The following is a 57,671-nucleotide window of genomic DNA, read 5'->3' as shown; positions in this document are numbered from 1 at the left end:
CCAGGGAATCATGAAACGGGTGCCATAAAAACTGGTATTCCGGGGAAAGTCTTCAAATACCCCCGTCACCTTCAGCACACTTTTGTTATCTATGCTGATCGTTTTATTGATCGGGTCTGTATCCCCAAACATGGCTTTGGCAAATACTGCACTGATCATGATAGCCGAAGGATCATTTAACCCATGCAACGTACCTGCTATCATTTTAGGAGATAACATATCCGTTAATTCAGGCTCTGCAAACAAACCCTTTTCATTCATTTTTTTGCCTTCATAAGAAAGTATGTGATCCCCGCTGGGTCGCTGTAAGGCGATATACTTAAAATAAGAACCGTACTTCGAGCGCAATTCCGTTGCTACAGGAATAGGCATCACCCTTTCCGTAGAAATTTTATGATAGGCTACATTATCCCAATGATGCATGACTTGTGTAATGCGGTCATAGTTTTTAAAAGATTTATTATAGGATACTTCATCCTTTATCCACAAACCAATTAAGATAACCACCGCCATTCCGATGGACAACCCCAGAATATTGATAATGGCAAACCCTTTGTTTCGGTTTAAGTTGCGCCATGCGATCCGGAAATAATTCTTGAGCATACAGTGAAAGATAATGATGATAAATAGGTCACAAAATAATGTACCACTTTTACAACGGCTTTATTTCCAGTAATTATATATTATACAATTAGTTATTTTGTTCGCTTTTAGTACAAAAGGTGTTCGGTAGTGAAAAGGGGAGAAGCAGTATGGAATGTAAGTAGTAAGCATTATATTTATCCATATCATCTTGCTATGAAGCGACAACTATTTTACATACTGACCACCATCATACTTCCATTCACTTTGCACGCGCAGGATCAGCCTACGCCGCAATGGCGGCCTGTGTATCACTTCACAGCTCCGCAAAACTGGTTGAACGATCCTAATGGCCTGATCTATCTTAATGGAATTTATCACCTCTATTATCAGCACAATCCATTCGAAAATAAATGGGGACACATGAGCTGGGGCCACGCCATCAGCAAAGATTTGCTGCACTGGCAACATCTGCCGGTAGCCATTCCGGAAACAGCAACAACAGATACCACCACCTGGATATTCTCTGGTTCTGCAGTATGGGATGAACATAACAGCAGCGGTTTGGGCAAAAATGGCAAAGGCCCTGTTGTTGCTATCTATACGGCTGATCAACCCAAACAACAAAAAGAGTCGCAATTTATTGCGTATAGTAATGATGGTGGACTTACCTATACGAACTATGCTCATAACCCGGTAGTAGATATCCATCAGAAAGATTTCCGCGATCCCTCGGTGATCTGGCTGGAAGAACAACACAAATGGCTCATGACAGTGGCAGTACCTGCGGAACATAAGGTACAGTTCTATAGTTCCGGGAACCTGAAAGACTGGGAGCTGATCAGTGAATTTGGTAACCAGGGAGATACCCGTAAAATCTGGGAATGCCCGTCTTTAACCCCGCTATATGTAGATGGAAATCCGGCAAAGAAAAAATGGCTGCTCATGGTATCTTCCGGAAATCAGGACGCAGCCACCGGCATGCAATATTTTATCGGTGACTTTGATGGAAAAAAATTCACGAACAATAACGCCGCAACAACACAGTTGTTCGTAGATGATGGCAAAACTTTCTATGCCGCTATTCCTTATAACCATCTGCCGGATAACCGCCAAACCATGATAGGCTGGCTTATGCCGTTTGAAACAGCTACCAGCCCGTGGCGCGGACAAATGTCCATTCCACGTGACTTGTCTCTGAAAACAACGGCGGCGGGTATACGCTTATTTCAGCAGCCGGCTGCCATATTGAATACCTGCCTGGAGCAATTGCCTGCGGCTAAAAAGTGGACGCAGAAAGCCTTAACATTGGATAGCAAAGACCTGCCGCTGAACAACGCACAACGTTTTAATACCAACAGCAACTGGATAGATGCTACCTTCACGCCAGGCACCGCCACGGATTTTGGATTGAAAATAGCACAACACAAAAACGGCCGGCAAGTGGTGATAGGTTATAACATACAACGCAATGAACTCTGTATTATTGATGGTAAGGAAGTACAACGGGTTTCCGTATCACCGGTAAATCATCAGATCCGGTTACAGGTATTATTAGATAAATCTTCGGTAGAAGTGTTTGTGAATAACGGTGAAAAAGTAATCACTACGCTGATATTCCCTGACAGGGAAGCCACAGGGTTTGCGGCCTTTGCCGAAAACGGGTACGTAACATTGAATACATTGAAAGTATGGGATCTTGGTAAATAATAACTATTACGGACAAACGAAATAAATGCAACCTCGACTTTATAAATATATCAACATCGCCATTGCCACAGTTTGGATAGTGAATGGATTATTATGCAAGGTATGTAACCTGGTACCCAGGCATCAATTGATTGTGGCCAGGATCCTGGGCGGGGCGTATGCACAGTTGTTTACTCGCACCATTGGTTTCCTGGAAATATTAATGGCGGTATGGATACTCTCCTCCATAAAACCGAGGTGGTGTGCCCTCGCACAGATAATACTGGTGGCCACTATGAACATCATTGAATTCATCGCTGTACCTGACCTCTTACTCTTCGGAAGAATAAATATTATAATAGCCGCTCTTTTTATCTTCCTCATCTATTGGAATCAGTATCGCCTTCATCGCTCAAAATTCAGTTACTGATGCTCTCCTTTCTTAAAAATCATCCTTTTGCGGTAGAGGCATTTTTCGACAGCTCGCTGGTATTGACCTACGCGGTTCCTGTAGCCGCTTTACGACCGATGGTGCCGGCAAAACTGGAACTGGATCTCTTTCAGGATAAATGGGCTTTTATAGCGGTGGCGGTAGTGAAAACAAAACAATTAAGACCTAAAGGATTCCCTGTTTTTATGGGACATGATTTTGTGCTCACCGGCTACCGGGCATTTGTACGTTATACTACCAGCCGGGGTAGAAAGTTACGCGGTTTATATATCCTGAAATCAGAAACAGATAAAAAGAAGATGGAGTTTTTGGGTAACCTGTTTACACACTATAATTACACCACTACAGATATTGATATAAAAAAAGAAGAAGATACCGTTCGGGTGCAGTCGCGGAAATCGGGTGTAGATATTACCGTGCATTTGGGTAACCTGGATGCAGGACTTCCTGCCAGTTCTCCATTTAACAACTGGAAAGAAGCAAGGCGATTTGCAGGCCCATTGCCCTTTACATTCAGCTGTAATAATACGTCCAATAAAGTACTCATCATTGAAGGTGTCAGAGAAAACTGGACACCCCGACCTGTGGAGGTCCTCACATCAGAAGTGGACTTTCTGAAAATCCCGGCATGGGAAGAGGCGGTGTTGGCTAATGCATTTCTGATTCAACAAATTCCTTATTACTGGAAAAAAGGCAGGATGGATATATGGAAAGAGTAGAACGAACAGCCTGTCAGGGCCTGATAAATATTATACGCTTTAACTGGCATTTCTATTTGTTGTCAATATTGTTCATCGTGGCCGGATTATTTTTCTGGGAGTTGATGCCCGTGCGGATACTGCTGGTACTCATCACCCTCAGTACCATACTATCTTTAGGGGTATCCTGGTATATTTACGATGGTAGCGGGTTATATCGCCTGCGCTGGTTAGATGAACTTTCAATTTCTACAGGGCATYGGATCATTAACATCCATGCAGGTTTTGACGAAACAAGTCATCTCCTGCAACAAAAGTATCCGGGAGCGGAGCTACAGGTATTTGATTTTTACGATCCGTTGAAGCATACAGAAATTTCTATTGAGCGTGCAAGAAAAGTGTATGCGCCTTACCCTGGAACGCAGGTCATCAATACAACCGCTGTTCCGCTGCCATTTGCATCAGCGCATGTCATCTTTCTTTTCCTGGCTGCCCATGAAATCAGGAAGGAGGAAGAGAGGTGTCGGTTCTTTGAGCAACTGCATCATAGTTTGCAGGAGAATGGGAAGATTATAGTACTGGAACACCTGAGAGACACCCGTAATTTTATAGCATATAATATAGGTTTCCTGCATTTTTTTTCCGGCAGTACATGGAAGCGCACCTTTGCAGCAGCACAACTTACAATCGGAAAAGAAATGAAGATTACTCCTTTCCTGTCGGCTTTTATTCTTGAAAAAAATGGAATTACATCTTAAGATCACGGGGTATATCCTCGTGCTATTATCTATCATACATATTTTCTTTCCGGGCTATTTTAACTGGAAGAAGGAATTTGCAGCGGTGAGTCTTTTAAGCAGACAAATCATGTATGTGCATACTTTTTTTATCGCGCTGATTGTTTTGTTGATGGGGTTATGCTGTATCTATGCGGCGGAAGATATATTGCAAACAAGGCTGGGCCATCTGCTTGCTCTGGGATGTTTTATCTTCTGGGCCATCCGCCTGCTGTTCCAGTTTTTTGTGTATTCTCCCATGCTATGGAGAGGGAAGCGTTTTGAAACCATCGTCCACGTGTTGTTTTCTTTTCTCTGGGGATATTTCAGCGTGGTATTCTTCCTGGTAGCTGGTATTCAATGATCAGCAGTTTTCCGGCCATTGATATCTGCCGGAAAACTGCTGTAGCTCATTATTTTTGCGGAGTACTGGTAGTTGGGATCACCTTCTTTATGGTACCATCTTCATTATAATATAACTTATCCACACAAATAGATCTCAGCCAGTCTTCATGTGATATGGAACTGTTATGATAAAAAGAATACCACTGTCCTTTGTATTCTACAATAGACCCGTGATTGGTATAGCTGTCAGTAGGATCCATGTATATGCCCTGCGAGGTCCAYGGTCCTAAAGGAGACTTGCTGGTAGCATAACGCCTTTACCGTGGAATTAAATACCTGATCAATTTTCATCGTTAGTTATTATCATGTTGACAATGAACTATAAAGGCTAAAATTAAATCCGGGGCCTTAACGGGAGACCTAATTTTTGCGCAAACAGGCTTAATTAAGAGGAAAAAAGAAAGATAATAGGGAGGTATTAGATAATAATAAGATGTTAATCAAGAGAGGCATCTCTTTTCTTATCGGTTTTATTTTGTTGAATGTTTGTATAATTTCGTGGCTGGTTTACTCACTCCTTCTTTGCAGAACATAATTTTTATTTTATGATAAAAATAGCCTTAGCCTCCCCTCCATTTCCGGCATCCATTAATGATGGCTTATTCTGGATGGAAAAATTGATAAAAGCGGCAGTCAAAGAAAATGCGGAAATCATCTGTTTCCCGGAATCATATATTCCTGGTTATCCGGGAATGGGAGCGGGGCCGGAAGAGCGTACAGAAGAGCAGTTGCAATCGGCATTAGATGCTGCCTGCAAAATGGCTGTTGAAAATAGAATCGCCATAATCCTGCCCATGGACTGGAATCATCCCACCGGACTTTTAAATGTTGCCTATGTGATATCAGATAAAGGAGAGATATTGGGCTACCAGACAAAAAATCAACTGGACCCAACGGAAGATAATATTTGGGTGGCTGGTACTCAACGCAGCATTTTTGAAATAAAGGGGGTGAAGTTCGGTATTACCATCTGCCATGAAGGATTCCGGTACCCGGAATCAGTAAGATGGGCGGCCCGGCAGGATGCCAAAATTGTATTTCATCCACATTTTGTTGGAAGCAACAGCAGTGGGGCCGTGCTCACAGAATGGGGCCATAAGGACAATCCTTATTATGAAAAAGCAATGATGATGAGAGCAATGGAGAATACCATCTACTTCGCCAGTTCCAATTACGCCTCCCGGTATCCGGAAGCAGCCAGCTCGTTAATAGCTCCTGATGGTACCTGTTTGATTCATGGCACTTATGGAACCCCGGGTGTTGTAATAGCAGATATTGATCCTGCTGTGGCTACAGGTTTATTGGCCAAAAGATTTAAGGCCGAATTGTATAAGTAACCTGGCAGCGACTGATGTGTTGTTGCAGAGTGCTTCTACAGGAATGTTTCCGGTCATTAATTTGAAACATGCCTGTAGAAGCGCTGCTTACTAAAGGATGGCGGCTAATTGCGCGGCTGAATAGTTGATGGACTTCAGTGTTTTATTATCGTTTTTCCGGTATACCAGGTACAAATTATCGATCTCCTTAAAATAGCAGTCTACGTTTTCAGTTGCTTTATAATGTTCCACTGTTTTCTCTGCTTCTTCTACTGTTTTACAAGCCTTGCTCATATTAGATCTGTGTACTTCGTCAAAAAGTTCGCGGAACTTTTCACCAAGACCAAACTCCAGTATAGCACCAGATAGGACATATTGGAGATCGCATAAAGCATCGGCAATTTCCACTATATTTTTGTCGGCAATTGCCTGTTTCAATTCATTTAATTCTTCCTGGAGGAGCGACACTCTTAATTCACAGCGTTGTGCTGCCGGAATAATTGGGGTCTGCTGGATCGGGTGTTTAAATGTGGTGTGAAATTCTGCCACCTGGCTTAATGCCTTAATATCTTCCATAAAAAGAGTTTTAAACCTTTAAATATAGTTTTTTTCTGCTGGTGCACCAGGCTATTCCATTTCCTCAATTGTGCCCTCATTTTCTCCGAGCTGCCGTCCCCATCTGGCAATAGCTTCAAGCGGACCAGTCAGGGTTTCCCCGAATGGGGTCAGCGCATATTCTACCCGGAGAGGTGGCTTGGCCCCGAATGATGTTCTTTGGATCAGCCCATCCGCTTCTAGTGCTTTTAACTGGAGGCTTAACATTTTCTCTGTGATATCCGGTATATGTTGCCGTAGTTCCGAAAAACGCATAGTTTCTTTTCGCAGATACCATAGGATAACACTTTTCCATTTTCCACCGATATAATCCATCGTAATATCCATTGCACAGTGATAGGTTTTCCCATGAAGTTTAAAACCAACGTTTTTTCCTTTAATAATCATAATGTTTTTTTGGACTGTCAGAATTGACAGTTATTGCGCATGATGCGGAAGCAGTTTACTTTTGGTGCTTAAAATTATTCAAAAGTAGAAAATGAAAACCAAAATTCATACTTATACATCGCAGGAGCCCATGATGAAAGTGAATGCTTTCATTGTAGAAGGAGTTAATGAACTGGTAATAGTAGATACTACGCTCACAAGAAGCGATAGCCTTGGATTAAAGCAACAGGCCGATGCACTGCAGAAGCCTATTTCAGGAATTATTCTTACACATGGACATCCTGATCATGTGGCTGGCACCTATCATCTTAAACAACATACTGATATACCAGTATTTGCCGTGYCTTCGGTGAAACAATTAATGCTTGACACCGAACAGATTAAACATGCCCAATGGTCTGGCATGTTTGGCCAGGAATGGATACCGGAATGGTCGTATCCTACGGAATTGGTCAACAATGGTGACCAGGTACGTATTGGCGGTATAACTTTTTCCGTGCTGGACATTGGTGCGGGGGGAGACTGTGATGCCAATTCCATTTGGCTGTTGGAAGATGAAAACCGCGCAGCTTTTGTCGGGGATCTGCTGTACAAAAACAACCATACATATATGAATGATGGTGGTATTCTTCGTTGGCTGTCTAATCTGGAAACATTAACCCCGGCGTTGAAAGATTTCGGCTCTTTCTACGTAGGACATGGTCCTGTATGTGATATCAAGGATTTTGGTAAACAGCATGCATATTTCCTTCGGTATTGTTCAGAAGTTTTGAAAGCAACCAATGGAACCGGCATTTTTAATGACGATAGCAGGAAACTTTTTGAACAAACAATGTTGTCTGCATACCCTGATTACGGTTGCCAGTTTATGGTGGGCCTTTCAGCAGATCGGGTAGGGAAAGAACTTGCAGGTATTCATCAACATTAAGTCAAACAAATTTTACATGAAAAGTATAGGAATACTGGGAACCGGTATGGTAGGCAATACGATTGCTACAAAGCTTATTCAGCAGGGCCACAAAGTAATGATGGGATCAAGAACGCCTGATAATGAAAAGGCGCTCGCATGGGTAAAGCAACAAGGAGATAATGCTTCCTCGGGAACATTTGCATCCGCTGCCGCATTCGGGGACATTATTTTCAATTGCACCCAGGGAGAAATTTCGCTGGAGGTAATGAAACAGGCAGGCACGGATAATCTTAGGAACAAAATTCTGATAGATGTGAGTAACCCGCTTCAGTTTATACCTGGTAAAAGACCTGTGCTTATTCCTGAACTATGCAACACTAATTCATTAGGAGAGGCTATTCAGAATTTTTTACCGGATACATACGTAGTGAAAACGCTGAATATTGTTAACTGTGAAGTGATGGTAGATGCCAGCAAATGTGGAGAAGACGCTACTATGCTGCTGGCCGGAAATAGTTCAGCCGCCAAAGCAGAAGTAGTTGAAATACTACAACAGTTTGGATGGAAGGACATTATTGATCTGGGTGATATTGAACATGCCCGTTCAACAGAAATGATGTTGCCTGTTTGGTTGAGTGTGTTTATGGCTACAAAAAATGGAAATGTAGGGTTTAAAATCGTGAGGTGAGTAGTTTTTCCGGAGGTCACCATTTTGTAGCAGCAAGCCTCCGACATAATATCATTTGCTCCGAAAGAGCAGATGATATTATGTCGGATAATAGAATAGCTATGTAGATATAGCTTGCTTTTGGGCTGACTATTTTTGTATTATAACTTTTCCTGTCAGTTTTTCTCCTGTAGGGGTGTTGATTTTTATGAGATAGATGCCAGCCGGGATATGATTAGGCACTTTCATGTTGTTTGTTTTCATTGTACTCTTATAAACAGGTATGCCATTCATATTATTTATGATAATCGTGCTGCCCGCCAAATCCTTGTTATACTGAAAGGAGATCTCTCCGTTAGTTGGATTTGGATGTAGTTTTAACTCCATCGGGAGTCCTGTTTTGCCGGCAAATAAAAATTGATTGCTGACAATTACTACAGCCCTGGTGCGGCTACTGCTTACACAGCCATCGAGGAGTGATTCAACATAATAATACAAAGTATCTGAAGTAAGTGGATGAACAGGAAAAGCATTGCCGGTAAAGAGCGGGGAACCACCTGTTGCTGTAGCATACCATTTGAAAGTAGCTCCGGGTGGCGCAATCGCTTTCAGGGTATCATCCGTATTTACGATCATGAATAATGTATCATGGGCGAGCGAAGGAGGTGTCCGGGGAGTAACTCCCACTTTTACAGGAATGCGTTGTGGATATTCACAGGATCCTTTAGCCGTAACATAATAGGTGGTGGTGGTATTGGGACTTACGGCATAATCCGGGCCGGTATGAAGTTTTGTTCCTCCTGTAGGGGCACTATACCAGATGATGGAGTATAGCGCATTAGGCACTACCTGGACGGCATGCAGCGTGGCACTGTCACCTTTGCAGATATGCACACTGTCAATATCTACCCGGGGTAGAGAAGAAGTACTGCCTGCAAAATATGAATGACGAACAGAGTCAGACCTGCATCCCGTTACACGATTTACAGCCTGTATATAAATATCTCCCTGTGAACCGGCAAAGTTTGTATAATAGGGTAGTTGTACAGAATCCCTGTTTAACACTACATAAGAAGTGTCTAAAATCAGTTGCGAAAATGCAGTGTAGATAACTCTTACATTATAATCCATATCTGGCTGATGATTCAGTATTGATATGAAAGGTGCACCACATACCATTCCTTCAGGGGGATAATAAATCGGGTTGTCAACGCTGTTTTTCCGGTAAGCATAATAAAGCCGGAAATTACTTAGCAAACCAACAAGACTGCTGCTTAGTTTGATCTTTACCCGGTCAAATTGCTGTTGTGGTCGCAGTAATATTTCTCCACGGCTATTGCACTGCAGGAGCCGCAGTATGCTGGAATCCACAATATGAGTATCATTATTGGAAGTGCTGCCATTATAGGTTTCCACTGTTACTCCACCAAATAAGTTGGCAGACAATACAGGATTTCCACTGCCGATCCCAATAACAAGGGAGTCGCAACCAGTAGCACTTGCAGTTGGGAAAATAAGTGTTTGCTCCACGCTTACACCTAAAAGGCCCACATTAATGACAAACGTGGAATAGTCTTCAAAGCTGCTGTTATTTATGGGGTTGTTTGGATTATTTACTCCGCACAGCAAACACAGACCATTTACCTTGTTGGTTTGACTATTGGCATATGTTTTCTGCCCGAGCGCTCTTGATGATATTGCCAGAACAGCAAATAATATAATGCCACAGGAAATAAGCAGTTTTTTGGGGACAAAGTAGAAACTACACATTAAGATGGATTTATGGTGATCAAATAGGGTTTATTAATTAACACAGATAAGGTCAATGTCTGGAGCGATGCAGGCCCTCCATTTTTAAAGTTATTTGTTCAGGGTTAATATCAGGCCGCAGCTTTCAGTGGCAATCAATGAAAGGGTAATGCCGGGTTAAATATCTTTATTCATGCTGCAATTGCATGTCATCCATCATCATGCACAAAGCGACCTGAAAACGATAGCAAATCTTCCATTTATCCCCAAAACAGGTTCCCCCGAATTATGTTATATTTATAGTAATCAAAATTATCTCCGATGGCAAAACAAATGTCTATCCTTCCCTTTACGGGAAAACTCGGCCCTCTCATTGGGTATAAGCGCAATGGCAACTACTTCCTGCGCTCCATGCCCGAAAGCGTGCAGCAAACGGCTGCTACCCGCCGCGCATCTCGCCGCTTTGGCGTCGCCAGCAGGAAAGGCGCTTTTATCCGTCATGCTTTCTACGGCCACCTGGATATCCATTGTGATGGCGGCCACATCAATCGGCTCAACAAGGTACTCATTGCTGCTGGTGATTATCACGAGGCCCTGACAGGCTTCCGCTTCAATCAGCATACCGGAATAGATCGTTTCTTTGCGGTGGCTCCCCGGCTTCTGAGTAACGGGATATTAAATATTCCCGCGCAAACCATCCCCGGGTGTAAAGGCATTGCTGCGCTGGAAGTAAAAGTGATCGCAACGCGCATCGATTTTATATCACGTAAGGTGGCGGGTAGCGAAACGGTTACGCTCATGATAGCCCCCGATACCACTTTCCAGGAAACAAATGTTTCGCTGGAGGTACCCGGAGAAGGTTCACTGGTAGTGGTTTTCCAGGTAAGAGCGATGTACAAAGATGGCCCATCGGGCAACAGGCAATATATGGCGGCCGATATTATTGCCGTGGCAGCGCCACAAGTACCCAAATATGCTCATAAACGTACTTATCCAAAGCGGATAATATTGCTTCCCAAACTTACCTGTTCACACGCATATCCAGCCGTCATTCAACTGGAATAAAGCTATCCTTGCCTCCTGGAGATATTTTGATGAATAATCCCTTTATACCTGCTTCCTTTCAATAGTATACCTCTTTCCTCAGCTACCCCCTGGTAGGGAAGCAGCCCTGCTATGGCCGGTTCCGACATCCATCCATTTGCTGATTCAATTTCATCCCGGTTACACATCCAAACGTCATCTCCGCATCAAGTCCACCTCTACAGCACCGCTTCTATAGTTACTAAGCGGGTGCTAAGCATACGCCCGACGGAGCCTACATAATGAAAAGGTAATGTTGACTATAATGATGGGTGTTCTTAATGCACTATAAACTTTATGCTTAAAATTTAGACTATCCCAGGTTTTCAACTTGATCCGGGAAAATTAAGGGGAATAATTATCAACACTACAGGATACAAAGCAAATATTTGCGCAGATAAAGTCAAAAAAGCATTAGTTGCTTCCTGTTTTAGTTTCGAAATTGAATTCGTCAACAAATGTTAGTCGAGAGCTTTATAGCCTGGTTGGAACTCCGGTAGCCCGGATACTTCCCTCAACCAGGTCAAAATTGGATATCCCCTTAAATAGACCAAACTATTGCCGCCCATTGGGGCTATTGGGAGAGGTGTACCCAAAGTCGCCGGAGCACAATAGATACTGCTATTAAACTTGCCGATCAGCTTAAGGAGTATTGGGTTGTACCAGGACAACTAAAATAAAACCATGGTTATGTATTTCAATGTCGTGAGGTTGCTGTTCAAATTACTTCTTAAAATAAGAAATGTATTAATCAGTATTAAAAATGTGAAAAGAATGGGAGTGAAACATCGGCTCCGGATAAAGATCAGCACTATCAGTGAAGCTATGGCTGATAGGCTCGGAGAACTGACTTCCATGCAAACGGTTTTAGAGGATAGGAAAGAGAATGCAGGCATCCGACATCCCTTTTTTAAGATTGAATTTAGTCTCAACTGAGAACTTTATATCTCAGGTGGGGAGGAATTGGTAAAGATGCAGAAGAAACTATTTAGGAGCTGTAGAAGCTATTGGGATGCAAATTAAGGATAAATAGTCAGATTGACTATCAAGCGGCCGGCAACATTACGTCCGGCTGCTTTTCTTTTGTTTATACGCATCTTAGCGCGCAAGGCAGCATTTAATCCTCATAAAATAATTTTTTCCGGAACTGACATTTTCACATGGTACAATTCCATATAGGGGGTGTTATGTAAAGAATGGCTTGTTGTTCCTATGTGGACTAACTTTTAGCATTATCAACTGTTGATCGCTGATGCTGCGTTTAAGAGGCACCGAACTTGTTTTGCCGGTAGTGCTCATTATTTCGCAGCAGGAGGAAGATGAGGTACACAGGACGAGTTTATTTTTAATTTGACTTTATTCCATTAACAGATCAAATGAAATGAAGGCGGAGCTTAAGAACGATGAATATTACTTTTCCCACCTCAAAGAGGGGAATGAGGAAAGTTATTATTATTTGATCCGCGTATGCCCCGGTGCTTTGCCGATACGCCGAGGGCCTGATCTTTGACAGTGCTGTGGCGGAGGATATAGTAGAAGATGTATTTGTGAAACTATGGCAAAGAAAAGAGGTGTTTGACGACTTGGACGATGTAAAGAAGTTTATTTACGTGGCCATCAGGAACGCCTGTCTGAATTTTAAAAGAGATAAGGAACGGGAAAAGAAGAAGTTCGAGATATTTGCCAGTATGAGTAAAGAGGATATCGGAATTGATGAGATTATTTATGCAGAGCTATTGGTGGACGTGCGTAAAGCCATTGATGGTCTTCCTCAAAAAATGAGAGAAATCTTTATTCTGGGTTATATAGATCAGCTTTGTAACTACGAGATAGCCAACCAAACTGGACTTTCCTATCAAACAGTGCGCAACCAGAAAACTAAAGCCCTTACTATTATACGGGGCATACTAAAAAATCAGCCTGACTATAAACGACCGGTCATTACAATAAAAGTATTTTCTAACTTAAAGGATGTAACCTTGTATGTGAATGAGAAAAAGGTAGCTGATCCCGAAATAGGGACAACGTCAAAAGATTTTGTTTTTAAGAATATCCGGTTAAACAAAGGTGCCAATATAATCAAAGCTGAAGGCAATAGTAATGGCAGGTTAATCACGGATATTATTACCTGGTATTTAAAAGATTAACATGAGAATAAAACTGATACTTTTCTTCCTTTTCATTAGCATGTCGATTAGCCGTGGTTATTGTCAGGAAATAATATCATTAAAAGGGCAATGGAAATTTGCTTTGGATATTAACGATGAGGGTATTCTGAAAAAATGGTTCATCGGTAACTTAACTGATGAAATGGTATTACCAGGGACTACGGATATAGCAGGTTGGGGTACTCCTGACCAATCTCCCTGGATAAATTATTTGCAAAGAAAGCACAAGTACATAGGCGCAGTATGGTATCAAAAAACAATTGATATACCCGATAGCTGGAGCGGATATCAAACCGAATTGTTTTTAGAAAGAGTGAAATGGGAAAGCCGCGTTTGGGTTGATGGAAAAGAACTGAGCAAACCAGATGACGGTCTTGTGGTATCACATAAACACAATCTGGGCATTCTTGCTCCGGGCAAGCATTTGATGAGTATCAGGATAGACAATCGAATGATACATCCCATCGGCGACAAAGGACACAATTATACTGAACAGATGGAAAGTATATGGAATGGCATTGTTGGGAAAATCGAGTTGAAACGAAGAAGCATTATAAATCTAAACAGGATACGGTTGTTCCCGGATGCAATCACTAAGGAGGTTTTAGCGGACATAAATGTGGCTAACACCACGAAATCAATGAATGAGATTGGTATTCAAATTGAGATTAAAGACGAGTCACAAAAGTCGATCGGCACATTGAATGTCAGGAAGAAGCTAAATGGCCATGTGCTTGAAAATTACAAGATCAATATCCCGGTGGGCCAACTAAATGTCTGGAGTGAATTTCAACAACCACTGTATACAGCTACCTGCACTATTACAAACGGAGGACAACAGGAAACAGCAGATGCTGTTACATTTGGATATAGACACCTGGAAGCCGGCAAGTATAAAATTATTGTTAATAATGTACCAACATTTATCCGTGGAAACCAGGAGTGTTTGGGTTATCCGCTAACAGGTTATCCACCAATGGATCTTGCTAGCTGGAAAAAAATATTCAGAATATATAAATCATATGGACTGAACCAGGTCAGATTTCACTCTGTATGCCCACCAGACGCAGCTTTTCAGGCTGCAGATGAAGTTGGTATTTATATGATGGTGGAGTTGGTTTGGATGACCTCCAGAAGCGCGCTTGCAGATATACGCCCCATAAGTGCTACCATAGGTATGCCTAAAGGCCTTGGAAATAGTGATAGGACCATTGACAGCTTTGTAGAGAAAGAAACACGTCGGCTATTGGATCAATACGGTAATCACCCTTCCTTTTGTTTTTTTTCATATGGCAACGAAATGGACAATCTAAATAAGACGGTAGTTAATAATTGGTTAGGCGATCTTAAAAAAGACGACCCTCGTCATTTATATTCAGGTACTACAGCCAGGATGGTGCTACCTAATGATGATTTTCAGGAATCGCATATGGTGCCGGATAAAGGCGAGATTGTAAATAAATCAGGCAGTTCTTCGACTATAGCAAATTATGACTCAGCATACGTTTATACAAAAGTGCCTGTTATAGCCCACGAACTAGGTCAGCTCCCTGTTTACCCATTGTGGACAGATATTGCCCAATACGACAAAACACCATTTCGCTTTATTAGTCTGGAAAAAAGCTTTGCACTTGCAAAGCAAAACCATATAGATGGACAGGCAGCAGATTTCAGAAAAGCATCTGGCTATTTGCAACAGCTTCTTTATAAGAATGACATTGAAAGAGAATTCCGTTCGCGCTATGGTGCGGGGTTCAACCTGCTTGGGATGAATGATTATACTGGCCAGGGAGAAGCCCTCATTGGCTGGTTGGATGCCTTTTATTGCAGTAAGGGCATAACAACGCCTACAGCGTTTACTCAATTCTGCAATACGGTGGTTCCACTGGCCCAGTTTCCAAAGAGAGTTTATACAAATACAGAAACCTTGCACGTTAACCTGCAGTTGGCCTGTAATACGCAGTCGGTGTTTAAAAGTGGGCTAACCTGGCAACTAATTAACAAGGAGAGCAAACAGGTTATAGCTTCCGGCCGCTTTTCAAGCAGGAGTATAAAACCCGGTACACTAGCTGATTTCGGCGCAATCAATATCAAGTTCGCTCAAAGCGATACGGCTGCAGTTTATACACTCATTGTTTCGGTGGAGGGAAACAAATACAGCAATAAGTGGGATTTCTGGGCTTATCCTGAGGTAACCGCTGCCATAGTGAACAAACCCGAAGTTAAAATATCTGATAACATTGCTGATGCAATCGCAATGGCTAAGCAGGGCAACAAGGTATTGTTTATGGCGCATAATGCCGGTAGCCCTTCACAAAAATACTTCTCAGGGTTTGTACCGGTATTTTGGTCGACTATATTTTTTCCCGGCGAAGGCAGTAAAACTTTAAGCGCGTTGGTGGATAACAATCATCCGGCATTAAACGATTTCCCCACAGGAAATAGTTTGGATTGGCAATGGCAGGATCTCTGTGAAAAATCCCGTGGAACAGTTTTAGATGGAGAGGCGCTGGACTTAAAGCCAATTGTGTAACCCATTAATGACTTTCATGACAATAAAAAACTGGCTTCGATCTTTGAGGTAAAAGTTGGCACAGGCAGCATATTAATATGCGGTTATAATATTGCTGATAAACTGGAAGAAAGACCCGCCGCCAGACAACTTAGGAAAAGCCTGCTCAATTATATTAATTCCGATAGCTTCACCCCGTCTTTTACCATCAGTGACAGTTGGTTAAGAAGCAAATTTTATACCTCTGCTGTTGGTCCTCAAAAGGAAGAACAGAAAGATGACGCCAATACTGTGTTTCATTTAAAACCTGGACATAGATCAGAAGCTGGAGCAAAAACCTGGAATATTGAGAACGACGAATTGCTTGTCAATAAAATAAATGCCACCTGGCAGCTACTACAGGGTGATATTACTCGCCACAATGAGGCGGACAAAACCGGATGGACTGCCGATAGCACCCATGACATAAAGTTCGAGGTACAAACAGCTACCACCACAATTGGATTTTTAAATCTGAAGATTCAATCAAATACTACAAAATCGGTAACCATTGGCATTTCTGTTGATGGCCGAAAAACCACCATCACCGTAGATAATCATCCAAAGTGGTTTAGTCTGCAATATTTCAGAGAAGATTTTGATGACAAGAAATTACTAATTGAGATATTGCCTGGGGTAACAAGTACCCCGCCTATCATTTCTGAAATTAAAATGATAAGCGATAAATAACAAAAAGCCTCATGCTCAATCAGGTTATTTATTTGCGGTTTAAAGTGTTTTTTTATTTTCCCTGCTGAAAATGCTGCATCTGCCACCGCCCAGTTGCGGATTTTTGCCCAGTATCATGATACCTGAGCTTGGGTTGGGGTAAATTTTGAGCATAACAGCCTTACCTATGGTTTGGGGCTGGCAAAGGACTGCATCCGTCTCAAATTCAAACTTTTCATTTCATTTATAGTTAACACTCCTCTGAGTAGACTATAATTATACGGAAATGCATACACTTTTTCCAAATCTATTTTGACTGCATATTATTGTTGGTAGGGGAGAAGAGGAAAATCTGTAATTATAATCGTATCTCAGTAAGTGATCGTTAACCCTGATGAAGTGCGATAAAGAAAAAAGAAATGTGAGAAAATCAATCGGAAGTCGACTAAAAAAGAAAAACCCGCTCATTGAGCGGGTTTCTTCGAGATTTTGCGGACCGGACGGGACTCGAACCCGCGACCTCCGCCGTGACAGGGCGGCATTCTAACCAACTGAACTACCGATCCATTCCCGAAAAATAGTACTAAAAACTTCCTATCTTTCTGTCTCCCAATTCGTTGTGTTGTTCCGTTTTGGGATTGCAAAGATAGCAACAAAGTTCCCAATTAAGCAAATCTTTTTTAAAAAATATTTTCAGCATTATCTTTACACCCGATCTTTAACCAATTTAATCAAATTATGCAATTCCTGGATTTCGAGAAACCTATCGCTGACTTATATGAGCAGCTGGAGAAGCTGAAGGAAAATGGTGAAAAATCAGGCGTAGATGTATCTGCTACCGTGAGCGAGTATGAACAGAAAATCGTTGATACCCGTCAGAATATCTATGGCCACCTCACCCCCTTTCAGCGTGTACAGCTGAGCCGTCATCCGGATAGGCCCTATACGCTGGCGTACATCGAAAAGATGTGTACCAACTTTACGGAACTGCATGGCGACCGGAATGTAAAAGACGATAAGGCCATGGTAGGCGGTTTTGCCGACCTGGATGGTGAAACAGTCATGTTTATTGGCCAACAAAAAGGCGTAAACACCAAAATGCGTCAGCTCAGAAACTTCGGTATGGCTAACCCGGAAGGTTACCGCAAAGCCCTCCGCCTCATGAAACTGGCCGAAAGATTCAATAAGCCGGTCGTCACCCTCATCGATACTCCTGGTGCCTATCCCGGCCTGGAAGCAGAAGAAAGAGGTCAGGCAGAAGCTATTGCCCGGAATCTCTTTGAAATGGTCAAACTCCGCGTACCCGTAATCTGCATTATAATAGGCGAAGGTGCATCTGGTGGTGCATTAGGCATTGGCATCGGCGACAGGGTATTTATGCTGGAAAATAGCTGGTATACCGTTATTTCTCCCGAAAACTGCTCTACAATCCTCTGGCGTAGCTGGAATTTTAAAGAAAAAGCGGCAGAAGAACTGAAACTTACCTCCGATTATATGAGCCAGTTTGGCCTGGTAGACGGAATTGTTCGTGAACCACTCGGTGGAGCGCACGTAAACCCCGATGAAATGGCTCATTTATTAAAAGTGCGTATCAAGGAAACACTGGCTGAATTAAAGAAAATTGATCCCGATACCCGCATTGAACAACGTATTGATAAGTTCTCCCGCATGGGCTTTTACGAAGAGAAATAAAAAAATATTTAGAGATCACAATAAAAATTTCGAATTTCGGCCTTCGGAATTCGAAATTTTTATTTTCCCGTAAACACAATATGGAACAACTAAAAGGCACCGGGGTGGCATTGGTAACACCCTTTAAAGCAGATGAAAGCATCGATTGGAATGCTTTGGAAAAGTTGATCAACTACGTGATCGATGGCGGCGTTAACTATGTTGTGTCATTAGGCACAACAGGTGAAACACCTACTCTTTCTGCAGATGAAAAGCTGGATTTGATAAAATTCACTTTCGAAAAGGTGTCGAAGCGGGTGCCTGTAGTGATTGGTATTGGTGATTATAATACCCGGGATGTAGTGAAACGGCTGGAAAAATGTCCACTGGACGAAGCTGCAGCAGTACTCAGCGTAGCGCCGTATTACAGCAAACCTACCCAGGAAGGAATATTTCAGCATTATAAAACCATTGCTGCCGCCTCTCCTAAGCCCATTATCCTGTATAATGTGCCCGGACGCACCGGTCGTAATATGACGGCTGAAACTACCCTGCGCCTCGCGCATGAAGTAGAAAATATCATTGCGATGAAGGAAGCTTCCGGCGATATGATGCAGTGCATGCAGATTATCCGCGATAAGCCAAAGGATTTCCTGGTGATCAGCGGTGATGATGGTCTCGCACTGGCTCAACTGGCCTGCGGTATGGACGGCGTCATTTCTGTAGCAGCCAATTACTTTGCTACCGACTTCTCCAGCATGGTACACGCCGCACTGGTAAATGATTACCCGGCAGCACGTATCCTCAATAACAAAATGCTCGAAGGATTTGACCTGATGTTCTCAGAAAATAATCCGGCTGGTATTAAAGCTTTCCTGCACCATGCAGGCATCTGCGGAAATAATTTCCGCCTCCCTGTATTGCCTGTTACAGATGAACTGTACGGCAAGATGGCTGCATATCTGAAGAACTACTAGCTTTTAAATAATAAAAAGAGGGAAGATGATATCATATCATCTTCCCTCTTTTTATTATTTAAAGCCAACGGCTAGATCATATAGGTTACGCCTTCTTCTGCAATGGAGGTATGCTCAAAAACCGGCCTGGATTCATCCAGAAAAGGTTGTAATTCGGTGTATTTGGAAGAAAAATGCCCGATAAGCAGTTGCTTTACTTCGGCCGCTGCCGCCAGGGAGGCTGCCTGCACAGAGGTGCTGTGATAGCGCTCTGCTGCCCGTTCCTGCAAATCATGCAAATAGGTGGTCTCATGATACATCATGTCCGCATCTTTCAGCCATGGTAGCAGGTTTATATCGTAAATAGTATCTGCACAATACACATATCTTTTACCGGGTGGCGGCGGCACGGTCACCCAGTCGTTTTTAACAACAGAGCCATCTTTCCGCTGATAATCAGCTCCATCCTGTAATTTGCTGAAATAAGCAGCCGGAATTTCGTACACCCTTGCCTGTTCCGGAATCAACTTCCGCTTTCTTTTCTGCAACTCAAATGAAAACCCGAAGCAGGAAATCCTGTGCTGAGTGGGGAAACAACTTACACGCAAGTCTTTATCCTCCAGTATGATACCGCTATATCCGGGTTGAAGCGGCACAAAAGACAATTCAAATTTCAACACAGTGCCCGAGCAATCCAGTTGCAACTGGATAATCTGCTCCAGCTCCGGTGGCGCATATACGCTGAGCGGATCAGTACGCCCCATCAGACTGAGGGTGTTCAGCAAACCTATTAATCCAAAATAATGATCTCCGTGAAGATGACTGATGAAAATATATCTCAGTTTACTGCGCTTAATCCTGTATTTGGCAATCTGTAATTGTGTTCCTTCCCCGCAATCCACCAGCAGCAACTGTTCGTTGCAGGTAACTACCTGGGCCGTGGGGTGCCTGTCCAGGGTAGGGATAGCTGAATTGTTACCTAATATTGTTACTGCAAACATGTATTTATCGTTTAGCCGTTAGCTTTTAACTCTTAGTCCGCTGCATTGCCTCAAGGCCCAAAGCTAACGTCTAAAAGCGTTTCTCTATTCCATTCCTTCCAATAATTCTCTTTCCAGCTCTTCCATCATGATCAGATCTATCGCCTCGGCCATCGTAGGCGCTATATTTAACATATCATTACCAGCTTCTTTCAGCGTAGCTGTTAAGGTGTTGTTAAGACCGGTCAATGCACAGGAAAGTTTATTGTCATACATACATTGGTATACTGTTAAAATGGCTTCTATTCCTTTTTCATCGGTTTTTTCTACTAATGTCATATCCAGTATGAGATTACGCCCGTTTAATTCCGGCAATGTGGTAGCAGTGGTAATGAAGTCATCTGACAAATTAGCATCCAGGGCGGCTTCTTCCGGACAAAAAACGACTATTTTTTCTTTGGTATCAATTTTGAATTTCATGCGTTGGACGTTGTTTTATACTTTAGTAAAAATAAATTTTGAACAGAGGGAACCCGCCTATAAAATATAACCGCAAGAGATTGAAACAAAAACCTCCATTTCTTCGTAGATATTTTTAAACGAACGTACCCGCATCACCGCAAAAATAATTCTTATACTATTAAAGTGTAAGTTGTTTAAGTTTAAAAAAGGAATAACTTCATTCCGACAGATAACGTGGTAATCTTAAGTCAGAATTATTCGTTATTATTGTATAAGCAAGCCCCCGTAAGGGTTTTTGATAATTTAATAATCTCACAATGGACCAGAATTTTTCACCGCAAGTTAAGGAGATCATTTCGTTCAGCAGAGAGGAAGCTTTACGCCTGGGAAATGACTTCATAGGTACTGAACACCTGCTGTTAGGTATTATTCGAGAAGGCGAGGGCACGGCCGTAAAGATTCTGCAGGCTTTGAACGTAGATCTGTATGAGTTACGCAAGGAAGTAGAACTGGCTGTAAAAGATAAGACCGGAAAGAATATCGCTAACATCAATAGCCTCCCGCTTACCAGACAGGCAGAGAAAGTAATACGTGTTACCGTATTAGAAGCTAAAGCACTGAAAAGCGCTACGGTGGAAACGGAACACCTCATGCTCTCTATACTTAAGAATAAGGAAAACGTTTGTACACAAATCTTACAACAATTTGACGTGGACTACGATACTTTTAAAAACGAACTGGGCTTTGTAAAATCTGCGGACCCTAAATCAGAATTTGATGATCCGGGCGAAGAAGAGTTTGAGGACGAGAGAAAGAGTTACGCATCCAAAGCCAAACAGACAAATACCAAATCCAAAACGCCCGTACTGGATAACTTTGGTAGAGATATTACCAAGCTGGCCGAAAGTGGCAGCTTAGACCCGATTGTTGGCCGCGAGCAGGAAATTGAAAGGGTATCCCAGATACTTTCCCGCCGTAAAAAGAACAATCCGATTCTTATTGGTGAACCCGGTGTGGGTAAAACCGCCATCGTGGAAGGTTTGGCGCTGCGTATCGTGCAGCGTAAAGTTTCCCGCGTGCTTTTCGATAAGCGCGTGGTAAGCCTCGACCTCGCCGCCCTGGTGGCCGGTACCAAATACCGCGGCCAGTTCGAAGAAAGAATGAAGGCCATCATGAATGAACTCGAGAAAAACAGAGATGTAATCCTGTTTATCGATGAAATTCATACAATCGTGGGTGCCGGTGGCGCTTCAGGATCCCTGGACGCTTCCAACATCTTTAAACCTGCACTCGCAAGGGGCGAACTCCAATGCATCGGAGCCTCTACCCTCGATGAGTACCGCATGTACATCGAAAAAGATGGCGCACTCGACCGTCGTTTCCAAAAGGTAATGGTAGAACCACCTAGCGTGGATGAAACCATCCTGATCCTCAACAATATCAAGCAACGTTATGAAGAATATCATAATGTAAGCTATACTGATGCAGCCATTGATGCCTGTGTGAAACTGAGCGACCGCTACATGACCGACCGTCTCCTGCCAGACAAGGCGATTGACGTACTCGATGAGGTAGGCGCACGCGTTCACCTGAAAAACATCAATGTTCCGCAAAATATCCTCGATCTCGAAAAACAGATCGAAGACATTAAACAGGAAAAAAATAAAGTAGTTAAAAGCCAACGCTTCGAAGAAGCCGCTGCTTTACGCGATACAGAAAAGAAACTGGGTGAAGACCTGGAACGCGCCAAAGCCATGTGGGAAGAAGAAGTGAAGCATAAACGCTACCCGATTGACGAAGAAGCCATCGCGGAAGTTGTCAGCATGATGACCGGTATCCCTGTTAAAAGGATGGTACAGGCAGAAACTGAGAAGTTACGCCGCATGGGTGAAGATCTTAAGGGCGCCGTGGTTGGACAGGATGAAGCTATCAGCAAAGTCACCAAAGCCATACAGCGTAACCGCGTAGGTCTGAAAGATCCTAAAAAACCAATCGGTACTTTCATATTCCTCGGCCCTACCGGGGTAGGTAAAACAGAGCTCGCCAAATCACTGGCCCGCTACATGTTCGACTCTGACGAAGCGCTGATCCGCATCGATATGAGTGAATACATGGAGAAATTCTCTGTAAGCCGCCTTATTGGTGCTCCTCCGGGATATGTAGGCTACGAAGAAGGTGGACAGCTGACCGAAAAGGTTCGCCGTAAACCATACTCCGTAATCCTCCTGGATGAAATCGAAAAAGCACATCCGGATATTTATAACCTCCTGTTGCAGGTACTGGATGATGGTATCCTCACCGATGGCCTCGGCCGTAAAGTGGATTTCAAAAATACCCTCATCATCATGACCTCCAATATCGGAGCCCGTCAGCTGAAAGATTTCGGTGCAGGTGTTGGTTTCACTACCAGCGCAAGAGCCGTAAATGAAGAAGAGAATACCAAGTCAGTGATCGAAAAAGCACTGAAACGTACCTTCTCTCCTGAATTCCTGAACAGGATCGATGATGTCATCATCTTCAACTCCCTCGCGAAGGAACATATCTACACCATCATTGACATTACAATGAAGAGTGTACTGAAACGCCTGAACAACCTCGGATTCAGCCTGGAATTGACAGACGAAGCCAAAGGCTTCCTGGCAGATAAAGGTTACGACCAGCAGTTCGGCGCCAGACCACTGCACAGGGCCATCCAGAAATACCTGGAAGATCCTTTGGCAGAGGAAATCCTCAACATGAATATTCATGATGGTGATATTCTCGTAGCAGACCTGGATAAAGAAAATCAGAAGCTGATCTTTACTTTAAAAAACAACTCTTCCAAGAGTAAGTCAGAAAAATCAGAAGCGTAAATAGTACGCCGAAAAATAAAACCAGCCCGTCAAGGTAACTTTACCGATGACGGGCTTTTTGTTTTTTATAACATGAACATGTTAACGACCCCTGCAATAGGTAACAATTTGCCCTATACTTCACATCATCTTATATATCCACTCCTTTAAGTGTCTTTTATGCCATCAGTACCCACCCGGTAATTGGTGAACTCTCCCTTGATTATCATCCAATAATCAATATTAAAAATGGTACTATCATGTCATTTTTTAAAAAGATATAATATGTCACATTTGCAGTATGCAATTTATATAATCTATATAATTTAATATTTTCTAAAAAGAAACAATTTAGTTTTTTTAATATTAATTGGAATAGACTTAGGCAGACTTGACTGAAATCCTAATACCTCGAATTTTTTAGCTATTTATCCTTATATCCTTCACACCGGCTAATGACAGTGCCGGAGGTGTATTTGAACAAACTATTTATCCTTATATCTATGAGAAAATCTCTACGTAATGTAGCTCGTGTTATGCTAATAGGTGGTGTAGGTCTTGTCGCCACACAGGCAAACGCACAGTTGAAAGTAGGTAAGAATCCTACCTCTATTCAAAAATCGGCTATACTCGAACTGGAATCAGATAAACAAGGTTTACTGTTACCCCGCGTAGCAGATACTACCTTGATGACCAGCCTCAATCCTCCGGACGGGATGATCATCTACTGGACGGCTTCTGGAAATGAAGGATTTTATGTAAGACACAACTACAAATGGGAAAGAATGGCTACCAAGGCCTCTTCCTGGGATTTACTGGGTAACTTCCTGACAAATGCTGCCACGCAATTTATAGGAAGTACTAACAATATCCCATTTGTAATGAAGGCTAATAACAAAGAAGGGGTAAGGATTGACGACGGTAATGTGACACTCAGCAACAAAGTTACATTGAGTGGCGTTACCACTGATGCTACCAATACATTAGTAGACGCGGTAATCGTTGACCCAACAGGTGTTGTCTATAAGCGTCAACTCACGAAGGCTGCCTTCTCCAACTTCATGATTAATAATTCTGCTGAACTGAAACATGTTATCACGACCGATAACGGTACAGATTATAAATTCACTGATCTTGACGTAGCTGGTACCAGTAGTACACATACCCTGAGTATTGCTACCCAGGATGGTACCAAGGGAGTAGGTTTACTCACCAAAGCTGATTGGAAAACATTTAGTGATGCCGCTGCCAAGTCACTCCAGGTAGCAGCCTTCAGCAATACTTCAAATGCGAACGGTTTAACAATAGACAATACCGGTACCAATCCTACAATCGCCTTAAATGCAGCTGATGCTACACATCCAGGTGGTGTTTCCACAGGACTGCAAACTTTCGGTGGTGATAAAACATTTGCCGGAAAAATTACAGGTAGCAACGGTCTGGTTATCACAACCGGCGGTGCGAATATTACCGGTGTTACAAATATTACCGGCAATACTAACGTTACTGGTAATGGGGACGTAACTGGTACATTCCATGTACTCAACACTACTAAACTCGATAACACTTTAACCATTACAACAGGTGGTGCAAACATCACAGGTGCTACTAAAGTTACAGGTCCGCTGGAAGTAACCGGTATTCCTAAACTGGGTGGCGTAGTTCCAGGCGGAGCTTTAGACAGTACTTTATTGTTGCTGAATAGTTCCAATGAGGTGGTGAGCAAAAAACTTCCCCTGTCCCTGTTCACTGAGATGACCTTTACGCAAAATCACGCTGGTGCAGATCTGAAAGTGGATAAGAATAGTACCACGAATGTAGTAACCGTAAGTGTTCCGCAGGCCGATCCATCCGTAGTAGGGGGTCTGGTAAGCAATGCTTCCCAATCATTCGCCGGAAATAAAAGATTTGCCAACGATGTAGCCGTGAAATCAACCGTAATAATTGGTGACACTACAAATGCAGCTAACTCTACTTTACAGGTAGCAGGTTCTGTATCTATGGCGATTAAAGAAGTAACAGGAACCGCCTACACAGTAGATGCAAGTGATTACACCCTGATCGTAAAAAATACTGCTGCAGTAACAGTCACTTTACCAAGTGCTGCTGGCGCAAAAGGACGTATATACACCATCAAGAAAGTAGCCGCTGATGCTACCAATAATCTTAATAACGCTGTAACTGTAAAAGCAACAGCAGGACAGTTCATTGAAGACGGTAACTCCGTTGACATCTACAATGACTGGACTTTCATCACCGTACAATCAAACGGTGTTGATACCTGGTACATTATTAAGAAATAAGGTTGAACAGTATTTGAAACGGCTACGTATAACCGTAGCCGTTTCACCTCTTTTTGTGCTTACTTAAATGATGATGTATGAAGCTGCAAGGGCTTGTAAAGGTATGTGCTGCGATGTTGTTCTGTTTAAGCAATCAGCAATTGTTGGCACAGCAATTAAAGCTGGGTACTAATCCTACTCTGCTTGATAAAAATGCATTGCTGGAATTAAAAAGCGATAAACAAGGATTTTTGCTCCCCCGTATTATAAAGGCGCAGATCCTTGCCGGCGGTGCTTTGTATAACGCTGCTGAAGGAATGCTGGTATATATAACAGATGATAAAGCGCTATACCTCAAGAAAACAACCGGTTGGGAAAAAATAGATTTTTCTATTCTTACAGCCGGCACCGGTATTGGTATTACAGGTAATACGATTAGCAACACCGGCGTAACAAGCTTCAATTCACGCACCGGAAATGTGACGCCCGCAACTGGAGATTATGCTATCACCCAGCTCTCTGATGTAGCCATTACTGCACCGGCAGATAAACAACTACTCCAATACCAGTCCGCTACCAGTAAATGGACTAATGTAGCGCTATCATATGTGGATCCCAGCAGAACATTATCCCTCGCAGCCGGAACCGGTATCGCTTCAGTAACAGCACTTCCCGCTGGTACTGATCTTTCACAGAACAGAACCTGGACCATTACAGCCAACAATGGCGCTGCACTCTGGAATGCCAATCAGATCCAGGGGAAAAGTATATTAACCACTGTTCCTAATGAAGGCGATTTGCTCACCTTCACCGCTGGTAACTGGACACCTAAAGCACCATCGGCTTCAGTTGTTGGTGTTAACACTATTAACGCATTAGCTGTAGGAGATCAGTTCTTACGCCCATTATATACCGCGGGCACAACATCCTACGGTTTTACATCCACAACAGCCACACATACCTTAACAATTGCGGATGCTTCCGCAACAATAGGTGGCCTTGTAAACATAGTCCCACAAACATTTAAAGGAGCCAAAACGTTCAATGATGGCATTGTAACAAGCACGCTCCGTATTAATACAGACGTAGGAAATACTGCCACTAAGATATTGGGCAAAGATGCAAATGGTGATGTTTCATCTTTGACTACTGATACTACCCTGACCATCAACACCGCCACCAAACAATTGGGTGCCAAGAATACCACTAACATGTGGAATGCTAATAAGATACAGAAAAACGGTGTCATTGATAGTCTGCCAGGTGATGGAGATGTTTTAAAATGGAACGTAGCCAGACAATTATATGTCCCTGCACAGGACATTACCGGCGGAGCCTCTTATGGTAATCTGGCCGATAATGATATTACTTATGCAGATGCACCTGATCCTAAATACAGAATGAAAATATGGGCAAGCCCCACAACCGGTGCAGTGACAAATGGCCCGGCTGGAACAAGTGCCTGGGCATGGAGCGTATTATCATTTCAGAATACAGGCTATACTACTCAACTATATTTTGATAAGAACACACTCGCCTTAAGAGAATGGAAAAACAATCCGGCACCACCACCACCGTTGATTGCCGGCTCTAACCCATGGTATAAAGTGGTGACGATGCATGGTGATGCTTTATTGGGGGTAGGAGGGCTTATATTCGGGACCCGATCTACTGATTCAAAATCAGAAGTAGCACAGGATTCTGTTAACTTGTTTTGGGATAATACAGGAAAAGAATTAGGTATTAAAACTAATACACCTGTTGCGAATCTTGATGTAAATGGTACAGCTAAAATAGGTGTCGGAGGAACAATATTGAATGGTATTTTCCGTGCACCCAATCAGACCATAGCGTCTATTGCTACGGGAACTGCAGTTTCAAAAACAGTTACAGTTACAGGTGCAGTGGTTGGTGGGAGCGTAATCGTTAATCCAAGAGTAGACTTTAGTACAACTTTTTATATCCTTTCTTCGAGAGTGAGTAGCAATAATACCGTTACCATAATTTTTGTTAATAGTACGGGGAGTGCTGTTACAAACCGGGTTTTTGATCTGACTGTTATCCAATAGGCATAATTGAAAAAGAAATATTTAATATTATCACTTATATTATTGCTGACGGGAACAGCCTCCGCCCAGCAGGGTGTCTACATCCCTTCCGGAGCCACCGTATGGCTCTCCGGCAATACCAACGTAGGCATCTTCGCTGATATGACCAACAATGGTATCCTCGGTTCAAATCCTAATACCACCTTTTATTTCCTCAGTAAATTATGGACTAACGGAAACGGATCTACGCTACCGGACGAAAGTGCAGATGGTGTTTCCGGCACCGGTGGCACCTTCAGTTTTTCCGGTACTACCTCAGGTCAACAAAAAGTATTCGGCGGTTATAGCTTCATCACTAAAACAGGTACCAGCTTTCCTAACCTGCAACTGAACAACACAGCCGGGCTGTTACTGGACGACCTCAGCGATCTTAAAATCAGGAATAACCTGCATTTTAATAGTGGCCGCCTTTATCTCAATGGCTGGAACCTACAGGTAGGAGAAAAAACACCGGGTACCATTACCGGCTATTCTGATTATCGCTACGTAGTAACAGGTAAAGGAATCGCCGGTGGATTGCTGTACCGCGCAGGGATCAATAATGCCGCCGGTAAAGTGGTATTCCCCATAGGAACAGATGATAATAGTTATGCGCCTGCCGCTGTATTGATGACAGGTGGTATTGATATGATTGGTGCAAGAGTATACGACAGCGTATTTACAGTGGCCGCCGGCGGCCAGTCTTACCCCGACAGCGTGGTGAATAAAACCTGGAATATCCGGCGGGAAGATAATAGTGGGGGAGAAGTAGATATTATCCTGCAACATATGGATGTAGACGAGTTACCGGCTTATGCCACCTATCGCGATAGCAGCTTCATTACGCGCTTTGTGGCAGGAGTATGGGACAACGTACCGTTTATTCCTAACAAACCATTGGCAGGTACGCTAACGACCAGTCCAATGACCAGCCCTGCTACTATGCACCTGCGACATTTTGCCGCATTGGGCAGCAGTGAATTTTTTGCGAAAACAACCCTCTTTGGCTCGGCCAAACCAGTCATCTTCCTGAGCTTTGAAGCATACAGGATAGCGCCGGCAATGGTGCAGCTGGACTGGACCACCAGCAAGGAAATATATAATGCAGTGTTTGAAGTGGAACGCCGTTATGAAAGAGAAGAATCATTCAGTAAGATAACGACCGTTCCTACAAAAGCACTCAATGGAAATAGCAGCGTGYCGCTTAGCTATACCTATCAGGATCCGAATGACTATGACGACTGGACCTATTATCGCATTAAGGCAGTAGGACGGAATGGCAAAGTCACCTATTCTGAAGTACGCGCGGTACCTCCATTTGTACAGATAAACGTATTCCCGAACCCGAACAACGGCCACTTCACGGTGAAGATCCGTGGTATCCGCGGGGATATGCAGATGGAATTGCATGACGTATGGAGCCAGGTACTGCGGAAGTATGATGTGAAAGGAGATAAAGATATTAATATCTCTGACCTGCCTTCCGGCGCGTATTTCCTGGTCATCTATCAGAAAGACACGAGGAAAGTACTCTATACCTGTAAGGTGATCGTGACCCAATAAAAATTACGAATTACGAATTATGAATTACGGATTTGTGGAGAAATGACAGCAAATGTTACACTGTCTTCTCACAAATCCGTAATTCATAATTCGTAATTCGTAATTCTCCTTGGTTTTCTCACCGATTTGCCTCAATTTTGTAGGGTTCTTCCCTATAGTCGATTCATTTAAACAGATAGTTTTGAAAAAAATAATCATCACGATAGATGGCTACTCTTCATGTGGCAAAAGCACTTTAGCCAAGCAATTGGCTAAAAGACTGGACTATACCTATATAGACAGTGGTGCTATGTATCGTGCTGTAACCCTTTATTTTATTCAAAACAGAATCGACTGGCTCTCTCATGGAGCCGTAGCCACCGCGCTGAAAGATGTACACCTGGATTTTGTACCCAACTCCCTGACAGGTTTATGCGAAATGTACCTGAATAATGAGAACGTGGAACACCTGATCCGGGAAATGGTGGTGGCAGAAAAAGTGAGCGAAGTAGCCGCTGTAAAAGAAGTTCGCGACTTTGCAGTAGCACAGCAAAAGAAAATGGGTACCCGCAAAGGTATCGTAATGGATGGCCGTGATATCGGAACCGTAGTATTCCCCCATGCAGAACTCAAGATCTTTATGACCGCTGAAATAGCTATCCGCGTACAGCGCCGTTTTAAAGAATTGTACGAAAAAAACAAGAATATTACCGTTGAAGAAGTAAAACAAAACCTCGAATTAAGAGATTATATAGATGCCAACCGCGAAATAAGTCCACTGCGAAAAGCAGAAGATGCTATTATCCTGGATAACAGTCACTTAAACCTGGAAGACCAGCTGCAATTGGTGATGCAATGGGTGGAAGATGCAATAATGGCGCACTCCTCATAAAATATTATTTTCTTTTATTAAAACTCTTTTATACATTTGTTGTATAGCTGTATGCTATCAACCCGATAATTTTTCCCACATCCTCCCGAATTTCCAGTAGAATTTATTTGCATGCCAATTGATGTCTCTTTGTTGACGCTTTTTGCATACCCAACCTTATCCTCCCTGAGAAATGCTGCTTAGGTAATTTTTGTATAGTAAGTCATTCTGTGCCAACGACATTCGTGTTATTGACCCGACTGAATAAGACAATAGAAAATGTGCGTAAGACGCGTTATCATATATCGTGCTTCCGGAAAGGTCTTATCCTAGCTATATCCACAAGGACCCTTTGCTATTAACCGATTATAAATTGCTATTATATAAAATTCAGCCTGTTGTAGTGTCACCACTGCATTTAGGCATTAAAGGTAATGTGGGATGGCGTGGCACGCCATTGCTGTCCCATATTTTCAGTAGGTGTATTCGGTTAATAGGAAGAAGGGGCGAATTCTTTCGCCCTTTCGCTTTTTTAAAACTTTTTGATTGTCAGATGATTAATATCGATACCCCCAATGTGGACAAGTTGTACGGATATCTTTAAATCACTACACGTTATTCGTAATTCTTTTTTAAATTGTGTAGTCACACAGACCAGCCAATGTCTATAAAAGGTGTATGTTTTTTGTTCCTCCTCCTCCTGGGAGCCAGCGTAGGAACGGTGGCGCAGGATTCCCTGCGGATTTCCAAGTTGCTGGACTCTGTTCGTACGCTCCCTAATGATACCGCTAAAGTATCCCTGTTGCTCAAAAAAGGAGTAGCCAACAACCGCTATTTTGACTCGCATAAGTTGGAAAATGTCTTCCTGCAGGAAGCGCTTAGCTTGTCGCAGCGCCTTAAATACGCTAAAGGAATGTCTTCGGCATATAACGAAATCGGCACCGCCAAAAGGAATAAGTCCCTGTATATTATTGCGGAAGATTTTCATGAAAAAGCCCTTAAAGCAGCAGAAGAAGCAAAAGATACTTTACTTATCGTTTTCTCTCTGAATAATGCCGGGGTGGACTGCAGGCGACAGGATAAGCTGCAGAAGGCTTTTGATTATCACGTCCGGGCGCTGGTATTGGCCGAGAAAATCAATGATATCCGCAATATTTGCGTAGCTACTAACAGCATCGGTAATATTCAGCTCTCCACCGAAAAGTATGATGATGCCATTACCCATTTTAACCACGCATTAGAGCTGGAAGAAAAAAGTCATAATGAACTGGGAATAGCCATTAACCTCGGTAACCTGGGTTTTGCATACCAGGGCTTGAATAAAGTCGACCTGGCCATTCAATACCATAAACGTTCCCTGGCTATTAACCTGAAAATGAACCGGCCAATAGGTATGGCTATCTGTTACAATGCACTTGGCGCCGCCTATAAAGAAAAGAAAGATTATCCCGCCGCTATGGAATACTTTGAAAAGGCGCTGGAGGTAAATGATAAAGTAGATGATAAAGTCCATGTGGCAGAAAGCTACCTCAGTATAGGGAAACTGCTCGGAGCACAGGGAAGACATGATGAGGCCAGGAAATACATGCAGCAATCTATTGACATCAGCACGTTCTGGGGTTTCAAATCCATGCTGATGGATGCTTATAAAGCCCTGGCAGCAGATTATAAAGCAAGTGGGGAGTTTGAGAAGTCACTGGCGGCAACTGATAAATCACTGTTGTACAAAGACAGTATCCTCGATGAGAAATCAGCGATGGCACTCACACAAATGCAAACGATCTATGAGGTAGACAGGAAGGATAACCACATCCGTACCCTGGAACATGATAAAATGATAGGAGAGCTGCGCACCAAACGAAATGTAGTCATCACTTTTTTCCTGGCTGCTTTCCTGCTGATGGCTATTGTAGGCGGATTTTTCTATATCCGTCACCGTAATCTGAAAGCTAACAAACAAACCTTACAGCTGGAACTAAGATCACTCCGCTCCCAGATGAACCCCCATTTTATTTTTAACTCCCTCAGCTCTATTCACCGCTATATCTGGAGTAATAATCAGGAAGAAGCATCAGACTACCTTACCAAGTTTTCCCGGCTCATGCGCCTCATCCTCGATAATACACAACATACCTTTGTTACATTAAATAAAGAACTGGAATCATTAAGGTTGTACCTTGACCTGGAATCGCTACGATGTAATGGCATTTTTGAGTACCACTTTAATATCGATCCGGAGATCAATGACGAGGAAGTACTCATTCCTCCCATGATCTTACAACCATATGTGGAAAACGCTATCTGGCACGGACTCGTTCATAAGCTACCGGAAGAAAAGGGATTACTGAATATCGACATCGTTTTAAAGAAACGAAGCCTGGTATGCACCATTACCGACAATGGAATAGGTCGCAAAAGGGCCATGGAAATAAAAGACAGGAAGGGACGTATGCATACTTCTGTAGGTATGAAAGTAACAGAAGGCAGAATAGATCTGATCCGCAAAATCAATAATAAAGAAGCAAAAGTAACAGTGACGGATCTGGAAGATGAAGCAGGGCAGGGGATAGGAACTAGAGTGACGATTGTGTTGCCTGCCGAATTTATATTTTAATGATCGGCTTTTAGCCAGATACCACTTCATGATTACATTTAATCCTTAAACCATAAAACAGCTAATAGCTAAAAGCTACTTGTATGAGCGAAATCAAAGCTATCATTGTTGATGATGAGCAACATTGCATTGATGCCCTGCAAACGATGTTACAAAAAAAATGTCCTGGTGTAAATGTGATAGGTTCAGCGAAAAGTGTGCGCGAGGCGAAAGAACAGATAGATGAATTGCAGCCGGACCTGGTATTTCTGGATGTGGAAATGCCTTATCAGAACGGTTTTGAGCTGTTGAAATTATTTGAGAAGGTTTTCTTTGATGTCATCTTTACCACAGCATATGAACAGTATGCATTGAAGGCCATTAAATTCAATGCATTGGACTATCTGCTGAAACCCTTCAGTGTAAAGGAATTGCAGGATGCCCTGGATAAATGCCGGGAGAAAAAAGTGAATCGCGTAAAAGATCCGGGCGTATCTCCGATGGAAGTGTTTTTACAAAACATGAAAACACTGCAGCAAACACATAAAAAAATTGCGTTGCCCACCATCAATGGGCTCGTCTTCATGCCGGTGCAAAACATTGTTCGTTGCGAATCTACCGGTAACTATACCCGCATTTTTTTTACTGATAAAAAGAATCTCATGGTATCCCGGCCGCTGAAAGAATTTGAAGAACTGTTGTCGGATGTAGATTTCTTCCGGGTACATAATTCTCACCTGATAAATATGCAGCAGATGCAGTCTTATATACAGGGAGAAGGCGGTTTTGCCCTGATGAGCGATGGCACTCAGGTAGAGGTTTCCAGGAGACGTAAAGCCGACTTTTTAAAGAAGGCAATGCAGTTCTGAGTAATATTTTAGAAAGTCAATTCCGATTTTATTCGTTTTTATGCCAGTTATAGTTAATAACCTACCATATAATAAATGGCTATTGCAGGCATATTGTAGATAAACTACTTTTGAATTACGATTTCAATATTAACGCGATATAAAGATTTTATACTCTGCATTACTAGCGTGATTAGCCCCAAAGAAAAAAGACACCTTCGTGGTGTCTTTTTTGTTATATCTTAATCTTAGATAAATATTTACATATAATCTATATTATTCTATTGTAGCCAATTCATCTGCTTTATGTTCCAGCTGATAAAAAGACAGTAACCGGCGGATGACTCCTTCAACGAGGGCGTCCGGACAGGAAGCGCCACTGGTCAGCAGAATGGTCACCTGCTCTTTTTGTGGTAAAAAGCTATCACTGTTAATTTCCTTTTTATGATGAAAATCCCAGTGATTAATGGCATTCTCAGAAAGCATATGCTCGGGAGATGAGATAAAATACGTAGGCAGCTTTTCTTCACATAATTCCACCAGGTGCGAAGTGTTAGAGCTGTTGTAACCACCCACTACAATGGCCAGATCAGCAGGTTGTAGCAGCATACCGGTAACAGCGGTCTGGTTATCATTGGTAGCATAACAAAGCGTATCCCGGGTATCAGCAAACCTTTCGCCCGCAGTTGCATCCGTAAGCTGGAATGTAGTGATCATCACCTGCCGTATATAATCAGCGATGGCCTGCGTTTCTGTAGCCAGCATGGTAGTTTGGTTAACTACGCCTACCCGCTGAAGGTCAGTAGCGGCATCAAAGCCAGGTGAATACTGGTCTTTAAACAGGTCATAAAACTCATCCGGACGTTTTTGCCCGGTAATGAATTCCGCCAGCAGGGCAGCTTCTTTTATATCTTTTACAACTACGGTAGGGGTGCCTGCCTGACTATGAGAAAAGGTAGCCCGGGTTTCTTCATGCTTAGGTTTGCCATGCACGATCACCGTATAGTTTTTCTTTCCGATTTGTTCTGCCTTGTTCCACACACGTTCCACAAAAGGGCAGGTGGTATTGTATTTCAGTGGTTCAATACCCAGTGATGCCAGTTGCCGTTCTGTTTCCAGGGTAGTACCAAATGCAGGAATGATCACAATATCATCGGGCTCCAGGCTTTCCCAGGGTACCAGTTGATGGCCGGAAGTATCCATGATAAATTGTACACCCCGGTCCAGTAAATCATTGTTTACATGCGGGTTGTGGATCATTTCACTGAGCAGGAAGATACGTTTGCCAGGATTCTCATCTACTGTTTTAAAGGCAATTTCAATAGCATTTTCCACACCATAACAAAATCCGAAATGGCGGGCCAGTAAAATACGGAGCGGACCAAAATTAAGTTCAGTGGGAGTGAAATCCTTCTTCATGCGGTCCTCCTGCTTGCGCTGGTTTTTTATGGCGCTGATCAGCGGACTGCGATATATGACGGGAACGTTAAATGTTTTCATGTGTTAAATGGCGGAAAATTGAAGGACAAAGTTAATCAGTTTTCTTTGCTCACTTTGTCTAACCAGGCTTTTTCTTCTGCACTAAGGCTTTGATAGCCTTTTTCGTTGATTTTATCCAATAGCTGATCCAGCCTGGACTGGCTGTTATCGTCCGTTTTCTTCACTACTTTCAGCGGTGATTTTTTGGGTTTGAATTTACGGGTCATCTGTCGGCTTTCCCGTCTGGTACTGGCATCAAACAGCCATATCAGCGGTTGGCAGATATCAGTACCGGCCTGTAAGATGCGTACATAGAAGAAACCCAGCAGGGAGCCGCCCATATGTGAAATCAGTCCTCCTATGTTGCCATTAGGGATAGAAATCAAACCCAGTACCACCAGTGCCAGTGCCAGCCACTTCAGTTTTACGCTGCCAAGGAACATCAGCCCTATTTCATAGTTGGGCATCAGCGTGGCTGCGGCCACCAGGATACACATGATCGCTGCTGAAGCACCCACCATCGTACTACCCATATAAGCGGGAAACAAAGCACTGCTTAACAGGTACAGCAGGCCGCCGGCAATACCGCCCAGCAGATATAAGGGGAGTACCCGCTTATTACCCAGGAAATCACGGAAAAGGTTACCAAACCAGTAAAGATTGATCATATTAAACAACACGTGAAATATTTCCTCGTGTGTAAACATATAGGTGATCAGCCCCCATGGCTTTAATATAAAGGCACTCAGCGGCACATGCATGGCCAGCTGATCAAATGTCCATATATAAGGAGCGGGTTGTTTGGTCAGAAAAGCAATAAGACGTAGAATATTGATCCCCAGAAAAACAACAATGTTCCAGAATAACAAATAGTTCACTGTATTACCTTGCCTGAGCCAATAGCGAATGTCCGATTGAAAAGAGGTCCCGTTCATATACACAAATTAAAATAAAATCCGGGATTAAATAATAGTAATTAACATTTTGAATGAAGGAAAAATAAGCCGGTTTACTGCAAATAAATGACAACTCGCTCTTCCTGGTATATCAACAATAAATCTGTCTTCTGGTTGCTTTTACGTCAAAAAAAATGCCTGATTACACAGTTTAATTTTTTATTGTAGTATAAATATTAATAATACATTTAAAAAATATCTGAAAACTGCGCCCAATACGACAGCGGATAGCGTTTTTCTTCAATAAAAATGTGGATAAACAGGTATTTTTTCGTATTTTTGCCGTCCCATAAAACAGGGAGTCCGGGTATTCCGGATTAAATTTTAAATTTTTTATGAGCGAAAACATCATTCCTAACGAACAAAACGCTGAACAACAGGCTCCGCAAGCAGTTGCGGTTGAAACAGCGACACCAAAGGCTCCTGTAGCTGTAGTTGAAACCGCACATGACGATTTCGACTGGAGCGTTGACAAACGTAACGTTTCTTCTTACAGCAAAGAAGAAAAAGAAAAGTACGACCTGACTTACGACAGCACTTTCAAAGTGTTTGAAGAAAACAGCCTGCTGACAGGTACTGTTGTAGGTTTAACCAACACAGACGTAGTTATCAACATCGGTTTCAAATCTGATGGTTTGATTTCTCTGAATGAATTCCGTGATTTACCAGGTCTGAAGATCGGTGATGAAGTGGAAGTGCTGGTAGTAGAAAAAGAAGACCGCGATGGTAACCTGCACCTGAGCCGTAAACAGGCTCGCCAGAAACGTGCATGGGAAAAAATCGTGGAAGTTTACAAAACAGGCGAAGTGGTTACTGGTACTGTTACCAGCAAAACCAAAGGCGGCTTGATCGTAGACGTGTATGGTATGGAAACATTCTTACCAGGTTCACAGATCGATGTGAAACCAGTTACCGATTACGACCAGTTTGTAGGCAAAACTATGGAGTTCAAGGTGGTGAAAGTAAACGAAACCATCCGCAACGCCGTTGTTTCCCACAAAGCGCTCATCGAAAGCGATATCGAACAACAGAGAGTGGATATCATCAGCAAACTGGAGAAAGGCCAGGTGCTGGAAGGTACTATCAAAAATATCACCGACTTCGGTGCATTCATCGACCTGGGTGGTCTGGACGGCTTACTGTATATCACAGATATCAGCTGGGGCCGTATCTCCCATCCGAGCGAAGTACTGCAGATGGATCAGAAAATCAACGTTGTTGTGCTTGACTTCGATGACGAAAAACGTCGCATAAGCCTGGGCTACAAACAACTGACTCCGCATCCATGGGATACTTTACCAGCTACTATCACCGAAGGTGCTAAAGTAAAAGGTAAAGTTGTAAACATCGAAGATTACGGTGCATTCCTGGAAATCATGCCAGGTGTTGAAGGTCTGGTTCACGTTTCTGAAATCTCCTGGGCTTCTACCCCTATCAACGCTAAAGAATTCTTCAAATTAGGAGAAGAATACGAAGCAGTGGTAGTTACCCTGAGCAAAGACGAGCGCAAAATGAGCCTGTCTATCAAACAACTGACAGAAGATCCATGGTCTACTATCGAAACTAAATTCCCAGTTGAAAGCCGTCACAAAGGAATCGTGAAAAACATCACTCCTTATGGCGTATTCGTTGAACTGGAAACCGGTATCGGTGGTATGATTCATATCTCTGACCTGAGCTGGATCAAACGTTTCAATCACCCATCCGAATACACTAAAGTAGGTAGCGAAATAGATGTAGTAATCCTGGGTATTGATAAAGACAACCGCAAACTGAGCCTCGGTCACAAACAGATCGAAGAAGATCCATGGAACACCTTCGAAACCATCTTCCCAATCAACTCCGTACACGAAGGTACTGTTGTGAAGAAAGATGATAAAGGTGCTACTGTTCAACTGCAGTACGGTCTGGAAGCTTACGCTCCTGCTCGCCACCTGAGAACTGAAGATGAAAAACCAATCAACGTTGAAGACGTGAAAGAATTCATGATCATCGAATTCGATCGCAGCGAAAAACGTATCCTGGTTTCTCATACCAGAGTTTGGGAAAAAGCACAGGCTGAAGAAAAACAGGCTGTAGTGAAAGAGAAGAGAGACGAAGCGGACAAAACCCGTAAAGCAGTGAAAAACATCCAGGGTAAAGTAGAAAAAGCTACTTTAGGTGATCTGGGTGCTTTAGCTGAACTGAGAGAAAAACTGAAACAATCTGAAGGCGGCGAAGAAAAAAGCGCGCAATAAGATCCGGTTTCATTAAATAATAAATCCCGCTCTGAGTAACATCAGAGCGGGATTTTTTTTGTCTTCGGATTATTCAAAAATCGCGACCACCCGTGCCGGTGCGGCACTGGCGCCTTTTATCTTCAACGGAAACACGCTCACCTTAAATCCGGAAGCAGGCAACGCCCCCAGGTTTACCAACTGCTCCATATGACAATACTCCTTCTGCTGGCCCACCAGGTGTGCCTGCCAGAAGTAATCATCCTTTTTCTGCGCCTTCGCCTGCTCCGCCATGTATTTCAGCGGCAGATCAAAGCCCCATTGATCAATTCCCATCACTTTTACGCCCTGGTCAATCAGCCAGTGTGTGGCAGCAGCACTCATACCGGTGCCACGCATCGGGTACTCCCGGGTGCCAATATATTTATCACGACCAGTATAAATCAATACAATCGTGCCCGGTGAAATCACCGCACCGCTTTTTTCAAGATCCGCACGTATATCCGCTACCGTTATTTCTTCTAAATCGGCTTTATGAGTCATGTTCAGCACTACGCCAGGACCATAACACCATTCCAGTGGTATCTCATCAATTGTTTTTGCCGGTTCGCCATTAACGGTTGGTCCGTAGTGCCAGGGAGCATCTATGTGAGTGGCAGCATGTACGCCCATGCCGAGAATTTTATCATCAGCCCAGCCTTCAAATCCTTTGGGGAAAAGCTTTGCAGGCAGCCCAATAAAAAAGCGGATCAACCCCTTACTTTGTTTATGCGTTTTGTGCTTTATTTTGATCCGCATAAACCAGGGATCCTGCTTGTTGTAGGAGATGGTTTTAGATAGGTCTACTATTTTCATGATGTTGTTTGGAAGATGGTATGTGGTGGTTTTTATCTCATAAAGATGACCAACAAAATACCATCTTCCAAAAACTATTTTATTGTCTATTTCATCAATAATGCTAACCGTGCATCATTAAATTCAAGAAGACTGTCGAGCTGCAAATTAGCCAGCGCATAGCGCGGATCCTTTCTGTTATGGGCTTCGGGCACCACCACCGTAGTCATACGTGCCGCCTTGGCCGCTATCATACCGGTCACGGAATCTTCAAAAGCAATACAATCCAGTGGATCACTGCCCAGCGCTTTGGCACAGGCCAGGTACACTGCCGGATGGGGTTTGCCATAGTCCTCAAATTCTGCTGAATACACTGCCTGGAAAGCGTCTTTGATCTGCAAATGTTCCAGTACCGCATTGATCAGGCGCAGGGGCGAAGAAGAAGCCAGACCTATTTTGAATTCCTTCTCTTTAAAATACGGAAGGATATAAGGCAAACCTTCCATAGCCGCACCTTCGGCGATGATCTTCGCAATCACACTGTCAATAATTTCATTCACTACCTGTTCGGCACCCTTTCCTTCCCACTTATAATAGTTATGCCAGTAACTCACCACTTCTTTGGTCCGCAGTCCGGTGGTTAAATGGGTCAGCTCAGGAGAAAGCTGAACACCTACCGTGGCAAATACTTCCCGTAAAGCAACACCCCACAAAGGTTCTGAGTCTATCAGCAGGCCATCCATATCAAATATTACCGTATCTATCATATACATCCATCTTTTATGCGCGGCAAAGATAAGAAGTTATGCGGGGAGATGGCAGTGAGTAAGGTGCGCCAATTTGCATTTATCCCCTGGCGGGCCAACAACGGAAAGGGGAGAAATCAGGCTCCGCCCACCCCAAATGGGGCTCATTATCCTGATCTCCTATAACAAAAAGTTATACCGGATAAAATTTGGTTATCACCCCACTGCGTCTTTTTACAGTCCCGCGCCTGCTAATCTCTTTGCAGTAGCCTGTTTTCATCAATTTTTACATGCGGCACCGCACCACCCGCCAATTTCCCCCTTTTTTGGGCCTTATTATATTCCTAAAAAAGTTTTGGAAAGACGGGCTGCATTTCTATCTTTGTATTACTCTACTAAAATTATAGGGAATATGGGTAATGAATTGAAAATGTGTCGCAGTAATAGTTGTTGTAATACAACACCTGCGAGGCGCGTGTAATAAAGAATACCAGTGATCAGCTTACTGTAAATCATCATTATACGAGGCCTCCGCAAATATCCGGGGGCCTTTGATTTTAAGGGAAAACGACCAACATCCCCAACCAGAAGAACAAAAATTGCTTTTACCACCACCTGAAAATACATTTTATGCAAAGCTTCAGAACAGAACTAGAAAATCCGATAGTAGAACAAGATATTATAGACCTGGAGAAGAAGATTCGCCTGTTCCGCGAAGGCGCCATTTCGGATGAAAAATTCCGTAGCCTCCGTTTGGCAAGAGGGGTGTATGGTCAGCGTCAGCCTGGTGTGCAAATGGTGCGCATCAAATTACCATACGGTAAAATGACCCTGCAACAATGGAACCGCATCACTGAAATTTCTGATGAATATGCTACCAGTAATCTGCACCTGACTACCCGCCAGGATGTTCAGATTCACTACGTAAGCCTGGAAAGAACACCCGAAATGTGGTCTAAACTGGAGCTGGATGATATCACCATCCGCGAAGCCTGTGGTAATACCGTACGTAACGTAACTGCTTCAGATCGCGCTGGTATTGATCCGGAAGAACCATTTGATGTAACGCCTTACGCAGATGCTACTTTCCGCTACTTCCTCCGCAACCCGGTAAGTCAGGAAATGGGACGTAAAATCAAGATCTCTTTTTCTTCCTCTGAAAAAGATACTGCCTGGTCGTTTATGCACGATTTCGGCATGATCCCTAAAATAAAAATTATAGACGGCAAAGAAGTACGTGGCTTCAAAGTACTGGTAGGCGGCGGTTTGGGCGCACAACCCTTCCTCGCTAAAACCGTATACGAGTTCCTCGAAACAGATCTGCTCATTCCTTATATCGAAAATGTACTGCGCGTATTTGACCGCTACGGGGAAAGAACCAGCAGGAATAAAGCCCGCATGAAATTCCTCATCCAGAAGATAGGAATGGAAGAATTTGAACGTCTTGTTAAAGAAGAATATAAAGCAGTAAAGGTAAAAAGTGTACCGGTAGATGCCGATGCATGGGTAGCAACTACTCCTCCGGCCCCCGTTGCTGTACCTGCTTACAGCATAAAAGATGCTAAAAAATACGAAGCCTGGAAAGCTACCAACACCTTTGAACAAAAACAAAAAGGTTACTATGGTGCGTATGTGAAAATTACACTGGGTAATATCGGATCTGCTATCAGCCGCAAGCTGATTGAGGCCCTCCGCCCTGTAATTGCAGACGATGTCAGGGTCACTGCTAACCAGGGACTGTTGCTGAAATTTATTCAGCCGGCAAATCTGCCTTACGTTTTCAGCGTACTGGAAGATGCAGGCTTTGCAGAACCAGGGTTCGACAGTATCGCAGACATTACTGCCTGCCCCGGCACCGATACCTGCAACCTGGGTATTTCCAGCAGCACTGGTATTGCCAAAGTATTGGAAAATGTAATTACGGATGAATTTCCTGACCTGGTATATAATAAAGACATCAAAATAAAGATCAGCGGATGTATGAACTCCTGCGGTCAGCACGGTATTGCCAGCATCGGTTTCCATGGCAGTTCTATGAAAGCCGCCGGTAAAGTATTACCCGCCCTGCAGGTACTCCTGGGTGGTGGTATCGTAGGGGATGGCGTTGGCCGTGTGGCAGATAAAGTGATTAAAGTGCCCAGCCGCCGTGGTCCGGACGTATTACGCAGCCTGCTGCACGACTACGAAATCAATGGACTGGAAAATGAATTGTTTAATGAATATTACGATCGTCAGGGAGAAAAATATTTCTATGAACTGCTGAAACCATTGGCAGACCTCAGTGCTGTTACAGCCGGCGATTTTGTGGATTGGGGCCAGGCACAGGATTACGCTACAGCAATTGGTGTAGGAGAGTGTGCCGGTGTGATCATTGACCTGGTAGCAACCCTGCTGCTGGAAGCCGAAGAAAAACTGGAACTGAGCAGCGTTGCGATCATCAAAGGTGCTTATTCAGATGGTATCTACCACGCTTACTCTTCTTTCGTACAGGGAGCAAAAGCCCTGCTGCTGGGTGAAGCGGTAAGTGGTAATACACAAATTGGTATCATCAACGATTTCGATAAACACTTTGTAGCTACTGGTAAATTCAGCTTTGAATCTGATTTCAAAACTACGGTGCTGCAAATCAACAGCAACGAGGCTACAGAAAGTTTTGCGAAAACCTATTTCGAACAGGCGCAATCCTTTTACAACGCAGCACAGGTGTACCGTCAAAAAGCCAGCGAACTGGTACAGGCGTAATTTTTCATTCATCAAAACACGAACAACTCATGCAAAATATACAACCCAAACTCACATTGATAGGTGCAGGCCCAGGAGATCCGGAATTGATCACTGTTAAGGGGTTAAAGGCCATCCAGAATGCCAGGGTAATCCTTTATGACGCATTGTCCAGCAACGAATTGCTGGACCATGCGCCGGCTAACTGCCTTCGTCGCTTTGTAGGTAAACGCGCAGGCATGCACGTTTATTCACAGGATGAAATAAACAGGATGATTGTAAAATATGCACTAACTTATGGTAGCGTGGTACGCCTGAAAGGAGGCGACTCCTTTGTATTCGGCCGTGGCCAGGAGGAAATTGCTTTTGCTCAGCAGTTTGGGATTACCGCAGAAGTAATACCCGGTATTTCCAGCGCGATCTCTGTACCCGGTGTTAACAAAATTCCGGTAACAGCACGTAATGTAAGTGAAGGTTTCTGGGTAATTACCGGTAACACACAAAACGGAAATTTATCCCGTGACCTGGATCACGCTATCAGGGCCAATACGACCGTAATTATCCTGATGGGCATGAGCAAACTGTCGGAAATTGCACAGATCTACAGCGCAGCAGGAAAGGGGCATACCCCCGCTGCTATTATCCAGAATGGTACTTTACCTACCCAGAAAATGGGTGTGGGAAATGTGGAAGATCTCCTGGAAATAGCTGCTACGCATGATCTGCATAACCCTGCGGTACTGGTAATCGGTGAAGTGGTAAGTTTCCACGAAGCCTTCCAGGCCTTAAAGAGCAAGGTTTCAGAGGAACTTAAAATTGCCGTATAATGGAAGAAAATCAGTTATTCCCGGTGTTTTTCAAATTGCACCGTCTGCACGTACTCGTTGTAGGCGGTGGTAATATCGGACTGGAAAAAGCCAATGCCATGCTGGAAAATTGCCCCCAGGCAACCATTACAGTCGTGTCATTGGATTTTTTGCCTGAACTGGAAGCAATTACGCACCAGTATCCCAATATTACCCTGATTCAAAAATCGTTTTCCTGTGGTGACCTGCTGGGGAAAGACCTGGTAATAGCTGCTACTAACGACAAAGCCTTTAATTATCATGTATGGGAAAAAGCTAAAGGCAGCAAAGTGCTGATCAATGTGGCGGATACCCCTGAACTCTGTGATTTTTACCTGGGCTCTATTGTAAAAAAAGGAAATCTCAAGATTGCCATTTCTACCAATGGTAAATCACCCACTATCGCCAAACGCCTCAAACAGGTATTACAGGAAGCAATTCCGGATACACTGGATGAAGTGCTGAACAAATTATCACAGATCCGTGATAAACTAAGCGGCGATTTTGCCAGTAAAGTGAGAAAGCTGAACAGTATTACAGATGTACTGGTAAAGCCCGAAAGTGAAGGTGTATAATTATTTTTTAAGCAATTCCAGCAGCACCTGCGCCTGGTTGTTTGTTTCGTCTTTAGCCCCGTATAACAGTGTTACCCGCTGATGTTGCGCTCTCTTTTTAATAGCGGTCAACAATTCTTTTTTCTCCTGTAATTCATGTAGATATCTTGTTTTAAATTCAGCAAACTCCGCTGGGTCATGGTGAAACCATTTGCGTAATTCGTTGCTGGGCGCTATTTCTTTTGCCCATTCATCTACATGCGCCCGCTCCTTGGATATACCCCTGGGCCATAACCGGTCTACCAGGATGCGGTAGCCATCTGTATCTGCATAATCTTCATAAATGCGCTTGATCTGTAGCATACTTCATTTAACAAGTCAGGTAATAATATTGTTTTTTTTCGCTTTTATGAAATCGCGGAAATTGGATATCATTGTACTTATGAGTAATCAACAGGAAATAATTACAGCAACCGTAGATTTTGTGAAGAAGGAATTAGCAGGAGCAGAAGGAGGCCACGACTGGTGGCATATTTACCGGGTATGGCAACAGGCCAGGCACATTGCAGCAAAAGAAACCGTGGATCCGCTGGTAGTGGAACTGGGTGCGCTGCTACATGATATTGCCGATTCAAAATTTCACAACGGAGACGAAAACATAGGACCAGCAAAAGCAGTGGCATTCCTCCAAACATTGGCGGTGCCGGCGGATATCATCACGCATGTAGAAAATATTATCCGCCACATTTCTTTCAAAGGTGGCAACCAGGAAGTTAAATTTTATTCAACAGAATTAGGTGTGGTGCAGGATGCCGACAGACTGGATGCTATTGGCGCCATGGGTATTGCCAGGGCATTTAATTACGGTGGATTTAAAAACAGACTGATCTATGATCCGGCGGTACAACCTAATCTGCAGATGACGAAAGAAGAATATAAAAATAGTACGGCGCCCACCATTACACATTTTTATGAAAAGTTATTACTGTTGAAAGACCGGATGAATACAGCTACCGGTAAAGAGCTGGCAGCAGAAAGACATGCTTTTATGGAATTATTCCTGGAGCGGTTTTATAAAGAGTGGGAGGGAGAGATGTAATGTAAGAAGGGGATCGCCCTCGGCGATCCCCAACAAAACTAGATCTTCTCGAAGAACAGTGCTTTTAATTCATCTGCATCTTCCGGTTTCATTTTGCCACCAAGGATCAGTCTGAGCTGACGGCGACGCAAGGCACCTTCATATAATTTTTTTTCTTCTTCTGTATCTGTAATAATACCAGGAACCGGTCTGGAGTTGCCATTAGGATCCAGGGCTACAAATGTCATGAAAGCTTCGTTGGATTTATAGCGGTATTGCTGCACAGGATCTTCTCCCCATACTCTCATATGTACTTCCATAGAAGTTTTAAAGGCGCGGCTTACTTTAGATTCAATATGTACCACATTACCCAGTTTAATGGGATTTTCGAAGGAAATATTATCTACGGAAGCAGTTACTACGGGCGCACTACAGTGTTTCATGCAGGCCAGTGCGGCTGCAATGTCCATCCAGTACATCAAACGACCCCCCATCAGGTTACCGAAGGTGTTGGTATCATTCGGTAAAACCAGTTCGGTCATCTGTATCAGCGAGTCTTGAGCTCTCTTTGGCGTTAAAGTCATCTTTTATGTATTTCGGACGCAAATTTACTGTTTATATATTTATAGTTGTGTAGACATTTCCGGAAGTAAGCCTGCCGGATAAAGGTTTTTAACAAATAATTTCCCGTACTTGAAAATTCTTTAAAACGCCCTGTAGATAAGTGATGAGAGCTGAACATATTCTCCCAAAAATTAACAAACAAATAAAGTGATTATGTAAAAAACTTGGGAGCGAAGCAAATTTGTGTAACTTTGCATGACCTTCGGAAGTTGTTTACTTGATCGGTTTTACACCAAATGCAGTCCGGCACTTCCCCGTTTATAGGTCAAGTATTCTAAGCTGAATTTTAGTTTTTATGGCAAAATATATCTTCGTTACAGGAGGTGTTACATCTTCTTTGGGTAAAGGAATTATAGCTGCTTCACTTGCAAAATTATTGCAGGCACGCGGCTTTAGAGTGACTATTCAGAAATTTGATCCATATATCAATGTGGATCCGGGTACGTTAAACCCTTATGAACATGGTGAATGTTATGTAACGGAGGATGGCGCAGAAACCGATCTGGATCTCGGACACTACGAGCGTTTTCTGAATACGCCTACGTCTCAGGCCAATAATGTTACTACAGGCCGTATTTATCAGACTGTTATCAACAAGGAAAGAGAAGGTGCCTACCTCGGTAAAACCGTACAGGTAATCCCTCACATCACGGACGAAATCAAACGCCGTATCCTCCTGTTGGGCAAAGATGGTAAATTCGATATCGTGATAACTGAACTCGGTGGTACCGTGGGTGATATCGAATCACTCCCTTACATTGAGGCAGTTCGTCAGTTACAATGGGAACTGGGAGAAGAAGATTGCCTGGTAGTACACCTTACGCTCATTCCGTACCTGCGTGCGGCCAAAGAGCTGAAAACCAAACCTACGCAACACTCTGTGCGCCTGTTGAGCGAATACGGCGTACATCCGGATATTATCGTTTGTCGTACAGAAGAACCATTGTACCGCGATCTGAAAAAGAAAATTGCCCTCTTCTGTAATGTACAGGTAGATGCGGTGATTGAAGCCAACGATGTACCTACTATTTACGAAGTTCCCCTGGAAATGATGCGCGAGAAACTGGACGTTTCTGTGCTGAAAAGACTGGGATTACCTGTAGAAAAAGAGCCTGAACTCGTTAAGTGGCGCGAATTCCTGGATAAACTGAAATATCCTAAATCCAAGGTGACCATCGGTCTGATCGGTAAATATGTGGAATTACAGGATGCCTACAAATCCATCCTGGAATCCTTTATTCATGCCGGTTCCCTGAACGAATGCAAGGTAATTGTACAAAACATTCACTCTGAGCACCTGACACCTGAAAATGTATGCGAAAAACTGAAAAACCTTGATGGGCTCCTGGTAGCTCCGGGCTTCGGTCACCGTGGTATTGAAGGTAAAATAGTAGCTATTCAGTATGCCCGCGAAAATCAGCTGCCTTTCTTCGGTATCTGTTTGGGTATGCAGATGAGTGTGGTGGAATACGCACGTAATGTACTCGGCTGGAAAGATGCACATTCCGTGGAAATGAACCCTGATACTGCTCACCCGGTCATCAACCTCATGGAAGAGCAGAAGAAAGTAACCGCTAAAGGTGGTACCATGCGTTTGGGCGCTTATAGCTGCGAACTTACTCCCGGCACCAAAGCGGAAGAAATCTACGGCAAAACCACCATCAGCGAAAGACACCGTCACCGCTACGAGTTTAATAACGATTTCCTCAAAGATTTTGAAGAAGCGGGGCTGGTACTCTCCGGTAAAAACCCGGAAAGTGGCCTCGTTGAAATCATAGAACTGCCATCACATCCGTTCTTCGTAGGCGTTCAATTCCATCCGGAACTGAAAAGTACCGTGGAAAGCCCTGCACCGGTATTCGTATCCTTTATCAAAGCTGCCAAGCAATACGCTGAAAGCAAGAATGGTAAAGCGAAACTGGAAGAATCGATAGTGAAATAGCTTTTAGCTTTTAGCAGTTAGCTTTTAGATTATAGCGAATACTTATCCGCTATAATCTAAAAGCTAACTGCTAAAAGCTAAAGGCTAAAGGCTAAAGGCTAAACCCGCCCTGATCCTCAATTATATACACATTTCCTTTACTTATTTATTATTTTAACCGCAATTAACAGGGGTTTCACCTAAAAAGCATGGTCAATTCATAAAATCATGCTTACCTTTGCTGCCTAAATTTTAATTGCATTTCATGGATAGAAATTCGGTCATTGGGTTTTTACTGTTGGGCGTTTTGTTGGTAGGATATATATTCTTCAACCAGAAACAACAGGCAGGAGCCGCAAGGGAAAAAGCCAGGCAAGATTCCATAGCAGAACTTAACAAGCCTAAAACTACTCCGGTTGCAGATACAGCAAGTCTTGCTGCTGTTGCGAATGGTGGTCAGCTGGACTCAGCTCATCAGGCACTGTTGAGTGGAGAGTTTGGTACTTTTGCCGCTGCCGCCACCGGCAATGTGCAAAACACCGTATTGGAAAACGATGTGGTGAAAATCACCTTTTCCAATAAAGGAGGACAACCAGCAAGTGTACAACTGAAACAATACAAAACGTATGATGGTGCTCCATTAATGTTGCTGCAAAGCTCATTCGATCGTTTATCTGTTGAAGTGCCAGCCAGTTTAACCAAAGTACTGAACAGTGCTGATCTGTTCTTTACCGCCGGACAACCTCAGGAACTGGCAGGTGGCGTAAAGTCTATCGCTTACCGCCTCAATACCAGCAACCCTGCTGCATACCTGGAATTTATTTATGCCCTTAAACCTGGCAGCTACGTGGTAGACTATACCATACATGCAGTAGGTATGCAGGGACTGCTCCCAGGCAATCAGAACTATCTGACCCTGCAATGGAACAGCCAGGACGAAAAACAGGAACATGATATGCAGAACGAGCGCCTGAACAACCAGGTGCACTATATGCTGGAAAATGACAAGCATGATTACTTCACCCTGAACCGTACCAGCCACGAAAAGCTGGATCACAAAATCAAATGGGTGAGTGTAAAACAACAGTTCTTTAATACTACCCTGATCGCTAAAGGAGCGCTTTTCAATAACGCGGATGTAAATACCAAAGTACCTGAAAGCCCTAATATCGTAGGTCAGACATTTAGCACCATACAGATTCCGTATAACCGTGCAAATGACTTCTCTTTCCCAATAGAGATTTATTATGGTCCCAACCATTATAAAACACTGAAATCATTTGATATTGGTTTACAGAAAATCATCCCGCTGGGCACTGGTATCTTCGCTTTCGTGAAATATGTGAACATCTTTATCATTATCCCGGTGTTTAACTTCCTCAGCGGATTTATAGGTAACTATGGTATCATCATTATCCTGCTCACCCTCTTCATCCGCTTGCTGATAGCGCCTTTCACTTACCAGAGTTATGTATCTCAGGCTAAAATGAAAGTGCTGAAACCAGAAATTGATGAACTGAAAGCTAAATTTGGTGATGATCAGCAAGGCTTTGGCGTAGAGCAGATGAAACTGTTCAAGAGCGCTGGTGTAAACCCGTTAGGCGGATGTTTACCCGCTTTATTGCAGCTACCTATCCTGGTGGCGATGTACAGCTTCTTCCCATCTTCCATTGAGCTGCGTCAGGAAAGCTTCCTGTGGGCGAAGGATTTGTCTACTTACGACTCTATCCTGAACCTGCCGTTCGACATTCCTTTCTATGGCGGTCACGTGAGCTTGTTCACCATCCTCATGACCATTACCAGCTTGATCCTGGCGTTCTACAACCGTGGAATGACTGATCAAAGCAACCCGGTAATGAAGTACATGCCATATGTAATGCCCATCATGTTATTGGGTATCTTCAACCGCCTGGCTGCGGCATTGACCTTCTACTACTTCCTGTCCAACGTGATCAGTATCCTGTTGCAGTTTGTTATTCAGAAGTTTATCATTARCCATGATAAAATCCACGCACAGATCCAGGAAAACAAGAAGAAACCGAAGAGCAAATCCAAATGGCAGGAGAAACTGGAAGAAGTGCAGAAGCGCCAGCAGGGAATGCAACAACAGCCAAAGAAAAAGTAGGATTAATACAATCTGAACAATTCAAACATAATTTTTAGCAGAAGGCTTCCCATTAAGGAAGCCTTCTCTATTTTTGAACGGATATGAAGAAGAGTTGGTTATTATTCATGTGCGCCGCAGGCATCTACACGGGCGCACTCGCACAGGATACCATTCCTGATGCCGCCCGGATTCAGGGCATCGTTAATTATCTGGCTTCCGATAAGCTGAAAGGCAGGGGCACCGCAGAAAAAGGAGGTATGAAGGCCAGCCGCTATGTGGCTAAACAGTTTAAGAAACTGGGCCTGCAAGCTGTAAATGGCAGTAGCTATTTCCAGGATTTTACCTTCGATAAAAAAGCGCATAAGGATATTCCGAGCCGCAATGTCATTGGTTTCCTGGATAACGGTGCCGCACGCACGATTATCATCGGTGCACACTACGATCACCTGGGCACCGCTGCTTTATTTGACGGAAAGTACCCGATAGGAGCCATCCATAACGGGGCAGATGATAATGCTTCTGGCGTAGCTGGCTTGCTGGAACTGGCGCGTCATTATGTGAAAAATAAAGGGAAGGAGCCATTTAATTTCCTTTTTATAGCATTTGGGGGAGAAGAACTGGGCTTACAGGGTTCTAAGTATTATACTGCCCATCCGTTGATGCCACTGGATAAGATGCATTTCATGCTCAATATGGATATGATCGGCCGCTATAATCCGGAAAGAGGTATTGGTGTAGGGGGCTATGGCAGCGCAGAAGAATGGCCGGCTGTTTTCAAAGATGTACAGCAACCAGGCATTAAATTCTTTACAGATGCCGCCGGCAAAGGCGCATCTGATCATCATAACTTTTATGTAAATGGTGTTCCGGTAATGTTTTTCCATACCGGCGGACATGACGATTATCACAAGCCTACAGACGATGCGCCGAAATTACAGGCTGCCTCAGAAGCCAGCATTCTGCAACTGGAAATACAGTTGATTGATCGTGCAATGGCTTTCCCGGTATTACATTATGTAGGGGAGAAGGGCTAGGCAACGAGTTCCACCTCATATACGGGACTAAAAAGATACCATCGGTGAGACGCTACCTCTTCACAGCGGTAGCGTTTTCTTATTTTTTCCCCCCGCCGGAATACACGCCCGTCTTTGGTTTTAAACAAACCATTTAAAGGCACCTGCTCTATAAAAAAGTGATTTTCTTTCTGCTGATCATACTTCTTCAGCACACGCATCAGATGTTCATCTGCGCAGGAGCTGGCAGCAGGATTGGTCATACTTTGACGCACGGCCAGTTCCACATCCGGTGGGAGCAGGCTTTTGCCTACAAATCCATGCAATATAAAAGTGAACTCCTGTTTCCATTCCTTTCCATGCGATGCCACGCGGTTGGCATATTTGTTAAAGGTGGTCAGGTGTGCAATTTCATGCAGCAGCGTAAGCAGAAAGGCATATTTATTCAGGGAACCATTGATGCTGATCCTGTGCCCTTTACCCTGTCCATCAGGGTGACGGTAGTCGCCAAGTATACTGGACCGTTCACGGGTAACGGTCAGATGTACCTTGTAGGTGGTTAGAAAATCCATTACCTGGCCGAAGGTGCCTTCGGGTAAGTAGGACGCTAAAGCATTCAGGGGCGCCTCTTTTTTCAAATAGATTATTTTTTTAGCCTCGTCAGCCGGAAAAGACTGAGTGTTTCAAATACAGTATACACCAGGTACAGGAACAACAGCATGAAAATAGTCAACTTGCTGACATTGGGCTTATAAATAAGCACATAGACAACAATACCTATTACACAAAGGAAGAGTTTTGCAAGGGTGGAGCCGTAAACAGCCCGGATAAATGCATGATGATTGGAGGAAGCGAGTCCCTGGCGGCCCATCAGATAAGACACCAGGGATATAATTGCCATGATCACGTTGCCGGTCATCAGCACATTTGTATGTGTGCCAAGGCCCAGTAACTGTGCTTTGAATATAATAATGAGTCCGTTAAGAATTCCAAAAACTGCGAATAACCGTATAAAAAATCTATCACTCATGCCGTCGGGTGTCTTTTATAATTTGCCACAAAAGTATGGCTAATGCAATTAAAGAAAAAATGATAAGGAACACAGGAAACCGCCAGCCGATCCGCTGGTCAAGTTTATAACCTGCAAACACACCCAAACCTAAGGTGGCCATCATTTGAAAGGCCAACCCAGCGTAGCGTAATAAAGGATTACGATTATTATTCGGCTTCCTGGAGGACGGATTTTCCATGTTTCTGATTATCTGCCGGCTGCTGATCGTCCATGTAGCAACGGCCATTGAACTTAGCAGAAGGCTCCATTTCAAAATGAGCAGTGTAAACATCGCCCTTTACCAACGCATTGCCTTTCAGGAACAACAGCTCTTCTACCTTGATAATACCGGTTACTTTCCCCAGGATATCTGCGCTCTGGCACACCAGGTCGCCAACAATATCACCCTCAGGACCTACCACTATCTTCGCTTTGGTAGATACCAGTCCATTTACCTGGCCATCAATTCTGATGTCGCCTTCACACACAATATCACCCTGGATAGTCGTGCCATTGCCAATAATGTTAACAGTGGATGTAGGTAACATGGATTTGTTGTCACCTTTCGATTTCTGATTGTTGTTAAACATAGGGAGTTAGGTTTTTCAAGTTTAGTGATGTAATATAAATAAAATATGTAAATATTTTGGTCTTTATGTATTTAGATATTTCACGCCGCATTCACGTCAACTTGCTCACTTAAATATTTAAATAATAAAAAATTAGTAAGTACTGTTATCTACAGCTGGTACTTTTAACATGGTGGTATCGAGTTTCCCGGTAAATTCTCCGTTGATCACCTGTTTAATATTCTTCAGATACTGGTCCCGGGCATTAATGGCTGTTTCTAATGAGTCCGCCCGCATTTTGAGATGGATAAATTCCTTGCGTTGTTTCAGATCTCCATAGCCGGGTATATAGTAACGCAAAGGCGTAAATACCACGGTCGCTACCGTAATAGCTACCAGTAATACAAACAGGGTGCTGAAAGCAATATATACGCTCATTCGGGAGAGTTTGAACGATGTTACTTCTTCATAGGTATCGTCATTCATAATCACCAAACGGTACTTATGACTGAGTTTTTCCAGGCTTCTTCTGTTGTTTTTATTCCCCTTCTTGGCCATGTTTGTGGTACTACTTAAAGAAATTTATTCCTTTTAAGGCGGGCTAAAGTTAATCATTATTGTAAAATAGGGAAGGGTGTTTTGAGGATTCTATAAAGAAATGACATTTTTTATTTGAAAACCAGCGGATTAAAAGATATTTGCCGCCAGAAAAAAGTAGCAGACACTTCTGCGGGACGAGCAGTGAATCAACTATTTTATCCTATCTTTAAAATATTTTTTCAAACTGTAAGTTATATATATTTAGCCTATACACCCTGGCATCCATGAATTGCATCAAACTGCTACTTAAATATCTGGGATTTTTTATATTGTCGTTTTGCCTGGGTTTGCCGGCGGTCTGGGCACAGAACAAGCCTCAAAAGCAGCCGCAGCAAACAAATTCCCAAAGCCAGGCCCCCGATAATCAGCAACACAGACCTGTTGCCAAGCCCCTTTTTAAACCTAAGGAGCCTCGTGTACAGGATCGGCGCCCCCCCTCCGAAGTAATGCTGGAAAAAAAGAAATGGAACTGGAAACGAAAGTTCTTCCAGAACATGGCCACGCGCTTCAACTATTATTTTCACGCCAAACAGAAACTCGACAGGGTCGTAAGAACCGCTAACCGCGATGGCCAGGATAACTATAATATGCTGCTGCCTTTCTATCCTTACAGTTTGCAAAGCCAGGGATTCAGCAAAGGGGAACTCGACTCCGTAATAGACAAAACCTCCATGGGTATTCAGCTCCATGACCCCCGCGGCAAATGGATCGATGACTGCTTCCTGCTCATGGGGCGCGCCTACTTCTATGAAGGAGACCTCGAAAACGCCAATAAAACATTCCAGTATATCAATATCACTTTCGCCCCCAAACAGAAATCGGAATATAAAACCGTAGTGGGTGCCCGCGAAAATGACCAGATCTCTATTGCCACCAACGAAAAAAGAAAAGGCTTCTTCGGTCGCTTTAAACACGTGAAAGCCCGTAATGATGCTTTCCTTTGGCGAGCCAGAACCCTCCTCGAACAAAAGGAATACGATGAGGTACAGGCCCTCCTCAACTTACTCAATAACGACCCGCATTTCCCGCACCGCCTTGATGGTGGTCTGGCGGAAGTACGCGCCTACAGCAATTATATACAGAAAAGATATCCTGAAACCATAGAACCCCTGCAACTGGCCATAGATAAAAGCCACGACCGGGTAGCCAGGGCCAGGATGTCCTATATCCTCGGTCAGCTCTATGTACAGCAGCACCGCCCGGATTCCGCCCTGGAACAGTTCCGTAATGTGATTGGCATGAAACCCGATCCGATGATGGACTTCCAGGCAAGGTTACAAATCGCTAAAACAAACGCAGAAACAACCGGCGATATCGCTAAAAGCATTGCCGGCCTTCATCACATGCTGAGAAAGCAACGCTTCTCCAGGTTCCGTGATGGCATTTACTATACCATGGGTACCCTGGTATATCCCAAAGATCCGGATGCAGCCATCGGCTATATGAAGCAATCACTGAAAGTACCCAGTGATAACCTCATGCAACGCACTATTACCTATAAAGGGATGGCCGATATTTACTACGATCTGCGCAATTATCCGGACGCTAAAAAATATTACGACAGCACTGCCGGCACCATGAACAAAGACTTCATAGATGCGGCCACCGTAAACGTCCGCAAAGAAGTACTGTCAGATGTAGTGGCTAAACTGGATATCATTCACCGGGAAGACAGTCTGCAGAAAATTGCAGCCATGTCGCCTTCCGATCGTAACATACTCCTCTCGAAAATGGCGGCTACGCTCAAAAATGAAGCAGCCGACAAGAAAAAGAAAGATGCACTCTCCGCTGCTAATCCACTCGATGTGAACGCGATGGGCATGACAGGTGGTGGGGCTTATGGACCTAAGGAAGAAAAAGGGGATTGGTATTTTTACAATGCCAGCAGTAAATCTGCGGGCTACTCAGAATTTAAACGCAGATGGGGTAGCCGCCAACCCGGCGATAACTGGCGCCGTAGCCAGAACGGTGTGGTGAATGCAGCTAACAGCAACGCACCTATTGAAATAGCAGAAGAAAGTAAAAACGCTGCCACCAAGGGCGTGCCTCCGGATAGTGTAAGTGTGGACTTACTGGCTGCCGGCCTGCCACTGACACCAGAAAAACTCGCGGTTTCGGAAAAAGCGGTAAAAGATGCCTGGTTTGATCTGGGTAAATTATATCACGATAAACTGGAAAACTATCCGCTGGCCATAGAAACCTATGACTCGCTGCTGCTCCTTTTCCCGGATCATCCGCGCAAACCGGAAGTATTGTATTCGCTCTATATATGGAATAGTAAACTGAATCATACCGCGCAGGCTAACCAGTATAAAACGATGGTATTGAACCAGTATGGCAATACCAACTTCGCCGACATTATCCGTTCCGGTGGATTGAATAACGATGTAGATGTGGCCAAAAAGAAACAGGTCAGTGCAGCTTACGATTCTGCCTATACGGCTTTCCGGAATGGTGACTATGCAGGCGCCATGGCCATGAAACAACGGGCGGACAGCTCTTTCGGCTTCAGTTTCCTGAAACCTAAGTTCGATTTGCTGGAAGCCATGCTGATTGTTAAAACAGATACCTCGTTTGCAACAGACTCGCTGCAACTGTCACGCAAGGCCGTACAGGCAGTATTAACCAAATACGCTGCCGATGAGCCTATCCGCTTACAGGCCCAGGCCCTGATGGATGCGCTGGATCACCGTGCAGAACTTACAGATTACCTGGCCAAACTGGAGGTAAGAAAGAAAGATGCGAACGGAGAATTGCTGGATGAAAATATCACCATGCGCTATCCCTGGCAGAATCCACAGCCGGTATTGGCCGATAAGCTGAATGTAGCCAAAACGCGGGCTGATTCGTCTAAAATAGCCGCAGGCATGGTAACGCCATTGCCCGCACCTATTGTGCCTATTGCACCCGTAAAACCGGTAACACCTTATAAAATAAACGCTGATAACCCATTCTTTGTAGTGCTTTCCTTTGACCGGGTGTCAAAAGAACTCATGGACGAAGGACTGAATCAGTTTACCCGCTATAATTCGACTAAACATGCCTCGGATAAAATTGAAGTCGGCAGCTTTGTGCTGACTCCCAATGATGTGATGCTCATTTTCAGGATTTTCCCCAATGAGAATAAGGCACTGGAGTACTTTGACGAAATCAGGGATGCCGCACCCGCTAATATCATTCCCCGGATCCGGCCAACAGAATACCATTTCTTCGTTATTTCGAGAGATAACTTTATCCTGCTGAATAGTACCAAAGACCTGGCCGGGTATCGTAAGTTTTTTACAGAAACTTATGTGACCCAGTAAGTAATTTTAGAAATTTAAATAGCTTTGTCGGTCAAACGCTTATAAACAGGCTTGTTTATTGCAGTTGAACTTTATTGAAAAATTTACATATATAGCCAACAGATAGTAATAAATTGCCATTCATTTAAAGGATCAGGCAATTTGGCCATAAAACAAATTATATAAGCGCATGAAAAAATCGGTGAAAATATTGTGGCGGGTGGCTTTTGGTATCTTAGCATTACTTGTTCTCTTTGTTTTACTCATTAATTTCCGTGTAATCGGCAGTATGCCTTCCATGGAAGAACTGGAAAATCCCCGTGCAGCGCTGGCAGCAGAAGTGATTGCGGACGATGGTACCATTTTGGGTAAATACTACCAGGTAGATCGTTCCAGCAGCGATTATAATGAGATCTCCAAAAATGTGATCAACGCGCTGATAGCAACTGAAGAAACCAGGTTTTACGATAACTCCGGTATTGACCCTAAAGGCACACTGGCCATTCCTTTTTACCTCCTGATCGGTAAAAAACGTGGATCCAGCACCATCACACAACAGTTGGCCCTGAACCTGCAAGCAGATAACCTGGGTAAACAGCGCTCCGGTAACCCCGTAGGACGTGCCTTCCAGAAAATACAGGAATGGATTATTGCGGTAAAACTGGAAAGAAACTTCACAAAACAGGAAATCCTGACCCTGTATTTAAATACAGTGGCTTTCGGAGATAACGTATATGGAATAGAAAACGGCGCCAGAACCTTCTTCAGTAAAGATGCCGGTCATTTATCCATAGAAGAATCCGCCATCCTGATAGGGATGCTGAAGGGAAACACCATCTATAACCCCCGCCGTAATCCGCAGTATGCGCTTGAACGCCGTAATACGGTGATAGACAATATGCAAAAAGCCGGATTCATCACACCCGGAGAAGCTGCATCTGCCAAAAGCAAACCAATTGTATTACACTATAATAAAATTGACCACAACAAAGGACTGGCCCCTTATTTCAGGGAAGTATTGCGTGATGAACTCAAAGGCTGGTGTAAAAACCATAAAAAAGCTGATGGCTCAGAATATAACCTTTACCGTGATGGTCTGAAGATATATACTACCATCAACCCAAGAATGCAGTTGTATGCAGAAGAAGCAGTAGCCAGGCACCTGGCAGTGCTGCAGAAATCACTCTCCGCACAAAACGATGTTAAAACCGGCAGCGTTTGGAAGAAATGGCCT

At 43.5% G+C, this 57,671-nt stretch carries 49 protein-coding genes and 1 tRNA gene (2 of these 50 cut by a window edge); 31 read left to right on the top strand and 19 right to left on the bottom strand.

Annotated elements, in window-relative coordinates:
• A protein-coding gene (locus tag AC1DP6_RS20395) for an ABC transporter permease (protein ID WP_477056477.1) crosses the window boundary here: on the bottom strand, positions 1 to 603 show its start. 1,779 nt of this gene lie to the left of the window's left edge; the window shows 603 of its 2,382 coding nt (coding positions 1-603); it begins with the start codon at positions 601 to 603; its stop codon lies beyond the left edge, outside the window.
• A 195-nt stretch (positions 604 to 798) separates the two neighbouring features.
• Here AC1DP6_RS20395 and AC1DP6_RS20390 point away from each other — a divergent pair, with 195 nt between their 5' ends.
• Genes AC1DP6_RS20390 through AC1DP6_RS20370 form a run of 5 tightly spaced genes read left to right on the top strand, consistent with a single transcriptional unit; the run spans position 799 to position 4,560 of the window.
• Positions 799 to 2,292 (top strand): glycoside hydrolase family 32 protein, encoded by a 1,494-nt coding sequence (locus AC1DP6_RS20390; RefSeq protein WP_477056476.1) that lies wholly within the window; start codon positions 799 to 801, stop codon positions 2,290 to 2,292.
• Positions 2,293 to 2,317: 25 nt separating this feature from the next.
• On the top strand, positions 2,318 to 2,701 hold the full coding sequence (locus AC1DP6_RS20385; protein ID WP_477056475.1) for a DoxX-like family protein: 384 nt from the start codon (positions 2,318 to 2,320) through the stop codon (positions 2,699 to 2,701).
• Positions 2,701 to 3,441, top strand: a complete 741-nt coding sequence (locus tag AC1DP6_RS20380; RefSeq protein ID WP_477056474.1) for a DUF2071 domain-containing protein — start codon at positions 2,701 to 2,703, stop codon at positions 3,439 to 3,441. The genes AC1DP6_RS20385 and AC1DP6_RS20380 overlap by 1 nt, the downstream gene beginning before the upstream one ends.
• A complete protein-coding gene (locus AC1DP6_RS20375) occupies positions 3,429 to 4,178 on the top strand; it encodes a methyltransferase (protein WP_477056473.1) in 750 nt (249 codons plus the stop codon). Before AC1DP6_RS20380 ends, AC1DP6_RS20375 begins: the two co-directional genes overlap by 13 nt.
• The gene (locus tag AC1DP6_RS20370) at positions 4,162 to 4,560 is read left to right on the top strand and encodes a hypothetical protein (protein WP_477056472.1); all 399 of its coding nucleotides are present in this window, start codon (positions 4,162 to 4,164) and stop codon (positions 4,558 to 4,560) included. The genes AC1DP6_RS20375 and AC1DP6_RS20370 overlap by 17 nt, the downstream gene beginning before the upstream one ends.
• 49 nt (positions 4,561 to 4,609) lie before the next feature.
• Here the strand turns inward: AC1DP6_RS20370 and AC1DP6_RS20365 are convergent, their stop codons facing one another.
• Positions 4,610 to 4,801 (bottom strand): hypothetical protein, encoded by a 192-nt coding sequence (locus AC1DP6_RS20365; RefSeq protein ID WP_477056471.1) that lies wholly within the window; start codon positions 4,799 to 4,801, stop codon positions 4,610 to 4,612.
• 345 nt (positions 4,802 to 5,146) lie between these two features.
• On the opposite strand from AC1DP6_RS20365, the gene AC1DP6_RS20360 reads away from it, so the two are divergent.
• Entirely contained in the window at positions 5,147 to 5,938 is a 792-nt protein-coding gene (locus tag AC1DP6_RS20360) for a carbon-nitrogen hydrolase family protein (protein ID WP_477056470.1), read from the top strand.
• Between the two features lie 90 nt (positions 5,939 to 6,028).
• On the opposite strand, the gene AC1DP6_RS20355 is transcribed toward AC1DP6_RS20360, so the two are convergent.
• Positions 6,029 to 6,493 carry a pyrophosphohydrolase domain-containing protein gene (locus AC1DP6_RS20355; RefSeq protein WP_477056469.1) on the bottom strand — a complete coding sequence of 155 codons (465 nt, stop codon included), beginning with the start codon at positions 6,491 to 6,493 and terminating at the stop codon, positions 6,029 to 6,031.
• A gap of 51 nt (positions 6,494 to 6,544) precedes the next feature.
• Positions 6,545 to 6,919, bottom strand: coding sequence for a winged helix-turn-helix transcriptional regulator (locus tag AC1DP6_RS20350; RefSeq protein ID WP_477056468.1), 375 nt, complete (start codon positions 6,917 to 6,919; stop codon positions 6,545 to 6,547).
• Positions 6,920 to 7,010: 91 nt separating this feature from the next.
• Here AC1DP6_RS20350 and AC1DP6_RS20345 point away from each other — a divergent pair, with 91 nt between their 5' ends.
• On the top strand, positions 7,011 to 7,847 hold the full coding sequence (locus AC1DP6_RS20345) for an MBL fold metallo-hydrolase (protein ID WP_477056467.1): 837 nt from the start codon (positions 7,011 to 7,013) through the stop codon (positions 7,845 to 7,847).
• 16 nt (positions 7,848 to 7,863) lie between these two features.
• The gene (locus AC1DP6_RS20340) at positions 7,864 to 8,517 is read left to right on the top strand and encodes an NADPH-dependent F420 reductase (protein ID WP_477056466.1); all 654 of its coding nucleotides are present in this window, start codon (positions 7,864 to 7,866) and stop codon (positions 8,515 to 8,517) included.
• Between the two features lie 129 nt (positions 8,518 to 8,646).
• Here AC1DP6_RS20340 and AC1DP6_RS20335 read toward each other — a convergent pair whose 3' ends face one another.
• A complete protein-coding gene (locus AC1DP6_RS20335; RefSeq protein WP_477056465.1) occupies positions 8,647 to 10,266 on the bottom strand; it encodes an Ig-like domain-containing protein in 1,620 nt (539 codons plus the stop codon).
• A gap of 300 nt (positions 10,267 to 10,566) precedes the next feature.
• Between AC1DP6_RS20335 and AC1DP6_RS20330 the strand changes: the two genes are divergently transcribed.
• From AC1DP6_RS20330 to AC1DP6_RS20315, 4 genes are all read left to right on the top strand, one after another.
• Positions 10,567 to 11,310, top strand: a complete 744-nt coding sequence (locus AC1DP6_RS20330; protein WP_477056464.1) for a hypothetical protein — start codon at positions 10,567 to 10,569, stop codon at positions 11,308 to 11,310.
• 1,493 nt (positions 11,311 to 12,803) lie between these two features.
• The gene (locus tag AC1DP6_RS20325) at positions 12,804 to 13,475 is read left to right on the top strand and encodes a sigma-70 family RNA polymerase sigma factor (protein WP_477056463.1); all 672 of its coding nucleotides are present in this window, start codon (positions 12,804 to 12,806) and stop codon (positions 13,473 to 13,475) included.
• 1 nt (position 13,476) lies between these two features.
• On the top strand, positions 13,477 to 16,029 hold the full coding sequence (locus AC1DP6_RS20320) for a sugar-binding domain-containing protein (protein WP_477056462.1): 2,553 nt from the start codon (positions 13,477 to 13,479) through the stop codon (positions 16,027 to 16,029).
• A gap of 270 nt (positions 16,030 to 16,299) precedes the next feature.
• Positions 16,300 to 16,737, top strand: a complete 438-nt coding sequence (locus AC1DP6_RS20315; protein ID WP_477056461.1) for a hypothetical protein — start codon at positions 16,300 to 16,302, stop codon at positions 16,735 to 16,737.
• 471 nt (positions 16,738 to 17,208) lie between these two features.
• Here AC1DP6_RS20315 and AC1DP6_RS20310 read toward each other — a convergent pair.
• A tRNA-Asp gene (locus tag AC1DP6_RS20310) sits at positions 17,209 to 17,282 on the bottom strand.
• 172 nt (positions 17,283 to 17,454) lie between these two features.
• Here AC1DP6_RS20310 and AC1DP6_RS20305 point away from each other — a divergent pair.
• Both AC1DP6_RS20305 and dapA read left to right on the top strand, forming a co-directional pair.
• On the top strand, positions 17,455 to 18,408 hold the full coding sequence (locus AC1DP6_RS20305; protein WP_441577455.1) for an acetyl-CoA carboxylase carboxyltransferase subunit alpha: 954 nt from the start codon (positions 17,455 to 17,457) through the stop codon (positions 18,406 to 18,408).
• Between the two features lie 80 nt (positions 18,409 to 18,488).
• Positions 18,489 to 19,364 carry a 4-hydroxy-tetrahydrodipicolinate synthase gene (gene dapA, locus AC1DP6_RS20300; protein ID WP_477056460.1) on the top strand — a complete coding sequence of 292 codons (876 nt, stop codon included), beginning with the start codon at positions 18,489 to 18,491 and terminating at the stop codon, positions 19,362 to 19,364.
• A 71-nt stretch (positions 19,365 to 19,435) separates the two neighbouring features.
• Here dapA and AC1DP6_RS20295 read toward each other — a convergent pair whose 3' ends face one another.
• Positions 19,436 to 20,344 carry a ribonuclease Z gene (locus AC1DP6_RS20295; protein WP_477056459.1) on the bottom strand — a complete coding sequence of 303 codons (909 nt, stop codon included), beginning with the start codon at positions 20,342 to 20,344 and terminating at the stop codon, positions 19,436 to 19,438.
• Positions 20,345 to 20,428: 84 nt separating this feature from the next.
• The gene (locus AC1DP6_RS20290; RefSeq protein WP_477056458.1) at positions 20,429 to 20,803 is read right to left on the bottom strand and encodes an STAS domain-containing protein; all 375 of its coding nucleotides are present in this window, start codon (positions 20,801 to 20,803) and stop codon (positions 20,429 to 20,431) included.
• A gap of 299 nt (positions 20,804 to 21,102) precedes the next feature.
• Here AC1DP6_RS20290 and AC1DP6_RS20285 point away from each other — a divergent pair, with 299 nt between their 5' ends.
• From AC1DP6_RS20285 to AC1DP6_RS20255, 7 genes are all read left to right on the top strand, one after another.
• Complete coding sequence (locus AC1DP6_RS20285) at positions 21,103 to 23,637, top strand: ATP-dependent Clp protease ATP-binding subunit (protein WP_331958085.1); 2,535 nt, start codon at positions 21,103 to 21,105, stop codon at positions 23,635 to 23,637.
• 482 nt (positions 23,638 to 24,119) lie between these two features.
• Positions 24,120 to 25,919: a hypothetical protein gene (locus tag AC1DP6_RS20280; protein WP_477056457.1), complete on the top strand. Its 1,800-nt coding sequence runs from the start codon at positions 24,120 to 24,122 to the stop codon at positions 25,917 to 25,919.
• Positions 25,920 to 25,996: 77 nt separating this feature from the next.
• Positions 25,997 to 27,967, top strand: a complete 1,971-nt coding sequence (locus AC1DP6_RS20275; protein ID WP_477056456.1) for a hypothetical protein — start codon at positions 25,997 to 25,999, stop codon at positions 27,965 to 27,967.
• 6 nt (positions 27,968 to 27,973) lie between these two features.
• On the top strand, positions 27,974 to 29,548 hold the full coding sequence (locus tag AC1DP6_RS20270; RefSeq protein ID WP_477056455.1) for a T9SS type A sorting domain-containing protein: 1,575 nt from the start codon (positions 27,974 to 27,976) through the stop codon (positions 29,546 to 29,548).
• 181 nt (positions 29,549 to 29,729) lie between these two features.
• Complete coding sequence (cmk, locus tag AC1DP6_RS20265; protein ID WP_477026477.1) at positions 29,730 to 30,419, top strand: (d)CMP kinase; 690 nt, start codon at positions 29,730 to 29,732, stop codon at positions 30,417 to 30,419.
• Positions 30,420 to 31,083: 664 nt separating this feature from the next.
• A complete protein-coding gene (locus AC1DP6_RS20260) occupies positions 31,084 to 33,012 on the top strand; it encodes a tetratricopeptide repeat-containing sensor histidine kinase (RefSeq protein WP_477056454.1) in 1,929 nt (642 codons plus the stop codon).
• Between the two features lie 83 nt (positions 33,013 to 33,095).
• Positions 33,096 to 33,860 carry a LytR/AlgR family response regulator transcription factor gene (locus tag AC1DP6_RS20255; protein WP_477026479.1) on the top strand — a complete coding sequence of 255 codons (765 nt, stop codon included), beginning with the start codon at positions 33,096 to 33,098 and terminating at the stop codon, positions 33,858 to 33,860.
• Between the two features lie 255 nt (positions 33,861 to 34,115).
• Here the strand turns inward: AC1DP6_RS20255 and AC1DP6_RS20250 are convergent, their stop codons facing one another.
• Both AC1DP6_RS20250 and AC1DP6_RS20245 read right to left on the bottom strand, forming a co-directional pair.
• A complete protein-coding gene (locus tag AC1DP6_RS20250) occupies positions 34,116 to 35,339 on the bottom strand; it encodes a 4-hydroxy-3-methylbut-2-enyl diphosphate reductase (RefSeq protein WP_477056453.1) in 1,224 nt (407 codons plus the stop codon).
• A gap of 35 nt (positions 35,340 to 35,374) precedes the next feature.
• Positions 35,375 to 36,253 carry a rhomboid family intramembrane serine protease gene (locus tag AC1DP6_RS20245; protein ID WP_477056452.1) on the bottom strand — a complete coding sequence of 293 codons (879 nt, stop codon included), beginning with the start codon at positions 36,251 to 36,253 and terminating at the stop codon, positions 35,375 to 35,377.
• Between the two features lie 356 nt (positions 36,254 to 36,609).
• Between AC1DP6_RS20245 and rpsA the strand changes: the two genes are divergently transcribed.
• Entirely contained in the window at positions 36,610 to 38,511 is a 1,902-nt protein-coding gene (gene rpsA, locus AC1DP6_RS20240; protein ID WP_441577443.1) for a 30S ribosomal protein S1, read from the top strand.
• 69 nt (positions 38,512 to 38,580) lie between these two features.
• Here the strand turns inward: rpsA and AC1DP6_RS20235 are convergent, their stop codons facing one another.
• Both AC1DP6_RS20235 and hxpB read right to left on the bottom strand, forming a co-directional pair.
• A complete protein-coding gene (locus AC1DP6_RS20235) occupies positions 38,581 to 39,345 on the bottom strand; it encodes a cyclase family protein (RefSeq protein WP_477056451.1) in 765 nt (254 codons plus the stop codon).
• Positions 39,346 to 39,431: 86 nt separating this feature from the next.
• A complete protein-coding gene (gene hxpB / locus AC1DP6_RS20230; protein ID WP_477056450.1) occupies positions 39,432 to 40,091 on the bottom strand; it encodes a hexitol phosphatase HxpB in 660 nt (219 codons plus the stop codon).
• Positions 40,092 to 40,700: 609 nt separating this feature from the next.
• Here hxpB and AC1DP6_RS20225 point away from each other — a divergent pair.
• The 3 genes from AC1DP6_RS20225 to AC1DP6_RS20215 are packed head-to-tail and all read left to right on the top strand — an operon-like array spanning position 40,701 to position 44,211.
• Complete coding sequence (locus AC1DP6_RS20225) at positions 40,701 to 42,812, top strand: nitrite reductase (RefSeq protein WP_477056449.1); 2,112 nt, start codon at positions 40,701 to 40,703, stop codon at positions 42,810 to 42,812.
• Between the two features lie 29 nt (positions 42,813 to 42,841).
• Positions 42,842 to 43,618, top strand: coding sequence for a uroporphyrinogen-III C-methyltransferase (gene cobA, locus AC1DP6_RS20220; protein ID WP_477056448.1), 777 nt, complete (start codon positions 42,842 to 42,844; stop codon positions 43,616 to 43,618).
• Positions 43,618 to 44,211, top strand: a complete 594-nt coding sequence (locus AC1DP6_RS20215) for a precorrin-2 dehydrogenase/sirohydrochlorin ferrochelatase family protein (RefSeq protein WP_441577438.1) — start codon at positions 43,618 to 43,620, stop codon at positions 44,209 to 44,211. The genes cobA and AC1DP6_RS20215 overlap by 1 nt, the downstream gene beginning before the upstream one ends.
• On the opposite strand, the gene AC1DP6_RS20210 is transcribed toward AC1DP6_RS20215, so the two are convergent.
• Positions 44,212 to 44,553 (bottom strand): DUF488 domain-containing protein, encoded by a 342-nt coding sequence (locus tag AC1DP6_RS20210; protein WP_477056447.1) that lies wholly within the window; start codon positions 44,551 to 44,553, stop codon positions 44,212 to 44,214.
• Between the two features lie 79 nt (positions 44,554 to 44,632).
• Here AC1DP6_RS20210 and AC1DP6_RS20205 point away from each other — a divergent pair, with 79 nt between their 5' ends.
• Complete coding sequence (locus AC1DP6_RS20205) at positions 44,633 to 45,289, top strand: HD domain-containing protein (protein ID WP_477056446.1); 657 nt, start codon at positions 44,633 to 44,635, stop codon at positions 45,287 to 45,289.
• 38 nt (positions 45,290 to 45,327) lie between these two features.
• Here the strand turns inward: AC1DP6_RS20205 and AC1DP6_RS20200 are convergent, their stop codons facing one another.
• Positions 45,328 to 45,852 carry an acyl-CoA thioesterase gene (locus AC1DP6_RS20200; protein WP_441577435.1) on the bottom strand — a complete coding sequence of 175 codons (525 nt, stop codon included), beginning with the start codon at positions 45,850 to 45,852 and terminating at the stop codon, positions 45,328 to 45,330.
• A gap of 335 nt (positions 45,853 to 46,187) precedes the next feature.
• Between AC1DP6_RS20200 and AC1DP6_RS20195 the strand changes: the two genes are divergently transcribed.
• From AC1DP6_RS20195 to AC1DP6_RS20185, 3 genes are all read left to right on the top strand, one after another.
• Positions 46,188 to 47,834 (top strand): CTP synthase, encoded by a 1,647-nt coding sequence (locus tag AC1DP6_RS20195; protein ID WP_441577434.1) that lies wholly within the window; start codon positions 46,188 to 46,190, stop codon positions 47,832 to 47,834.
• A gap of 244 nt (positions 47,835 to 48,078) precedes the next feature.
• Positions 48,079 to 49,938 (top strand): membrane protein insertase YidC, encoded by a 1,860-nt coding sequence (gene yidC, locus AC1DP6_RS20190; RefSeq protein WP_477056445.1) that lies wholly within the window; start codon positions 48,079 to 48,081, stop codon positions 49,936 to 49,938.
• An 83-nt stretch (positions 49,939 to 50,021) separates the two neighbouring features.
• Positions 50,022 to 50,954 (top strand): M20/M25/M40 family metallo-hydrolase, encoded by a 933-nt coding sequence (locus AC1DP6_RS20185; RefSeq protein ID WP_477056444.1) that lies wholly within the window; start codon positions 50,022 to 50,024, stop codon positions 50,952 to 50,954.
• Here the strand turns inward: AC1DP6_RS20185 and AC1DP6_RS20180 are convergent.
• The 5 genes from AC1DP6_RS20180 to AC1DP6_RS20160 form a co-directional block, all read right to left on the bottom strand.
• Positions 50,951 to 51,571: a SprT-like domain-containing protein gene (locus AC1DP6_RS20180; RefSeq protein WP_477056443.1), complete on the bottom strand. Its 621-nt coding sequence runs from the start codon at positions 51,569 to 51,571 to the stop codon at positions 50,951 to 50,953. The genes AC1DP6_RS20185 and AC1DP6_RS20180 overlap by 4 nt on opposite strands.
• Positions 51,572 to 51,576: 5 nt before the next feature.
• Positions 51,577 to 51,963: a hypothetical protein gene (locus AC1DP6_RS20175; RefSeq protein WP_477026491.1), complete on the bottom strand. Its 387-nt coding sequence runs from the start codon at positions 51,961 to 51,963 to the stop codon at positions 51,577 to 51,579.
• On the bottom strand, positions 51,956 to 52,183 hold the full coding sequence (locus AC1DP6_RS20170; protein ID WP_477056442.1) for an AtpZ/AtpI family protein: 228 nt from the start codon (positions 52,181 to 52,183) through the stop codon (positions 51,956 to 51,958). Before AC1DP6_RS20170 ends, AC1DP6_RS20175 begins: the two co-directional genes overlap by 8 nt.
• On the bottom strand, positions 52,152 to 52,574 hold the full coding sequence (locus AC1DP6_RS20165; protein ID WP_441577428.1) for a bactofilin family protein: 423 nt from the start codon (positions 52,572 to 52,574) through the stop codon (positions 52,152 to 52,154). Before AC1DP6_RS20165 ends, AC1DP6_RS20170 begins: the two co-directional genes overlap by 32 nt.
• Positions 52,575 to 52,706: 132 nt before the next feature.
• The gene (locus tag AC1DP6_RS20160) at positions 52,707 to 53,111 is read right to left on the bottom strand and encodes a hypothetical protein (RefSeq protein WP_441577427.1); all 405 of its coding nucleotides are present in this window, start codon (positions 53,109 to 53,111) and stop codon (positions 52,707 to 52,709) included.
• 266 nt (positions 53,112 to 53,377) lie between these two features.
• Between AC1DP6_RS20160 and porW the strand changes: the two genes are divergently transcribed.
• On the top strand, positions 53,378 to 56,458 hold the full coding sequence (gene porW, locus AC1DP6_RS20155) for a type IX secretion system periplasmic lipoprotein PorW/SprE (RefSeq protein WP_477056441.1): 3,081 nt from the start codon (positions 53,378 to 53,380) through the stop codon (positions 56,456 to 56,458).
• 169 nt (positions 56,459 to 56,627) lie between these two features.
• Positions 56,628 to 57,671, top strand: partial view of a transglycosylase domain-containing protein gene (locus AC1DP6_RS20150; protein WP_477056440.1) — the 5' end (the start) only. Its footprint extends 1,329 nt past the window's final position; the window shows 1,044 of its 2,373 coding nt (coding positions 1-1,044); the start codon lies at positions 56,628 to 56,630; its stop codon lies off the right edge, out of view.

Source organism: Chitinophaga sp. 01L420, assembly GCF_056399985.1.
Note: the sequence above shows the minus strand (reverse complement) of the source record. Positions and strands in the feature narration are given on the sequence as shown.

Excerpts from the sequence above, each read along its gene's own strand:
- AC1DP6_RS20320 (WP_477056462.1), top strand. The coding sequence starts at position 13,477 with ATGAGAATAAAACTGATACTTTTCTTCCTTTTCATTAGCATGTCGATT.
- AC1DP6_RS20235 (WP_477056451.1), bottom strand. The coding sequence starts at position 39,345 with ATGAAAATAGTAGACCTATCTAAAACCATCTCCTACAACAAGCAGGAT.
- AC1DP6_RS20330 (WP_477056464.1), top strand. The coding sequence starts at position 10,567 with ATGGCAAAACAAATGTCTATCCTTCCCTTTACGGGAAAACTCGGCCCT.
- AC1DP6_RS20360 (WP_477056470.1), top strand. The coding sequence starts at position 5,147 with ATGATAAAAATAGCCTTAGCCTCCCCTCCATTTCCGGCATCCATTAAT.
- rpsA (WP_441577443.1), top strand. The coding sequence starts at position 36,610 with ATGAGCGAAAACATCATTCCTAACGAACAAAACGCTGAACAACAGGCT.
- AC1DP6_RS20245 (WP_477056452.1), bottom strand. The coding sequence starts at position 36,253 with ATGAACGGGACCTCTTTTCAATCGGACATTCGCTATTGGCTCAGGCAA.
- AC1DP6_RS20280 (WP_477056457.1), top strand. The coding sequence starts at position 24,120 with ATGAGAAAATCTCTACGTAATGTAGCTCGTGTTATGCTAATAGGTGGT.
- AC1DP6_RS20185 (WP_477056444.1), top strand. The coding sequence starts at position 50,022 with ATGAAGAAGAGTTGGTTATTATTCATGTGCGCCGCAGGCATCTACACG.
- AC1DP6_RS20380 (WP_477056474.1), top strand. The coding sequence starts at position 2,701 with ATGCTCTCCTTTCTTAAAAATCATCCTTTTGCGGTAGAGGCATTTTTC.
- AC1DP6_RS20200 (WP_441577435.1), bottom strand. The coding sequence starts at position 45,852 with ATGACTTTAACGCCAAAGAGAGCTCAAGACTCGCTGATACAGATGACC.
- AC1DP6_RS20175 (WP_477026491.1), bottom strand. The coding sequence starts at position 51,963 with ATGAGTGATAGATTTTTTATACGGTTATTCGCAGTTTTTGGAATTCTT.
- AC1DP6_RS20355 (WP_477056469.1), bottom strand. The coding sequence starts at position 6,493 with ATGGAAGATATTAAGGCATTAAGCCAGGTGGCAGAATTTCACACCACA.
- AC1DP6_RS20165 (WP_441577428.1), bottom strand. The coding sequence starts at position 52,574 with ATGTTTAACAACAATCAGAAATCGAAAGGTGACAACAAATCCATGTTA.
- AC1DP6_RS20170 (WP_477056442.1), bottom strand. The coding sequence starts at position 52,183 with ATGGAAAATCCGTCCTCCAGGAAGCCGAATAATAATCGTAATCCTTTA.
- AC1DP6_RS20160 (WP_441577427.1), bottom strand. The coding sequence starts at position 53,111 with ATGGCCAAGAAGGGGAATAAAAACAACAGAAGAAGCCTGGAAAAACTC.
- cobA (WP_477056448.1), top strand. The coding sequence starts at position 42,842 with ATGCAAAATATACAACCCAAACTCACATTGATAGGTGCAGGCCCAGGA.
- AC1DP6_RS20195 (WP_441577434.1), top strand. The coding sequence starts at position 46,188 with ATGGCAAAATATATCTTCGTTACAGGAGGTGTTACATCTTCTTTGGGT.
- AC1DP6_RS20350 (WP_477056468.1), bottom strand. The coding sequence starts at position 6,919 with ATGATTATTAAAGGAAAAAACGTTGGTTTTAAACTTCATGGGAAAACC.
- porW (WP_477056441.1), top strand. The coding sequence starts at position 53,378 with ATGAATTGCATCAAACTGCTACTTAAATATCTGGGATTTTTTATATTG.
- AC1DP6_RS20335 (WP_477056465.1), bottom strand. The coding sequence starts at position 10,266 with ATGTGTAGTTTCTACTTTGTCCCCAAAAAACTGCTTATTTCCTGTGGC.
- AC1DP6_RS20385 (WP_477056475.1), top strand. The coding sequence starts at position 2,318 with ATGCAACCTCGACTTTATAAATATATCAACATCGCCATTGCCACAGTT.
- dapA (WP_477056460.1), top strand. The coding sequence starts at position 18,489 with ATGGAACAACTAAAAGGCACCGGGGTGGCATTGGTAACACCCTTTAAA.
- AC1DP6_RS20250 (WP_477056453.1), bottom strand. The coding sequence starts at position 35,339 with ATGAAAACATTTAACGTTCCCGTCATATATCGCAGTCCGCTGATCAGC.
- AC1DP6_RS20365 (WP_477056471.1), bottom strand. The coding sequence starts at position 4,801 with ATGGATCCTACTGACAGCTATACCAATCACGGGTCTATTGTAGAATAC.
- hxpB (WP_477056450.1), bottom strand. The coding sequence starts at position 40,091 with ATGATAGATACGGTAATATTTGATATGGATGGCCTGCTGATAGACTCA.
- AC1DP6_RS20305 (WP_441577455.1), top strand. The coding sequence starts at position 17,455 with ATGCAATTCCTGGATTTCGAGAAACCTATCGCTGACTTATATGAGCAG.
- AC1DP6_RS20215 (WP_441577438.1), top strand. The coding sequence starts at position 43,618 with ATGGAAGAAAATCAGTTATTCCCGGTGTTTTTCAAATTGCACCGTCTG.
- AC1DP6_RS20290 (WP_477056458.1), bottom strand. The coding sequence starts at position 20,803 with ATGAAATTCAAAATTGATACCAAAGAAAAAATAGTCGTTTTTTGTCCG.
- AC1DP6_RS20210 (WP_477056447.1), bottom strand. The coding sequence starts at position 44,553 with ATGCTACAGATCAAGCGCATTTATGAAGATTATGCAGATACAGATGGC.
- AC1DP6_RS20275 (WP_477056456.1), top strand. The coding sequence starts at position 25,997 with ATGAAGCTGCAAGGGCTTGTAAAGGTATGTGCTGCGATGTTGTTCTGT.
- AC1DP6_RS20255 (WP_477026479.1), top strand. The coding sequence starts at position 33,096 with ATGAGCGAAATCAAAGCTATCATTGTTGATGATGAGCAACATTGCATT.
- AC1DP6_RS20205 (WP_477056446.1), top strand. The coding sequence starts at position 44,633 with ATGAGTAATCAACAGGAAATAATTACAGCAACCGTAGATTTTGTGAAG.
- AC1DP6_RS20285 (WP_331958085.1), top strand. The coding sequence starts at position 21,103 with ATGGACCAGAATTTTTCACCGCAAGTTAAGGAGATCATTTCGTTCAGC.
- AC1DP6_RS20340 (WP_477056466.1), top strand. The coding sequence starts at position 7,864 with ATGAAAAGTATAGGAATACTGGGAACCGGTATGGTAGGCAATACGATT.
- AC1DP6_RS20390 (WP_477056476.1), top strand. The coding sequence starts at position 799 with ATGAAGCGACAACTATTTTACATACTGACCACCATCATACTTCCATTC.
- AC1DP6_RS20225 (WP_477056449.1), top strand. The coding sequence starts at position 40,701 with ATGCAAAGCTTCAGAACAGAACTAGAAAATCCGATAGTAGAACAAGAT.
- AC1DP6_RS20370 (WP_477056472.1), top strand. The coding sequence starts at position 4,162 with ATGGAATTACATCTTAAGATCACGGGGTATATCCTCGTGCTATTATCT.
- AC1DP6_RS20295 (WP_477056459.1), bottom strand. The coding sequence starts at position 20,344 with ATGTTTGCAGTAACAATATTAGGTAACAATTCAGCTATCCCTACCCTG.